This window comes from Mucilaginibacter paludis DSM 18603 (assembly GCF_000166195.2).
GTDB classification, from domain to species: Bacteria; Bacteroidota; Bacteroidia; order Sphingobacteriales; family Sphingobacteriaceae; genus Mucilaginibacter; species Mucilaginibacter paludis.
This window is the reverse complement of sequence record NZ_CM001403.1, coordinates 1-57,671: the sequence shown is the minus strand read 5'-3', so window position 1 is coordinate 57,671 and position 57,671 is coordinate 1. Positions and strand designations below refer to the sequence as shown.

At 42.1% G+C, this 57,671-nt stretch carries 43 protein-coding genes and 1 tRNA gene (1 of these 44 running past the window's edge); 34 read left to right on the top strand and 10 right to left on the bottom strand.

The genetic code is table 11. The annotated features are described in order from the left end of the window. From MUCPA_RS00225 to MUCPA_RS00215, 3 genes are all read right to left on the bottom strand, one after another. On the bottom strand, nt 1-44 hold the start of the coding sequence (locus tag MUCPA_RS00225) for a HEPN domain-containing protein (RefSeq protein WP_008503775.1). The gene continues 2,062 nt to the left of window position 1, outside the view; the window shows 44 of its 2,106 coding nt (coding positions 1-44); the start codon lies at nt 42-44; the stop codon falls past the left edge of the window. Nucleotides 45-285: 241 nt separating this feature from the next. After that, entirely contained in the window at nt 286-723 is a 438-nt protein-coding gene (locus tag MUCPA_RS00220) for an RrF2 family transcriptional regulator (RefSeq protein ID WP_008503774.1), read from the bottom strand. A gap of 194 nt (nt 724-917) precedes the next feature. Next, nucleotides 918-1,949, bottom strand: coding sequence for a GntR family transcriptional regulator (locus MUCPA_RS00215; protein WP_008503773.1), 1,032 nt, complete (start codon nt 1,947-1,949; stop codon nt 918-920). Nucleotides 1,950-2,323: 374 nt separating this feature from the next. Between MUCPA_RS00215 and rhaT the strand changes: the two genes are divergently transcribed. From rhaT to MUCPA_RS00160, 11 genes are all read left to right on the top strand, one after another. Continuing rightward, nucleotides 2,324-3,454 (top strand): L-rhamnose/proton symporter RhaT, encoded by a 1,131-nt coding sequence (rhaT, locus tag MUCPA_RS00210; RefSeq protein ID WP_008503772.1) that lies wholly within the window; start codon nt 2,324-2,326, stop codon nt 3,452-3,454. A gap of 33 nt (nt 3,455-3,487) precedes the next feature. Beyond that, on the top strand, nt 3,488-5,608 hold the full coding sequence (locus MUCPA_RS00205) for a bifunctional rhamnulose-1-phosphate aldolase/short-chain dehydrogenase (RefSeq protein WP_008503771.1): 2,121 nt from the start codon (nt 3,488-3,490) through the stop codon (nt 5,606-5,608). 117 nt (nt 5,609-5,725) lie between these two features. Beyond that, nucleotides 5,726-6,040: an L-rhamnose mutarotase gene (gene rhaM / locus MUCPA_RS00200; RefSeq protein WP_008503770.1), complete on the top strand. Its 315-nt coding sequence runs from the start codon at nt 5,726-5,728 to the stop codon at nt 6,038-6,040. A 378-nt stretch (nt 6,041-6,418) separates the two neighbouring features. Then, complete coding sequence (locus tag MUCPA_RS00195) at nt 6,419-7,693, top strand: TIM barrel protein (RefSeq protein ID WP_008503769.1); 1,275 nt, start codon at nt 6,419-6,421, stop codon at nt 7,691-7,693. Between the two features lie 8 nt (nt 7,694-7,701). After that, nucleotides 7,702-9,084: an FGGY-family carbohydrate kinase gene (locus MUCPA_RS00190; protein ID WP_008503768.1), complete on the top strand. Its 1,383-nt coding sequence runs from the start codon at nt 7,702-7,704 to the stop codon at nt 9,082-9,084. Nucleotides 9,085-9,106: 22 nt separating this feature from the next. Continuing rightward, nucleotides 9,107-12,865 (top strand): DUF4450 domain-containing protein, encoded by a 3,759-nt coding sequence (locus MUCPA_RS00185; protein ID WP_008503767.1) that lies wholly within the window; start codon nt 9,107-9,109, stop codon nt 12,863-12,865. Between the two features lie 57 nt (nt 12,866-12,922). Beyond that, nucleotides 12,923-14,539: an arylsulfatase gene (locus MUCPA_RS00180; protein ID WP_008503766.1), complete on the top strand. Its 1,617-nt coding sequence runs from the start codon at nt 12,923-12,925 to the stop codon at nt 14,537-14,539. Between the two features lie 429 nt (nt 14,540-14,968). Continuing rightward, nucleotides 14,969-16,948, top strand: coding sequence for an alpha-L-arabinofuranosidase C-terminal domain-containing protein (locus MUCPA_RS00175; RefSeq protein WP_008503765.1), 1,980 nt, complete (start codon nt 14,969-14,971; stop codon nt 16,946-16,948). A gap of 31 nt (nt 16,949-16,979) precedes the next feature. Then, nucleotides 16,980-18,323, top strand: a complete 1,344-nt coding sequence (locus MUCPA_RS00170) for a rhamnogalacturonan acetylesterase (protein WP_008503764.1) — start codon at nt 16,980-16,982, stop codon at nt 18,321-18,323. A gap of 69 nt (nt 18,324-18,392) precedes the next feature. After that, nucleotides 18,393-19,172: a polysaccharide deacetylase family protein gene (locus tag MUCPA_RS00165; RefSeq protein WP_008503762.1), complete on the top strand. Its 780-nt coding sequence runs from the start codon at nt 18,393-18,395 to the stop codon at nt 19,170-19,172. A gap of 4 nt (nt 19,173-19,176) precedes the next feature. Next, entirely contained in the window at nt 19,177-20,331 is a 1,155-nt protein-coding gene (locus MUCPA_RS00160) for an oligogalacturonate lyase family protein (protein WP_008503760.1), read from the top strand. A 222-nt stretch (nt 20,332-20,553) separates the two neighbouring features. Here MUCPA_RS00160 and MUCPA_RS00155 read toward each other — a convergent pair whose 3' ends face one another. Together MUCPA_RS00155 and MUCPA_RS00150 are read right to left on the bottom strand one after the other, a co-directional pair. Then, nucleotides 20,554-21,453, bottom strand: coding sequence for an IS3 family transposase (locus MUCPA_RS00155; RefSeq protein ID WP_157544057.1), 900 nt, complete (start codon nt 21,451-21,453; stop codon nt 20,554-20,556). After that, entirely contained in the window at nt 21,375-21,896 is a 522-nt protein-coding gene (locus MUCPA_RS00150; RefSeq protein WP_008503751.1) for a helix-turn-helix domain-containing protein, read from the bottom strand. The genes MUCPA_RS00155 and MUCPA_RS00150 overlap by 79 nt, the downstream gene beginning before the upstream one ends. A 184-nt stretch (nt 21,897-22,080) precedes the next feature. On the opposite strand from MUCPA_RS00150, the gene MUCPA_RS00145 reads away from it, so the two are divergent. Together MUCPA_RS00145 and MUCPA_RS00140 are read left to right on the top strand one after the other, a co-directional pair. Further along, a complete protein-coding gene (locus MUCPA_RS00145) occupies nt 22,081-25,311 on the top strand; it encodes a SusC/RagA family TonB-linked outer membrane protein (protein WP_008503743.1) in 3,231 nt (1,076 codons plus the stop codon). A 21-nt stretch (nt 25,312-25,332) separates the two neighbouring features. After that, nucleotides 25,333-26,868 (top strand): RagB/SusD family nutrient uptake outer membrane protein, encoded by a 1,536-nt coding sequence (locus MUCPA_RS00140; protein WP_008503742.1) that lies wholly within the window; start codon nt 25,333-25,335, stop codon nt 26,866-26,868. 213 nt (nt 26,869-27,081) lie between these two features. Here MUCPA_RS00140 and MUCPA_RS00135 read toward each other — a convergent pair whose 3' ends face one another. Next, complete coding sequence (locus tag MUCPA_RS00135) at nt 27,082-28,443, bottom strand: pyridoxal-phosphate dependent enzyme (protein WP_008503741.1); 1,362 nt, start codon at nt 28,441-28,443, stop codon at nt 27,082-27,084. Nucleotides 28,444-28,738: 295 nt separating this feature from the next. Then, the gene (locus MUCPA_RS00130) at nt 28,739-29,578 is read right to left on the bottom strand and encodes a universal stress protein (protein ID WP_040625556.1); all 840 of its coding nucleotides are present in this window, start codon (nt 29,576-29,578) and stop codon (nt 28,739-28,741) included. A gap of 232 nt (nt 29,579-29,810) precedes the next feature. On the opposite strand from MUCPA_RS00130, the gene MUCPA_RS00125 reads away from it, so the two are divergent. After that, nucleotides 29,811-31,046 carry a M16 family metallopeptidase gene (locus MUCPA_RS00125; protein ID WP_008503738.1) on the top strand — a complete coding sequence of 412 codons (1,236 nt, stop codon included), beginning with the start codon at nt 29,811-29,813 and terminating at the stop codon, nt 31,044-31,046. A gap of 1 nt (nt 31,047) precedes the next feature. After that, nucleotides 31,048-32,331, top strand: a complete 1,284-nt coding sequence (locus tag MUCPA_RS00120) for a M16 family metallopeptidase (protein WP_008503737.1) — start codon at nt 31,048-31,050, stop codon at nt 32,329-32,331. Between the two features lie 64 nt (nt 32,332-32,395). On the opposite strand, the gene MUCPA_RS00115 is transcribed toward MUCPA_RS00120, so the two are convergent. Further along, a complete protein-coding gene (locus MUCPA_RS00115; protein ID WP_008503736.1) occupies nt 32,396-33,106 on the bottom strand; it encodes a hypothetical protein in 711 nt (236 codons plus the stop codon). A gap of 511 nt (nt 33,107-33,617) precedes the next feature. Between MUCPA_RS00115 and kdsA the strand changes: the two genes are divergently transcribed. The 19 genes from kdsA to MUCPA_RS00015 all read left to right on the top strand — a co-directional run bounded on the left by kdsA (nt 33,618) and on the right by MUCPA_RS00015 (nt 55,856). Next, a complete protein-coding gene (gene kdsA, locus MUCPA_RS00110) occupies nt 33,618-34,394 on the top strand; it encodes a 3-deoxy-8-phosphooctulonate synthase (RefSeq protein WP_008503735.1) in 777 nt (258 codons plus the stop codon). 8 nt (nt 34,395-34,402) lie between these two features. Further along, complete coding sequence (locus tag MUCPA_RS00105) at nt 34,403-35,338, top strand: KpsF/GutQ family sugar-phosphate isomerase (protein WP_008503734.1); 936 nt, start codon at nt 34,403-34,405, stop codon at nt 35,336-35,338. A 159-nt stretch (nt 35,339-35,497) separates the two neighbouring features. Then, complete coding sequence (locus MUCPA_RS00100) at nt 35,498-36,799, top strand: nucleotide sugar dehydrogenase (protein WP_040626880.1); 1,302 nt, start codon at nt 35,498-35,500, stop codon at nt 36,797-36,799. A gap of 83 nt (nt 36,800-36,882) precedes the next feature. Then, nucleotides 36,883-39,360 (top strand): SLBB domain-containing protein, encoded by a 2,478-nt coding sequence (locus tag MUCPA_RS00095; protein ID WP_008503732.1) that lies wholly within the window; start codon nt 36,883-36,885, stop codon nt 39,358-39,360. Nucleotides 39,361-39,376: 16 nt separating this feature from the next. Next, the gene (gene rfaE1, locus MUCPA_RS00090) at nt 39,377-40,345 is read left to right on the top strand and encodes a D-glycero-beta-D-manno-heptose-7-phosphate kinase (RefSeq protein WP_008503731.1); all 969 of its coding nucleotides are present in this window, start codon (nt 39,377-39,379) and stop codon (nt 40,343-40,345) included. Next, nucleotides 40,345-40,911 (top strand): D-sedoheptulose 7-phosphate isomerase, encoded by a 567-nt coding sequence (gmhA, locus tag MUCPA_RS00085; RefSeq protein WP_008503730.1) that lies wholly within the window; start codon nt 40,345-40,347, stop codon nt 40,909-40,911. The genes rfaE1 and gmhA overlap by 1 nt, the downstream gene beginning before the upstream one ends. Before the next feature lie 214 nt (nt 40,912-41,125). Next, entirely contained in the window at nt 41,126-42,529 is a 1,404-nt protein-coding gene (locus tag MUCPA_RS00080) for an undecaprenyl-phosphate glucose phosphotransferase (protein WP_008503729.1), read from the top strand. Nucleotides 42,530-42,543: 14 nt separating this feature from the next. After that, the gene (locus MUCPA_RS00075; RefSeq protein WP_008503728.1) at nt 42,544-43,338 is read left to right on the top strand and encodes a helical backbone metal receptor; all 795 of its coding nucleotides are present in this window, start codon (nt 42,544-42,546) and stop codon (nt 43,336-43,338) included. A gap of 112 nt (nt 43,339-43,450) precedes the next feature. Continuing rightward, nucleotides 43,451-43,532 (top strand) — tRNA-Leu (locus MUCPA_RS00070). Nucleotides 43,533-43,991: 459 nt separating this feature from the next. Continuing rightward, nucleotides 43,992-45,854, top strand: coding sequence for an AAA family ATPase (locus MUCPA_RS35495; protein ID WP_169316139.1), 1,863 nt, complete (start codon nt 43,992-43,994; stop codon nt 45,852-45,854). Further along, nucleotides 45,851-46,495, top strand: a complete 645-nt coding sequence (locus MUCPA_RS00060) for a retron system putative HNH endonuclease (protein ID WP_008503726.1) — start codon at nt 45,851-45,853, stop codon at nt 46,493-46,495. Before MUCPA_RS35495 ends, MUCPA_RS00060 begins: the two co-directional genes overlap by 4 nt. Before the next feature lie 1,189 nt (nt 46,496-47,684). Further along, complete coding sequence (locus tag MUCPA_RS00055; protein ID WP_008503724.1) at nt 47,685-48,689, top strand: aldo/keto reductase; 1,005 nt, start codon at nt 47,685-47,687, stop codon at nt 48,687-48,689. A gap of 8 nt (nt 48,690-48,697) precedes the next feature. Next, entirely contained in the window at nt 48,698-49,585 is an 888-nt protein-coding gene (locus MUCPA_RS00050) for a helix-turn-helix domain-containing protein (protein WP_008503722.1), read from the top strand. A gap of 355 nt (nt 49,586-49,940) precedes the next feature. Beyond that, nucleotides 49,941-50,228, top strand: coding sequence for a hypothetical protein (locus tag MUCPA_RS00045; RefSeq protein ID WP_008503721.1), 288 nt, complete (start codon nt 49,941-49,943; stop codon nt 50,226-50,228). Between the two features lie 194 nt (nt 50,229-50,422). Beyond that, nucleotides 50,423-51,661: a peptidase U32 family protein gene (locus MUCPA_RS00040; protein ID WP_008503720.1), complete on the top strand. Its 1,239-nt coding sequence runs from the start codon at nt 50,423-50,425 to the stop codon at nt 51,659-51,661. A gap of 4 nt (nt 51,662-51,665) precedes the next feature. Next, nucleotides 51,666-51,911 (top strand): ferredoxin, encoded by a 246-nt coding sequence (locus tag MUCPA_RS00035; RefSeq protein ID WP_008503719.1) that lies wholly within the window; start codon nt 51,666-51,668, stop codon nt 51,909-51,911. Nucleotides 51,912-52,206: 295 nt separating this feature from the next. After that, nucleotides 52,207-54,129: a DUF4914 family protein gene (locus tag MUCPA_RS00030; RefSeq protein ID WP_008503718.1), complete on the top strand. Its 1,923-nt coding sequence runs from the start codon at nt 52,207-52,209 to the stop codon at nt 54,127-54,129. Between the two features lie 137 nt (nt 54,130-54,266). Further along, the gene (locus MUCPA_RS00025; RefSeq protein WP_008503717.1) at nt 54,267-54,812 is read left to right on the top strand and encodes a flavodoxin family protein; all 546 of its coding nucleotides are present in this window, start codon (nt 54,267-54,269) and stop codon (nt 54,810-54,812) included. 513 nt (nt 54,813-55,325) lie between these two features. Then, nucleotides 55,326-55,856, top strand: coding sequence for a PH domain-containing protein (locus tag MUCPA_RS00015; RefSeq protein WP_008503716.1), 531 nt, complete (start codon nt 55,326-55,328; stop codon nt 55,854-55,856). Between the two features lie 653 nt (nt 55,857-56,509). On the opposite strand, the gene MUCPA_RS00010 is transcribed toward MUCPA_RS00015, so the two are convergent. Together MUCPA_RS00010 and MUCPA_RS00005 are read right to left on the bottom strand one after the other, a co-directional pair. Next, nucleotides 56,510-57,043, bottom strand: a complete 534-nt coding sequence (locus MUCPA_RS00010) for a hypothetical protein (RefSeq protein WP_040625550.1) — start codon at nt 57,041-57,043, stop codon at nt 56,510-56,512. Nucleotides 57,044-57,070: 27 nt separating this feature from the next. Then, complete coding sequence (locus MUCPA_RS00005; RefSeq protein WP_008503714.1) at nt 57,071-57,493, bottom strand: hypothetical protein; 423 nt, start codon at nt 57,491-57,493, stop codon at nt 57,071-57,073. Nucleotides 57,494-57,671: the final 178 nt, after the last annotated feature.

Sequence of the window (57,671 nt, the reverse complement as noted above, 5' to 3'; positions counted from 1 at the left end):
TTTTCAACTACCGGGTTCTCCAGCTCGGTCCTAAAGCTTTGCATATAATAATTTTAGCACTATCATTTAAAAAAAATTCCCCTTTGGCCAGGCTAAAGAGGGGTATTTATTAACTTCATATCGTCATCAACTTACCCTTTATCACCATAAAACGCTGCATAACAGGCAACAACGGTTAAGCATAAAGAGTTTGTTTAAATTCATTTTACAAAGATATATAAAGTATATAGAAAAGATAGTCTTAATAGTAAAATAATTCAGCTGGATTAATATCTTACATTTAAATTATATTAATGAAATCAGATTAACTTCCCGTTCAATAATATCGGCAATACTTGTTTCGCTTAAAATTTTCAAGGTAACATCCCTTACATCAATAAAAACGCTCCTGATGCCACACGTCAGTTCGGATTTACACTCCTCGCATTTGTGGTAAAAATTAAGGCTCGCACAGGGCACCATCGCAATTGGCCCGTCAGTAATGCGCATTACCTGTACTAAAAATATTTCTTTGGGGTCTTTATTCAAGCTGTAACCGCCTCCAGCACCTTTCTTGCTATATAAAAAGCCGGCATTTCTTAGATCTAAGAGTATTTGTTCCAGGAATTTTTTTGGTATCTTTTCTTCTTCTGCGATTTTTGATATCTGCACGGGCGGATTTCCCATGTTTTTGCCTAAGCTTACCAAAGCTTTAATCGCATATTTAGTTTTTTTAGAAAGCATATATCGAAAAACGTATAAAATCGGATATAAAGAACGGTAAATTATTGCTCATTGCAAAATTTGCTGTCTTTATAGCTCTATACGTTAAAAATATATTATATGTTGTTAACTCTAAGTGAAATTATCAGCAATCATCCGTGTTTTTGGTGCGCAATGCTCCCGCAACATTGGTGGATATAATCTTGATTCTTTAATTATAAGGATGCCCTGAGTGTTAAATAGAACGGTGTCTCTATGTGCTCGGTCAGGTTATTTAATATCAGGTGTGCTGCTTTTTCGCCCATGGTTTGAAAATCAGTCGATATGGTGGTCAGGCCGTTCAAAATTATCTTTTTAAGCGGAGTTTCGTTGTATGATATAACTCCAACATCTGTTCCCAGCTTAAAATCAGTAGCTATAACTCTTTCAATCAGTGTAACCAGGTCACTCTCCATCAGGTTGATATAAGCCTCCCCCTTACCGATGCTCTCGGTGGCTATATCATGAATAACCTTGCAGTTAAAAGCGTACTGATGGCAAAAGTTGTAAAAACCTGTCAGTATTTCTTCAGGGTAATAAGAATGTTCCGGGAAAATTATCTTAATAGTATGGTATTTACTTAAGGGGGGCAGTGCCTGCTCCAAGGCATGGTAAATATCGGTCTCAAAGTTTTCGTAAACGGCGGCATAGTTTCCATCTACCCCGGTAATTATTTTATCAAGCAGAATGAGCTTTTCTTTTGGTATGGTATTGATAATTTCGTGTGCCTTTTCGCCGCCTTCTAAAAAGTGAGGTATAATAACGTAATGCGTATAATCGTCGTTTTTATTTTGCAGCAGTTTTTTAAAAAGGGAAAAATCGTTGTTATATATATATAGGTCAACTGCGGCCATTTCGCCAAGCGAAGCAACAATGGCATCGTATATTATTTTTTTATGATAGCTTAATTTGTTAAATAATAAAAAAACCTTCAGGTTATTACTCAGCTCGATGCTTTTAACGTAGTAGCCTTTACCGGGCACCGAGCCCAGCAGTCCAATTTTTTTTAAATATTTATAAGCTTTTTCGGCGGTATCGCGTGATATTTCAAAATTATAACTCAACTCGTTAATTGAAGGCAGTATATCGTTTTTACTGATTTTTCCATCGCCGATGCATTTGATAATTGAATTGGCCAACTGCAGGTATTTGGGCGTTGATGAGTAGTAGTCGATAAAAATACATTCAAATATTGGCGGTTGTTTCATTTTGATCGATATAAAAAAACATAATTAAACGTTAACTGTACGGCAGCTGCATCTCAATACAATTAACAAGGTTTATTTTGCAGAACAAGAGTACTGAGTTTTTGTAACAAATAATATAGTTGCATTAAATTTGTTTAAAAAATTGGTTAATAGTTTGCAAAAACTGTTGGCTGTTGCAAATAGCATACCGTTTATAAATATGTTTATTAATCAAAATAGAATTGCTAAGGGGCTTTTATACAATAAATTAGTTTAATTGTTTAGCTGTTGATGAAATAATACCATGACAGTGCATGACGGCTGTGCAGTACACCTTTTCTATTTTTATTTCCTCTAAAAACATGAAACCAATTCATAAATAACTCTAAATATAGATGGAAGTAATCTTCGGCGTAATTTTTCACTTTATTGGCGGTTTCGCCTCGGGTAGTTTTTATATCCCCTACAAAAAAGTTAAGGGATGGGCATGGGAAAGCTTTTGGATAGTGGGAGGCATCTTCTCCTGGCTTATCGTTCCTCCGGTTGCCGCTTATTTAACCGTTCCGCATTTTGCTGATATTATTCGCGCTACTAATGGCGGTATCATCATGTTAACGTACTTTTTCGGCTTATTATGGGGAATAGGCGGATTAACTTACGGCTTAGGTGTACGTTATTTAGGTGTATCATTAGGCAGCACCATTATATTAGGTTTATGCTCGGTGTTCGGCGCCCTGGTGCCGGCTGTATATTACGAGTTTTCGCCTAAAGCGGGTAAAGATAGTATAGGTATGTTAGCTACCACACACTGGGGCCAACTGGTATTGGTGGGTATCGTAGTATGTGTTATAGGTATCGTTATTTGCGGTAGGGCAGGTACTTTAAAGGAGCGCGACCTGAACAAAGAGGGTGCGGCGGTTAACGAGAACAAAGATTACCGTTTTGGCATGGGGATTTTTGTAGCCATCGTATCTGGTGTGTTAAGCGCCTGCTTTGCCTTTGGTATTGATGCTGGTGCCGACATGGCTAATGCCGCCAACAACGCCTGGAGAATTACCGAGCATATTACCGACCCTACCAGGAATTTTCTGTACAAAAACAATGTAACCTATATTGTAATACTATGGGGAGGCTTAACCACCAACTTTATCTGGTGTATGATATTGAACGCCCGCAACAAAACGTTTGGTAACTATACCGATGCTAAAACTCCATTATTAAAAAATTATATCTTTTCGGCCTTAGCCGGTACTACCTGGTTTTTGCAGTTCTTTTTTTACGGCATGGGCGAAAGTAAGTTGGGTAACGGCGCCAGCTCCTGGATACTGCACATGGCCTTTATTATTTTGATAGCCAATATGTGGGGCCTGGTATTAAAGGAATGGAAAGGTGTAAGCAAAAAAGCACTCACAACCGTAATTATCGGTATAGCAACTATTATCCTCTCGGTAATTATAGTAGGATATGGTAATTCGGTAAAACCAGCCGACGCACCGGCAACGGCGCAGGTGCAAACAATCAAGTAATAAAACACAAACAAAAACAAAATAAAACACGCAATGTCTATCAACACAACACAATTTAAGCATGTGAGCTATTTATGGGACGAAGCTAAGGCCGCTGAATTGGCGGGCGATGAAGTTGCCCTTTTAATATACCGCTCTAATCTTTTAGGTGCCGATTTAAGGTTAACCAACTATGGTGGTGGAAATACCTCCTGCAAAGTAACTTCAAAAGATCCGTTAACGGGACAAAACACTGAGGTGATGTGGGTTAAGGGCTCGGGTGGCGATTTAGGTACTTTGAAAAAAAGCGGACTGGCAGCTTTATACGTTGACCGTTTAAGGAGTTTGAAAAATATTTACCGCGGCGTAGAGCACGAGGATGAAATGGTGGAGCTGTTTAACCACTGCATTTTCGATCTGTCGTCAAAAGCGCCTTCTATCGATACGCCTTTGCACGGCTTTTTACCCTTTGCACATATCGATCACCTACACCCTGACGCTGCTATTGCTATCGCGGCAGCCAAAGACGGTAAGCAGATCACTCAGGATCTATTCGGCGGAACCATTGGTTGGGTTGAATGGAAAAAACCCGGTTTTGAATTAGGCTTGCAATTAAAAGCTTGTTTAGATGCTAATCCGGGTATTCGTGGTATTATGTTAGGTTCGCACGGTTTATTTACCTGGGGCGATACCGCTTACGAAAGCTACATCAACACCCTGGAAGTTATCGAGAAATGTGCCGAATACCTGGAACAAAACTATGGCAAAAAAGGACCTGTTTTTGGCGGACAAAAAATTGAAAGCCTTGACGAAACCGGTCGTAAAGCACAAGCTGCAAAATTGGCACCGATACTGCGTGGCTTTACTTCGAGCAAAACACTGATGATCGGTCATTTTACCGATGATACCCGTGTGCTTGAATTTATAAACTCGAATGATTTAGACCGCCTGGCACCATTAGGAACCAGTTGCCCGGATCACTTCCTGCGTACCAAAATCAGTCCGCTGGTATTGGATTTAGCACCTAACGAAGATTTAAGCGATGTAGCCGCTATTAAAGAGCGTTTGGCCCCGGCATTTGAGGCTTACCGCAAAATGTACACCGAGTATTACGAAACCTGTAAGCATCCTGATAGCCCTGCCATCCGCGATACTAACCCGGTTATCATATTATACCCTGGTGTAGGCTTGTTCTCTTTTTCAAAAGATAAACAAACTGCGCGTGTTGCCGCCGAGTTTTATACCAACGCCATCAATGTAATGAAAGGCGCCGAGGCTGTTTCCGAGTATACATCCTTACCACGCCAGGAAGCTTTTAACATTGAGTACTGGTTGTTAGAAGAGGCTAAGCTGCAGCGTATGCCAAAACCTAAAGCCTTATCGGGCCGTATTGCTTTAATTACAGGCAGCGCAGGTGGTATCGGTAAAGCTATCGCTAAAAAGTTTGTTGCCGAAGGTGCCGTTGTTATTCTGAATGATATGAACGCCGAGCGTTTAGAGTCGGCAGGAGAGGAGTTTAAAACTCAATTTGGCAAGGATTCGTACGCTACCGCTGTAATGGACGTAACCAAAGAAGACCAGATACTGGCCGCTATGGATACTGCCGCTTTAGCCTTTGGTGGTGTTGATATTATTGTAAACAATGCCGGTTTATCTATCTCTAAAACAATTGCAGACCATACAGAAAAAGATTGGGACCTGTTATATGATGTATTGGTGAAAGGCCAGTTCTTTGTTACCCAGGCAGCCGTTGCCGTAATGAAGAAACAAGCAGTTGGTGGCGATATCATCAACATTGTAAGCAAGAACGCTTTAGTTAGTGGGCCGAACAATGCGGGTTATGGTTCTGCCAAAGCAGCTCAATTACACCTGAGCCGCTTAAACGCAGCCGAATTAGGCGCCGATAAGATCCGTGTAAACGTAGTTAACCCCGACGCCGTAATCAGCGATAGCAATATCTGGGCTGGTGGCTGGGCAGAGGGCCGTGCCAAAGCTTACGGTATAACCGTTGCCGAGTTGCCTGCTTACTACGCAAAACGTACTTTACTTAACGAAATTATTTTACCAGATGACATTGCAAATGCCTGCTTCGCCTTCACTGGTGGCCTGTTGGGCAAATCAACCGGTAACGTGTTAAACGTTGACGGTGGTGTTGCGATGGGATTTGTTAGGTAGATTTGAGTATTGAGATATGAGATTTGAGACGTTGCTTTCAGATTTTATAGCTCACCATAATACAGATATTAGGTTTGGGTTTTCTCAAATCTAATATCTCACATCTAAAATCTGAAAATGTACAGACGAGCATTTAAAATGAAACTCTTCCCCGGTTATACCGAGGAATATAAAAAGCGCCACGATGAAATATGGCCCGAGCTGGTAGCGTTGTTAAAAGAGACAGGCATCAGCGATTATTCCATTTTTTTGGATGAGGAAACCCATGTTTTGTTTGGCGTATTAAAAGCGGAGGATCCGGCAAAGCTGGACGATTTGCCTAAACATGCCGTAATGCAAAAATGGTGGAAGTACATGGGAGACATTATGGAGAGCAATCCGGATCATTCACCGGTGAGCATTCCGTTACTGGATGTGTTTTATATGCCTTGAAAGAAGAGGCAAGAATCAGGAATAAGAGGCAAGAATCAAGATACAAGAAGCAAGGAAAAAACAAAACCAAGATAAAAAAACAGAGGCGAAGAAATAAAGAAATAGAATTAAGTGGGGCTGTCTTGACTCTTGATTCTAACTTCTTGATTCTTTGTTAAAGAGTAAAACCAAGATTAAAAACCAGAAGTGAAGGATTAAAGAAATAGAATAAGTGGGTCTGTCTTGCCTCTTGATTCTGACTTCTTGATTCTTTCTTCAAAGAGAAAACAAAACCAAAATTGAAAAACCAGAAGTGAAGGATTAAAGAAATAGAATGAGTGGGTCTTGTCTCGACTCTTGATTCTAACTTTTTGATTCTCTCTTCAATATCTAAAAACAATGCAAGTAGAGAAGTATAAGCTTGACGGTTTTAACAACGATTTGTTAGCCGATCACAAACGCAGGTTTGAATTTGTTGCTGCTGATGTAGCCAACGTGGATGATGTATTGCAAAAACTGGAGGCATTTCAAATTGCTATCCCCAGTTGGGCATTAGGTACCGGTGGTACGCGTTTTGGTCGTTTTTCGGGCGGTGGCGAGCCACGCAGCTTAGAAGAAAAAATTGAGGACGTGGGTGTATTGCACGCATTAAACAAATCAAGCGGCGCTATTTCCTTGCATATTCCATGGGATATCCCACAAAATCACCAGGCCATCAAAACCCTTGCGGCTCAGCATGGCTTACGTTTTGATGCCATGAACTCCAATACCTTCCAGGATCAGGCCGGCGCTCCCGAAAGCTATAAATTCGGTTCGTTACAACACATCGATAAGGCCGTTCGTGATCAGGCTATCGCCCACAACATCGAAGTAATTAAACAAGGTATCGAGTTAGGTTCAAAATCGCTAACCGTTTGGTTGGCTGATGGTTCAAGTTTCCCCGGCCAGTTAAACTTCCGCGGCGCTTTTGAGCGTACTTTAGATAGCTTAAAACAAATTTACGCTGCCTTGCCGGATGATTGGAAATTGTACCTGGAGTATAAATGCTACGAGCCTAATTTTTACTCAACTACCGTTGCAGATTGGGGCCAATCGTTATTATATGTGACCAAGTTAGGCCCTAAGGCTTATACTTTGGTTGATTTAGGCCACCATCTGCCAAATGCCAACATTGAGCAAATTGTTTCTTTATTGCTGATGGAAGGCCGTTTAGCAGGTTTCCACTTTAACGATTCTAAATACGGAGATGACGATTTAACTGTTGGTAGCATCAATCCTTACCAATTGTTCCTGATATTTAACGAACTGGTTGAAGGTATGGATGCCCGTGGCATGAACCACGCCACCGATTTAGGCTGGATGATCGATGCATCGCATAACCTGAAAGATCCTATTGAAGATCTGTTACAGTCTATCCAGGCCATCCAGATTGCTTACGCACAGGCTTTAATAGTTGATAAGGAAGCTTTGGTAGCCGCTCAAAAAGTGAACGATGTAGCGTTGGCGCAAGAAATTTTGCAAAAAGCTTACCGCACCGATGTACGTGCCCTGGTATCCGAAGCCAGCTTACGCGCAGGCGGCGCTATCGATCCGATAGGAGCTTACCGCAAGTTACAAGTGAGAGAGAACCTGATTAAAGAACGTGGCGCTAAAACAGTGGCTACAGGCTTATAATTTAAAACATGAAGAGCGTTCCGGTAATAGCCATATTTGATATTGGTAAAACCAATAAAAAGTTTTTTCTGATTGATGAGTATTACAAAATAGTACTGGAACGTACAGCTCATTTTAAGGAAACAGTAGATGACGACGGCGACCCTTGCGAGGATATAGACCTGCTGACTAACTGGGTTAAGCAATCGCTCCAGGATATATTTGCACTTAAAAAGTTTGATATCAAAGCGTTGAATTTTTCAACCTATGGTGCAAGCTTTGTGCATATTGATCAGGATGGAAAAGTTGCCGGCCCGTTATGTAATTATCTCAAAGCGTTTCCGGATGAGTTGAAAGACGAGTTTTACGCCAGATATGGCGGCGAAGCGGAAGTATCAAGTAAAACTGCATCCCCGGTGCTGGGTAACCTCAACTCGGGTATGCAGTTATACCGCATCAAGCACAGAAAGCCTGAGTTATACGCGCGGATCAAATATTCGCTGCATCTGCCGCAGTACCTTAACTTTTTGGTGAGCGGTGTTTTTTGTTCGGATATTACCAGCATAGGCTGCCATACGCAGCTTTGGGATTTTGTTAAAAATGATTACCACGATTGGGTATACCAGGAAGGTATCGATAGCATACTGGCTCCGTTGTTCCCTTCGGACAGCGCGATGACAACCGTAATTGAGGGGAACGAATATCATGTAGGCAGCGGCTTGCACGATAGCTCATCGGCTCTGATACCTTACCTCACCAGTTTTTCAGAACCGTTTATCTTAATTTCTACAGGCACCTGGTGTATCAGCTTAAATCCTTTTAACGATAACCCGCTTACGGTTGATGAGTTAAACAAAGATTGCCTGTGCTATATGGAGTATCATGGCAGGCCGGTAAAGGCTTCGCGTTTATTTGCCGGTAACGAGCACGAGAAGCAAACCAAACGGATAGCCGAACATTTTAATAAGCCGCTTGATCATTTCAAGAAGGTTAAGTACAATGCCGAGTATATTTTGAAAGATGATGGTGCTGCGGGTGCCTCTGGTCAGGCACTCATGCAGCAATCGCTATTTGGCGACCGCAACCTGTCGGCTTTTTCATCGTACGAAGAAGCTTACCATTGCCTGATACGGGATATCATGATACAGCAGCAGGCATCAACCACGCTGGTTATTCAGGATACCAATGTTAAACGCATTTTTGTGGATGGTGGCTTTGGTAAAAACGTAGTTTACATGAATTTGCTTGCCGCGGCGTTTCCACATCTGGAGGTTTTTGCGGCTTCGGTTGCACAGGCTACCGCTATTGGTGCAGCGCTATCCATCCATAAACATTGGAATACCAAACCTGTTCCGGGCGATATGATCGAGTTGAAGTACTATGCCATGTCGCACAAAATGGAGGTTGAGTAAGTTTTAATTTAATCAATTAAAAATGTTTAAAAACCCAATAAAAAGGGCTATATGTTTATCATTAGCCCTTTTTTTTTATCCCGTAACTTTTTTGCTGGCCCAAAATGGGCCGTCCACAAAATTGTGGCATAACCGGGAACGAAGCATCAATTATCGCCCCGAAGGCCGCGATATTGTACTGGTAAACGGCAAGCACCGGTTTAACCGGGCTTTGTACGGTACCAATACGGCTTTCCGCGTAGAGGCCGGCGATTTGCCCGAGTTTGCACTATACCTACCCGGCATGGGCGGTAATCTACGATTTGGATTAATTAGCGGCAATACCAGCAAATGGTTGATTGATGCCAGCCAGATAGAAGCCCGCTACAGGGCCGGATCGATGTTGTATACCATCCACGACGCTTTATTGGGGAAGGGTAGCCTGCATATCACCATATTGGCAGGCGCAACAACCGAAAGTATGATTGTAAAGGCCGAATTGAAGGGCGGCGATGTACCTGTAAAATTGTTTTGGGCATTTGGCGGGGCAACGGGTAAAAAGTTTTCACGGGATGGCGATTTGGGTGCCGATCCCGAATCGTCGTTTTATTTAAAGCCCGAGTATTGCAAGGGAAATTTATACCAGGTTAACGGTACTTCGTTCTCGCTAAAATATACCGGCAAGGCCAGTAGCGAGGCCGACCGGTATGAAATAAAACAGCCTGGTAGCGATAAGCCAGTTGAAATAACAAGTCAAAAAAACCAGCTAACAGGTCTGTTTCCCGTCGGTGCCGAATTGCATATCGGCGATGCCGCACAGCAAAACTCTCCGCTTGAATTTTGGGCTTCAAGGCCTGCGGAGGCCCCGGCCATTAGCGGAACAATTAAACCGGTCAACCAGCAAGCATTATACTTTTTAATTCAGAGCCCGCAAGAGCAAGCTGTTACCGCTTATACCCAGCTCCCCGGTTTGTTTAACGCTGCCGAGGCCGCACGCCAAAAATTGGCGGATAGGGTACAGGTTAATACCCCCGACCCGTATATCAATACCCTCGGTGGGGTGCTTAGTGTGGCTGCCGATGCCATTTGGGAAACACCGTCCTACATGCATGGTGCCGTAGCCTGGCGTATGCGTTTAAATGCCTGGCGAGGCCCGTATGTAGCCGATGTATTGGGCTGGCACGATAGGGCTCGTTCGCATTTTAGCAGTTATGCGTTATCGCAGATCACCAGCCCAGAAACCGGGCCTGTTGTGGCCGATACCGCGTTGCACCTGGCCCGCCAGCAGGAAAGGCTGGGCAATGCCATGTTTAGCAGCGGGTACATCAGCCGTAATCCAGGGGGCAAAATACAGCCTCACCATTACGATATGAACCTGGTTTTTATTGATGAACTGCTCAATCACTTTAACTGGACCGGCGACCTGGATTACGTAAAACAAATGTGGCCGGTAATTAAACGCCATTTAGCCTGGGAAAAACGGAATTTTGATGCCGACGGCGACGGTTTGTATGATGCTTACTGCGCTATTTGGGCCAGCGATGCCCTGCAATACAGTGGCGGTGGGGTAACCCATTCATCAGCCTATAATTACCGGGCCAATAAAGCGGCTGCACAACTGGCTAAGCTGATAGGTGAGGATGCGGCCCCTTATCAAAAAGAGGCGGAACATATCCTAAACGCCATCAATAAAACCTTATGGATGCCGCAAACCGGCCAATACGCCGAGTACCAGGATTTGCTGGGCAATAAGCTATTGCACCCGGCGGCCGCCTTGTGGACGGTTTATCACGCGATAGATTCTCAGGTTCCGGATAATTTTCAGGCTTACCAGGCCCTGCGCTATGTAGATAATAACATTCCTCATATCCCGATCAGGGTAAAAGGAATACCCGATGGTTTCTACACCATGTCCACCACCAACTGGATGCCTTATGATTGGTCGCTCAATAACGTGGTGCTGGCTGAAGTACTCCATACTTCGCTGGCCTACTGGCAGGGCGGTAGGGCCGAAGAGGCTTTTAAGCTATGGAAAGGATCACTGCTGAACAGTATGTTTTTAGAAAGCAGCCCCGGCAATTTCGACCAGTTATCCTTTTATGATTCGACACGCGGAGAATTGTACCGCGATTTTGGCGACCCTATCGGGATGGCAGGCAGATCGTTGATAGAAGGCTTATTCGGTATCCATCCTGATGCCTTAAACGGTAAACTGCTTATCAAACCCGGTTTCCCGATGGAGTGGGATCATGCATCGTTGCATACGCCAGATATTCAATTTGATTTTAAAGAATCAAAAATTAAACCGCGTAATTCAAAAAAGGACGACTATATCTTTACGGACAGTTACACTATCATTCAAAGTTTTCCTACGAGGATGAATTTAGTTATTGAGATTAAAGCGAAAACTCTTCGTGTCAAATCAATAATTGTTAATGGTCGACAGGTTAACTGGGAGAATATTGATGATGCTATCACATTGCCAATGTTGAGAATAAGTCTAGGTAAATATGCAAGGTATAATATTCAAGTAAACTGGGCTACAGATGAATCACAACCATCACTGGAAATGAACCCGATTATCAGGAATGTCGATGGTCCCATCTCTGTAGGGTATAAGGATCTGCGTATCGACAAGATGATTTCCGGAAAAGACAATAGGTTAATTTATGACCCTCAAAAAGCATTTAAAATGTTAAATGGTGATACTGCTGTTATTTACGCTGATCACACAGTGTTTTATCCTATTGCATATGGAAAGTTTAAATGGTGGGTAGCTGCTGATATTGAAATTGCGCCAGATGTTCAAATTATTGCTAATGATCAGCTAAATAATAATAGCCTGACATTCAAATTGAAGATTAATCTGGATGATTTCAAAGGGAAGGTTGTCGTAAATCCTGGAATCAACCAGTTTGTTTCAGACATAGTAATTGGAAAAAAAAATATATCCGAGTCTATAACTGTCCCAATAAATAATTTAATTACTGGTAGCAATGTTATTCGAATCGAATATAATAACAAATTTCTTCAGCAAACCATCACCAACTGGAATATCAAAAAGGAGAGTGCCGCCCAACAGGAAACCATCAACCTGACACCATACTTTAATGATCAGGTAACCAATATTTTCAAAAATAAATACCTGTCGCCACGCCCTAAATCGGTAACCTTACAATTGCCATGGCAGGGGATAGGCAACTGGTGCTATCCGTTGGTGGAAGCTAATATTGACGATTCGGGCTTAAGGCGCGCCGTCGGCGATAAAAACGAGTTTGATACACCACAGCATATCCGCTTTGCCACGCCCGGAAAAGCAGGCGAGAAAAACATCCTCTTCACCTCGCAATGGGATAATTATCCAAAGCAGGCCGAAGTCCCTTTAACGGGCCGGGCATCTCACGCTTATTTCCTGATGGCGGGTTCAACCAACCCGATGCAAAGCCGCATCACCAATGGCGAGGTCATTATTGAATATACTGATCATACTACCGAGGTATTAGAACTGAAAAATCCGCAAACCTGGTGGCCCATTGAGCAGGACTATGAGGATGATGGCTATGCCTTTCAACTCAACGCGGCCAGGCCCATCAGGGTGTATTTAAAAAGCGGTTTAGCGGCTACTGCGTTTAATGATTTTAAAAGCATCAAAGGATTCTCTAACCGGGGGATCGATGGGGGAGCAGGTACCATACTGGATCTTCCCTTAAATCCCGCCAAGGAATTAAAGGCTTTACAGTTAAAAACGTTAGCTAACGATGTTATGATCGGCTTAATGGCTGTTACCCTGGTACGAAATTAATATAAAGTATACTAAATTGGTAGTTTATTTTTAGATTTGAGTAATACATTAAAACCGATGAAAATATATAAAGCGGCATTTACCTTAGCGCTATCTGTAAGCCTGTTTACAGCTGTAGCCCAAACCAAAACGGCAGCTAAAAAGCCTAACATCATCATCATACTGGCTGATGATATGGGCTACTCTGATATAGGTTGCTACGGATCAGAAATCCAGACGCCTAACCTTGACGCTATGGCTCAGGGTGGTTTACGCATGACACAGTTTTACAACGCCTCGCGCTGTTGCCCAACCCGAGCATCGCTGCTTACGGGCTTATACCAGCACCAGGCCGGGGTAGGCGATATGATGAACACCCGTAACGAACCGGCTTATCAGGGTTATCTAAACCAAAACTGCGTTACCATAGCCGAGGCGCTTAAAGCAGGCGGCTATAATACGCTGATGGCCGGTAAATGGCATGTTGGCCAGTCGCCGGAACATTGGCCCGTAAAGCGGGGCTTTGATCATTATTTTGGTTTGATAGATGGCGCCAGCAGTTATTTTACGCCAACCATGCCTTACCGGCCCAAGCAAAAATTAACCATAGCGCTTGATGATAAGGAGTTTACACCAGGCCCTAACTGGTACTCTACCAACGAGTATGCCAGTTACGCCATTCAGTTTATTGAGCAAAACAAGCAAACCCATAAGCCCTTCTTTTTATACATGGCCTTTACCAGCCCGCACTGGCCTATCCAGGCCTTGCCCGAAGATATTGCCAAATACAAAGGCAAGTATATGCAGGGTTGGGATAAGTTGCGCGAAGCGCGTTTGGCCCGCCAAAAACAATTAGGCATTTTAGCCCAGGATACTAAACTATCACCGCGCGATAGCCTGGTGCCCGAGTGGGACAGCCTTACGCCCGAAGAAAAAGACCGCTTTGATACCAAAATGGCAGTTTACGCGGCAATGGTTGATAGGATGGATCAAAACATTGGCCGTATTAAACAAAAGCTGAAAGAACTGGGTGAGGATAAAAATACGGTGATCATGTTTTTGTCGGACAACGGGGCAAGTAACGAGAGCATCAAGGGGCCGGGCTTTACTCCGGCTGTGTTAGAAGCCAGTAAGAAACCCGCAAGCGATCCAACCTCGTTCACTTCGTACGAAAGCCTTGGCGCCAACATCAGTGATACACCCTTCCGTTTATTTAAACATTGGGAATATGAGGGAGGTACCGCAACACCTTTTATAGCCTATTTTCCGGGAGTGATTAAACCCGGCGGTATCAGCAGTCAGCCTGGCCACATTGTTGACCTGATGGCAACCTGTCTTGATTTTGCAGGTATAAGCTATCCTAAAATCTATCATGGCAATACCATCATCCCCACCGAAGGCATCAGCTTAAAACCCCTGTTCACCGGCCACACCTGGAAGGGCCACAACGGCTTATTTTTTGAGCACGAAGGTAACCGCGCCGTAAGGCAGGGCGACTGGAAACTGGTATCGCAAAAGCCGGCCAACAAATGGGAATTATACAATATTAAAACAGACCGCTCCGAACTAAACGACCTGAGCGCCAAATACCCCGAAAAAGTAGCCGAACTGACCGCCCTGTACAACCAATGGGCAAACCGCGCCGGAGTGATCCCCTTTGAAAAACTCGGCAGGCCGATAGGCGTAGGGGAGTGAAGTTTTTAGAAGCAGGAAGCAAGAAGCAAGAAGTTAGAAGCAAGAGGATAGAGGCAGGAAGCAAGAAGTTAGAAGCGGGAAGCGAGGAGTTGGGTTTCATACCTTCGCATCCGCTTTTTTGCTTTGTGAGGCATCTCCTCCGGGTCAGGCTCAGTGCAAGGCATTAGCCACAAGTGCAGGTCTGATTTTCCTCTTCCAAATTTTCTTGCTTCTAACTTCTTGCTTCCTGCCTCTCGCTTCCCCCTAAGTAATAATCAAGTTACACACACCAATAACAGGATGGGGCAGGATGATTATAATCCAGGCTTGATCTACTTTTAAATATTCTTGATGCAGGCAATTGCATCATGCCGATATAAACCAAAGAGTCAGAAAAATATTTTTCAATTTTTGATAAAGAAGTTGAAATGTTTCTACTTTTAAATTATTATGAGAAAAATAACCCGGATCTTTTTTGTTTGCGTTGTATTGAGCAACGCGTTATTTGGGCAGGATATTAAAAATATCACTGTTTTGGTTGATAAGCCAACTGCAAAAGTATCCCCGAATATGTGGGGCATCTTTTTTGAGGATATTAATTTCGCGGCTGATGGCGGCCTTTATGCCGAACTGGTTAAAAACCGGTCGTTTGAGTTTTTAAGCCCCCTGATGGGCTGGAAAGAAGTTAAACACGATGGTGGAAGCGGCAGTACGCTGATTATTAACCGTGGTGAAGCTAACAGTAACAACCCGCGCTTTGCCCGTATTACCGTTAAAAGTGCTTCGGGTAGCTATGGGCTGGAGAATGAAGGTTTCCGCGGTATGGGGATTGAAGGCGGCAAGCAATACAATTTCTCGGTATTTGCCCGCCAAAACAGCGGCGCTACTAAAATTAAAATACAGCTGCTTGGCACTGATAACAAAATATTAGGTGAAGCCGCCCTGCAAAATTTTACAGATCAATGGAACAAATATTCGGTATCGTTTAATTCCACCGCTACCGATGCTAAAGCGCATTTAGCCGTTTTATTTGAGGGCGAGGGAGTTTTGGATGTGGATATGATTTCGCTTTTTCCGAAAGATACCTGGAAAGGCAGGCCTAATGGTTTGCGTGCCGATTTGGCCCAGAAACTGGCCGATTTAAAACCCGGCTTCATCCGTTTTCCCGGTGGATGTATCGTTGAGGGGCGCGATTTGGCAAACCGCTACCAATGGAAAAAAACGGTAGGCAAGGTTGAAGATCGTGAATTGATCATCAATCGCTGGAACACCGAGTTCTCTCATCGCTCCGCGCCCGACTATTTTCAATCGTACGGGCTTGGGTTTTTTGAATATTTCCAGTTAGCCGAAGATATTGGTGCTGCGCCGCTGCCTATTTTAAATTGTGGCATGGCCTGCCAGTATAACACCGCCGAGGTTGCCCCGCTTGATCAGATCGATCCTTTTATACAGGACGCGCTTGACCTGGTTGAATTTGCCAATGGCCCGGTAACCAGCAAATGGGGTAAATTAAGGGCCGAGATGGGCCACCCGGCGCCCTTTAACCTTAAAATGATGGGAGTGGGTAATGAGCAGTGGGATGTGCAATACCTGGACCGCTATAAGTTGTTTGCCAAAGCCCTGAATGCAAAATATCCCGATATTAAGCTGATTACCAGCTCGGGCCCATCGCCATCAGGAGCGCAGTTTGATTATTTGCAAAAGGAACTGCGCGTGCAAAAGGCAAATTTTTTAGATGAGCACTATTACCAGTCGCCCGATTGGTTTATGCAAAACGCTTCGCGGTATGACGGTTACGACCGCAACAGCAGCAAAATATTTGCAGGCGAATATGCTGCACACATCAAAGAACCTAAAACCGCCAAAGATGCCGAAACCATGAACGCCTGGATAAGCGCCCTGGCCGAAGCCGCCTTTATGACCGGCTTGGAACGCAATGCCGATGTAGTGCAAATGGCATCGTACGCACCCTTGTTGGCCCACGTGGAAGCCTGGCAATGGCGTCCGGATTTAATTTGGTTTGATAACCTACGTTCTGTAGCAACACCTAATTACTATGTGCAAAAGTTATTTGCCAATAATAAAGGTACAGATGTAGTACCGGCATTAATGGACGGCAAGATATTGGCCGGCAAGGATAGCCTTTACTCGAGCGCGGTTATTGATAAAACCAACCGCCAGTTAATTGTAAAGATAGTCAATACGTCGTCTAAGCCAATGCCGGTAAAGCTTAGCCTGCAAAATGGCCCGGCTTATGGCAAAGCCACCTGGACGGAGCTTAGCTCGGCAAATGATCTGGATATCAATACGCTGAATGATCCTCAAAGGGTCTATCCGGCAGAAACCGCTCTGGCATCCGCCGATCTGGGTAAATCGCCTTTAAAGCTGAAACCTAAATCGGTCAATGTGATCAAGGTTTCTTATAAATAGTTAAATCAGGAACATATCCTGCTGTATATATATGAATAAACTTAAAAAGCTATCAACAAGTATTTGCGGTTTACTTGCCTTTGCCGGAACGGTATCGGCACAGCAAACAAATTTTAAATTTAAGTTGGGTACGGGCGGGGCGCCTGCCGGTTATACACTAATTTCTGCGGCTTCGGTTTTTAACGAAGATGCAGGTTATGGTATCGACTTTGGCTCAACCGCCCGGGCAGTAAGCCGCGATGCAAAAATGACTTTGAAAAGTAGCTTTTTAACTGCTGATAAGCCCTTCTTCTTTTCGGTAAATGTACCGGAGGGCAATTATAAGGTAACGGTAACCCTGGGCGATGTTAAAGAAAAGACCGAAACAACGGTTAAGGCGGAATCGCGAAGGTTAATGCTCGAAAAAGTGGCGACCGCCCCTGGCGAATTTGTGACTAAAACCTTTGTTGTTAACATACGGAAGCCTAATATCGGTACCGGTGGTAAAGTGAGTTTAAAACCCCGCGAGTTAGGAAAACTGGACTGGGACAATAAGCTAACCCTCGAATTTGCGGGTGCCCACCCTTGTGTTGAAGCGATTGAAATTACAAAGGCAGACGATCAGATCACTGTTTACCTGGCTGGTAACTCTACTGTGGTTGATCAGGATGACGAGCCCTGGGCATCGTGGGGGCAAATGATACCGCGCTTTTTTAAACCGGGTGTAGCCATTGCAGATCATGCCGAATCGGGTTTAACGCTGGGCAGCTTTATGGGCTCGCATCGCCTGGATAAGGTAATGAGTATGATTAAGCCGGGAGATTACCTGTTTGTTGAATTTGGCCATAACGACCAGAAAGAGAAAGGCGCCAACGATGGGCCCTATAAATCATATACCGAAAGATTAAAAGCTTATATCAACGAAGCTCGTGCAAAAAAGGCTATACCGGTTATTGTTACATCCACCAGCCGCCGTGCATTTAATGATAGCGGTAAGGTAGTAAATACTTTGGGCGAGTACCCGGCTGCCGCACGTAAGGTAGCACAGGAGTTGAATGTGCCTTTGATTGATATCAATGCCATGACAGCGGATTTTTACAACGCGCTTGGCGTGGAAAAATCAAAAAAAGCGTTTGTGCATTACCCTGCCAACACCTATCCGGGGCAGGATAAGCTACTGGAAGATAATACGCACTTTAATGTTTACGGCGCTTACGAGATTGCCAAATGTATTATTGAAGGAATCAGAAGGAATCATTTAGGATTAGGAAAATACCTGATTGATGCGCCGCGTTTTGATCCTTCGCACCCCGACCCGGTAGAATCGTTTTTCTTGCCTCCAAGTCCGCCGAGCCCGGTATTGCAGGGCACGTTGGTTAAACCAGACGGTAATTAAGGAGTAGAGGGAAGAAAAGCATCAAGCCGGAAAGCTAATTTGTTGGCCTGCTGATTTAATTGAGGTTTAATGAAAAAGTTATTTGCCATTTTATTGCTGCTTCCGTTGCTGTTTGAAATAGCCGTAGCACAGGTATTGCGTAAACCCATACCCGATAAACTGGTGGTATTATCTTTTGACGACGCAGTGCTGAGCCACGCCACCATAGTTGCGCCATTACTAAAGAAATATGGTTTTGGCGCAACCTTTTTTGTATGCGAATTTTTGAAACCTCCCTTTAGCGATAAAACGAGGTACATGAGCTGGGAGCAGATTAAACAACTCAGCCGGATGGGTTTTGAAATTGGCAATCATACTCAAAATCATAGTCACGTTAATAAATTGGATAAAGCTCATTTTATTGCCGAACTGGAATACATCGAAAACAAATGCAAAGAATACCATATCCCTAAACCGGTAAGTTTTGCCTATCCGGGATATGATACCAGTCCGAAAGCGATGGTTGTGCTTAAAGAAAAAGGATACCTGTTTGCCCGTGCCGGATGGGACAGGGCATATAACCCAACTACAGACCACCCTTACCTGATACCCGGCTTTACCACTTTGCAGAATAACTCAACCACTATTTATGATGCTTTAAAACAGGCTAAAGATGGTAAGGTGATTGTATTAACTATTCATGGCGTGCCCGATAGCGCCCATGTTTGGGTAAACACGCCTCCGGAGTTATTTGAGGGTTATCTGAAATATATGCATGATAACCACTACAAAGTAATTGCTATGCGCGATCTAAAGCGCTACATAGATGTAAACAAGGCCTTTGAACTGACACCAATTTTTAAACAATAGACTAATGAGAAACTTTCGGAAATTAACCATCGCCGGTTTATGTGCTGTGCAGTGGGGTATAGTTTTTAATGAAGCCCGGGCACAAACTGTGTTAGAAACTGGATCAAAAAAACCGATGCCCAGCGAGTGGACAGACAAGAGCACCGGCCATAAAGTGATCCGCCTGGTAAACCGTGCAGGTACAAATGCCAGTTTTTATTTTAATAACAATTGCTTTATACCCCAAATAGGCACCGAGGGCGACCTGATGGTATTTTACGGCAGTACTCCTATTGGTAACCAACTATTTTCCATCAACCTGAAAACAAAAAAAATAGAACAGTTAACAAACCATGCAGGCAAAATAGCGGGCGAGATGGTTTGCCCCAAAACGCGGTCGGCCTATTACCAAAGCGGCGATAGTGTTTTTGCCGTAAATGTGGATACCAAAAAGAACAATCTGGTATACGCATTCGAGCCATCTTTTAAAGGCCGTGCCGGTACAATTAATGCTGATGGTACTTACCTGGCTTGTGTGAAAGCAGTCGGTGATGAGGAGCGCGAAATCTATGCCAAATATCCTGAAAAGAAGGACTTTTTCCGGAGGATCTGGGAAGCGCATATAGAGCATGTTTTGTACACCGTTAACATTAAAACAAAAGAGATCAAAGAGATTCACCGCGAAAAGGAGTGGACTAACCATTTGTTGTTTTCGCCTACCGACCCTGATATTTTATCATACTGCCATGAGGGCCCCTGGGAAAAGAACGACCGGATCTGGAACATCAATATCAAAACCGGTAAAAACACATTGATGCACGTACGCACGATGGAGAACGAAATTGCCGGTCACGAATTTTTTGGCGTAAGTGGAAACCGGGAATGGTTTGATTTGCAAAAGCCAAAGGGCAAAACGTTTTACCTGGCTGCCTTTGATATGAAAACCGGTAAAGAAGACCGCATTTACCAGATGGACCGTAATGAGTGGTCGATCCATTTTAACGTATCGCGCGACGAAAAAACATTTGCCGGAGATGGAGGCGATCCTGGCCAGGTAGCTAAAGCTCCCAATGGCGAGTGGATCTATTTGTTTAAACCCGTGGGGGACAAATTTAAATCAGAAAAATTAGTGAATATGAGCCATCATAACTATCACCTTGAGCCGAATGTGCATTTTTAGCCGGATGAAAAATGGATCATTTTCCGGGCTAATTTTGAGGGCGCGGAGCAAATTTACGCTGTAGAGATAGCAAAAAAATAACTCAAGCTAATTAGAAATGTCGGCTTAATATACCTTATCGGATAAAGGATTTATGTTAAGTTAATGATTAGCATTATTTTAAGAAAATAAAGGGGCGTGGCAATTTTGGTGTGACCCCAAAAAGTTGGACAGTTTACAAAATTAAGTTTTTTGTACGAGAGCTCGGTATTCCACCGGGCTCTTTCCATTTAACCTGTTTTTTATTCTTTCATTGTTATAGTAATGAATGTATTCTTTTAACGAAGTTATAAATTCTTCCGCAGTTTCAAAGCTCTGTTTGTACAGTAATTCTGTCTTTAAGATCCCAAAGAAGCTTTCGGCCAAGGCATTATCCAAGCAGTTTCCCTTTCTGGACATGCTTTGAATAATTCCATGTTTTTCCAAAGCCTTTCTATATCCATAATGTTGATATTGCCACCCTTGGTCAGAGTGAAAAATAAGTCCCCTTATATCTTTCACTTTATCAAAAGCCTCATATAACATTTCATCTATCATCTGCATATTTGGAGATTTTGAAATACTATAAGAAATGACTTCCCCGTTGAACATGTCAATTATAGGAGATAAATAGATCTTCTCCCCTTTAATGTTCATCTGAGTGACATCCGTAGCCCATTTCTGATTAGGCAGATTTGCCTCAAAATCCCTTTCAAGTACATTAGGGGCAATTTTACCAACCTCACCTTTGTATGAGCGATAACTTACTTTCCTGATATTGCATTTTAGGCCTAATGTTCCCATCAATTTTTGGACAGTCTTGTGATTTATGCTATAACCCCGGTTCTTCATTTCGGCGGTGACCCGCCGATAACCATATCTGCCTTTATGCAAGTGGTATATACTTGCGATCTCTTCTTTTTCATGCTTGTATTTATCATCATTTAGGCGCTTGCGATGATAATAAAATACAGAACGAGCCATCTGTTTGCAATCCAATAGAATTGAAACATCATGTTCGGGCCTTAGTTCTTCGATGGCTTTTGCCCACTCATGCGTTCGCGGGCTTCTTTTTCCTTGACTAAGGCCGTGACTTTTTTTAATAGTGCGTTCTCCGCCCGCAAACGGCTATTTTCCGCCTGGAGCTTCTCTACTTCTGTTTCAGGTTCAAGCTTCTTTGATCTTCCCATGCATTTAGGTGGTCGTCCAGGATTCTTTTGCTGGTATAGTACTGCATATCCCTCAACCCGTACTGATCTTACCCAGCGCTCTAAAGCAGTCTTGCTTAATCTATATTCCAGAACAACCTGATTTAAAGGTACTTTTTTTTCTATGACAAGCCTTACAACTTCTTCTTTGAAATCAGGCGTGGGCTTGACGTTAGGTTGTTTGAGCAGCCCACTTTCGCCATAAAGATCATATTTCCGAACCCATTCCAATATCATGCCTTCACGGATATGGCGTTCGCGGGATATCCGTAGAATCGGCTTTCCCTTTCTTACTTGAGAAACTACATCAAGTTTCTCTTCAAATGTGTGCTTTGACATAAATAATAAACCCCAAAAGTTTTTGTCTAACTTTTGGGGTTCACTTCATTTTGGTTACGCCCTTTTTTTGTATTATTACTATTACAGGGCAGCACACTACAGGATGCAAAACTTTTTTTATTAATCTAAGTTTGCAATAACCAATTAACAAGCAATAAGCTTTAAACTATTATTAATTACTTTTATGGATAAAAATTTACTTATACTTCTATGCAGGAGTAGGAAGCTGTATCTGGTGTCGCTATTTACAGTGTTGTTTATCTCAAGTGCTTTTTCTCAAAACGGAAATATTACCGGTGTTGTTAAAGACGATGGAGGTGCCACTTTGCCCTCTGTATCGGTACTGATAAAAGGCACAACCATTGGAACCGTTACCGATTTAGATGGTAAATATAGCATCAAAGCCAACAAAGGAGCAGTTTTGGTATTCAAATTTCTGGGCTTTAATCCGCAAGAGATAACTGTAGGCGCCAGTCCAGTGATTAACGTCAGCATGGTATCAAGCCAAAAACAACTCAGCGAGGTTGTAGTTGTTGGATATGGTACTCAAAAGCGGGCAAATGTTACAGGCGCCACTGCTACATTAAGAAATGAAAATTTGGATGAGCGACCTATTACCCGCGTTGACCAGGCGCTTGTAGGCCAGTTAGCGGGTGTTACCGTAAAGCAAACTACAGGTGTCCCAGGCAAGGCTTTTAGCATTCAGGTGCGTGGCTCTGGCTCCATTACAGCGGGTAACGAGCCCCTTTATGTAATTGATGGGTTTCCGTTATCTAACAATTCAAGCAATACAGGTAATGGCAGTTTTGTTGGCGGCAACCCACTTGATAACATCAATCCGGCTGATATTGAAAATATACAAGTTTTGAAAGATGCCGCAGCGGCTGCTATCTATGGATCAAGGGCTTCCAACGGAGTTGTTTTGATCACTACCAAGCATGGTACCAAAGGTAAGCCTAAAATTACCTTTAATACATCTTTAGGTTATAACGAAGCAAGTAAAAAATTAAAAATGCTTAATGGTGATGAATGGATTGACCGGGCTACCGAGATGATTAATGCCGCTTATGTTACCAAATATGGTGCAGCCGGTGCTACAGCTAATGATAACGCAGCAACGCGTACCGCCATGAATGGGGGAGCCTTTAGTACCGCCTATCAACTTGATCCCCGTTGGACATTACCGGGGCATCCTGGATTAGAATATGTTGACTGGCAAAGCGCCATCGAGCGTAAGGGCTTTATGCAGACAAACGAACTTAACGTTAGTGGTGCGAGCGATGTAGCCAATTACTTTATATCCGGTAACTATACTAATCAAGACGGATTTGTGCGCGGCTTGGGCTATAAAATTTACTCCATGCGTGCAAATGTGGAAGTAAATGTGGCTAAAAATTTAAAGTTCGGCGCTAATATAGCACCAAGCTATTCTATTACCGAGGATCCTGGTGTTGAGGGTAAAGATAACATCTTTCATCAAGCCTTGAGCATGAGCCCGATACAGGAAGATTCAGTTGGCCTACTGGCTAATATTGGTAAAAATGCACAATATGCCTGGAGTAATACCACCAATAGCCCCTACGGTAAATTAATGTACAACGTGGGTGAAACCAAACGGTTTCGTACGCTGGCAACCATTTATGGCGATTATGAAATTATAAAGGGCTTAAATTTCAGAAGCTCACTTAACCTGGACAACACTGATAACAATACAAGCACATACGTGCCATACATAACTACTTTGCAGCTATCTAACCGCACTTTCAATGCTTCAACTAATACCAACCTTACGGCAAATACATCTGGAACATACGGTAGCTACAGAAGGCAAACCTTCGTAAATGAAAATACACTTACATATAACAAGGAGTTTAATAAAGTACATAGCTTAAATATATTGCTTGGACAATCGTACAACGTCGACAGGCTAGATCAAAGTTCGCTTTCTTCAGTTGGCGGCTATACAAGCGCGGTAATACAAACCTTAAACGCCGCTGCAAATGTTTCAGGTAATACAACCAGTCAGAAAAATGTGCTGGTATCGTATTTTAGCCGTGTACAATACAGCTATAAAGATAAATATTTGTTATCAGCCAGCTTACGGGATGATGGTTCATCCAAATTTGGCGAGAATGTTAAATACGGGATTTTTCCATCTGCATCGTTGGGCTGGAGAGTGATCGAAGAAAGCTTTATGAAAAAGCAATCCACTTTGAGCGACTTGAAATTTAGAGTGAGCTTTGGTGTAAATGGTAATAACAATATCGGAAATTATGCCAGCATAGCCACCATCGCTTCATCTCCCTATGTTTTAGGTACAACACAAGCTGCAGTTAATGGCCAGGCTCAAAATGTTTTAGCTAACCCAGATATACAATGGGAGAAATCGCAAACCTGGGACGGCGGTATAGACTTTGGTTTGTTTAATAACCGCTTAACCGGATCGATTGACTATTACAATAAATACAATACACAATTGTTGTTAAACGTGCCTACACTGGAAAGTACAGGTTTTTCGTATATCATTTCTAATGCGGGTGCAGTTCGCAACATCGGCGAGGAACTTGAATTAACATCACGTAACCTGATTGGTAAGTTCCAATGGAATACAACGGTTAATATAAGCCACAACACCAATAAGATTGTATCATTATATGGTAATCAGAGCCAGATCATTATTCCCTCGGCTTTAGACAATAATAATGGCCATACTATTTTACGTGTAGGCGAATCAATCAACAGTATTTATGTTGTTAGGCAAGTTGGTATATTAACTCAGGCCGATATTAACAATAAAGTTGCCCTATCAGGTTCAGAAACAGTTGGTGATCCTAAATATGAAGATTATAATCACGATGGCGTAATCGATGCAAATGACAGGCAAATAGTGGGGCATCCAAGTCCTAATTATACCTGGGGTATTACTAACTCATTTCGTTTTAAAGGATTTGATTTGAGCGTACTGGTTCAAGGCCAAAATGGGGGCTCTATTTATTCCTTATTAGGAAGGGCAATTACCCGTACAGGCCAAGGCTTTACAGACAACGCTCCCGAATTTTATGTGAATCGTTGGAAATCTGCCGATAATACAGGCGCGGGCCGGGTAAGTAAGGCTTACTCAACATTTGGTTTCCTTGGTAATACAGATTGGTTGTACTCTTCCGATTATATAAGGGTGAGGGACATTACTTTAGGCTATAATTTAAAAAATGTGATTAAGTTACCGGTTGTTCAGGGTGCGCGGATCTATGTTACCGCCGAGAACTTCTTTGGTCATGATAAATATTATGGCGGTTTAAATCCGGAAGCGCAAAATACTTCTGTTGGTTCAAATAGCGTGTATCCAGAGGCCGGGGATTACGGAGGTTTACCATTGGCTAAATCGTTGATATTCGGATTGAACTTTACATTTTAATCATCCTATTAATCAAAACAAATGAAAAAGATATTTTTTATTTCCGCCATAGCATTGTCATTTTTTATATCGTCGTGCAAAAAAGAATTGAATCAATTGCCGATTTCTCAGGCTACATTAGTGACATTTTACAAAACTCCGAGCGATTTTTACCAGGGAATGAACGCAGTTTACTCATCTTTACGTAACTATCCCGACCGACTAGATTACTTATCTGAAATACGCTCCGATAATATTTATGGTGTATCGGTAACCGTTCGCGATTGGGATCCTATCAATAATTTTGCAAGGGGAATCGCTCCAAATACCTATGTTGAGGAAGCTTGGAGTGCAGATTTTAACGGGATTTTCAAAGCGAATACGGTACTTGATCAAATAGCAACCAATGGAAGTGCTATTGGCTCAACCAGTATTGCAACAAGATATCAGGCAGAATCTAAGTTTTTAAGGGCTTTTTATTATTTTGACTTAGTTCGTTACTTTGGAAAAGTGCCGATTGTAGATCATCCGATATTGGCAACCGATGCCGTCAGCATACCACGCAGCCCTGTAGCTGACGTTTATAAGCTCATTATTTCAGATCTTCAATACGCCATAGCTAACTTGCCAGCCTCGTATACAGGCACAGATGTAGGCAGGGCAAGTAAATACGCCGCAGAAGGGTTGCTTGCACAGGTATACATGGCCAGGTCCGGTGCAACGTATGGTATTGAAGGCCCCGGTTTAGGATTAAACGAATGGAATTTAGCCATACCATTATTAAATGATATTATTAGCAGTGGTTTATTTTCATTAAATACTACGAGCTATGCCAATATCTTTTCATATGGCAATCAAAGCCCGGTGCCGACAGGGAATAGGGAGGCGGTATTTGATGTGATGTATCAAACAGGTCTGAGCGGAAGCTCTTCTATTTACGGTGCTGACTTTCCATGGCAGCTAACACCTAACGGATATTTCCTTTCTATTAAGGATAGCAAATCAAATGGGAGTTTGGAAATTATACCGGTATCTAATGATTTAGTGAACGATTATGCAACCGGCGATACCCGTAAAGCTGCCACTATCTATACAGCGGGTTACACGCAGGCTGGTAGCACAGAAAATCGTCCTTTCTTTAGAAAGTGGTTGGATTTTACCAAAATACCAACTACCAGCCGTTTCGATTGGGGAATTAATTACATTGCTATCCGCTACACCGATATCTTGCTGTTAAAAGCCGAATGCGTTTTACATGGAGCTACCGGTTCGCAAGCTACGGATGTAGATGCCGTTGTGAACGCCGTAAGGGCCAGAGCCGGTTTAACAACTCCATTGGTAGGTGTAACTTTTGACCAATTGTTAGACGAACGCAGAAAAGAATTTGCCAACGAAGGCTTACGCTGGTTTGATTTACAACGAAGCGGCAAATTGGTTGATATTATGAATGCCTGGAGGACTAAGGAAGATGCTCAAAATAAAATTAACCCTATTACAGCAAATTACGTAATCTACCCGGTACCACAATCGCAATTAGACGCGGCACCTGGTTTATATATTCAAAGCCCTGGATATTAGGCGATCAGTATATTATGGCATAAAAAAGCAGCCGCATCGTAAAGAACGGCTGCTTTTCTTATGGCGAACGCCCAACTTGAATATTGCAAACGCTTAAGGAACCAGATAAGCTTAGGAGCCAACCGGGCTTGATTACAAATTACCCCGCATAAATTGGGAAAGCTTTATCAATGGTTATCACATAACCCAAGCCACCTTTAATAGTGGTATGTACTACCCGCTTATGGCATTAATAATATCGTACTGTGTAATAATTTCAATAGCTCCCTTGTCATCCTCAACTAAAACGGCGCTGTTTTCTTTGTTGATCAGCGAAGAGATTTTATTGATGCCCGTATTTAAATCAACAAAAGGGAAGGGGGCAGTAGCGATGCTTTTTAAAGGTTGCGAGCGTAAGGAAGGATTATCCAATAGGGCATCTAAAATATCGCTTTCGGTAATTTTGCCTATTACCATTCCTTTTTGCGTTACGGGGATCTGCGATATATTGAGGGATTTGATGGTGTTGATGGCTTCGAGAATTGTTTTTTCGCAATCGATAGTTACGATCTCCTGTTTTTCTTTCTTGGCGATGATGCTACGGGCGGTTAGTTTCTCGTCGGCCAAAAAGCCGCGTTCGCGTAGCCAGTCTTCATTAAACATTTTGCCTACATAACGTGAACCATGATCGGGGAAGATGATGACTACCACATCGCCCTCTTTAAAAAGGTGTTTCATTTGCAGCGTACCTGCCACAGCCGATCCCGAAGAGTTACCTGCAAATATCCCTTCCTTTAAAGTTATTTCGCGCGTCATCAGCGCGGCATCTTTATCGGTTACTTTTTCAAAATGGTCTATCAGGCTAAAATCAACATTTTGTGGCAAAAAGTCTTCGCCAATACCTTCGGTGATGTAAGGATAAATTTCGTTTTTATCAAAAATGCCGGTTTCCTTATATTTTTTAAACACAGAGCCATAGGTATCAATCCCTAAGATCTGGATGGCCGGATTTTTCTCTTTCAAATATTTTGCCGTTCCGGATATCGTTCCTCCTGTGCCAACACCCGCCACCAGGTGTGTTATTTTACCCTCGGTTTGTTCCCAAATTTCGGGACCGGTTTGTTCGTAATGAGCCTGCGAATTAGAGAGATTATCGTATTGGTTAGGCTTCCATGAATTTGGCGTTTCGCGCACCAGGCGCGATGAAACCGAGTAGTAGGAGCGGGCGTCTTCCGGGTCAACATTGGTAGGGCAAACAATTACTTCCGCCCCGAAAGCACGCAATGCATCAACCTTTTCTTTTGATTGCTTATCCGTAGTAGTAAAAATACACTTATACCCTTTAATTATTGCAGCCATCGCCAGCCCCATGCCCGTATTGCCCGATGTACCCTCAATAATAGTTCCACCAGGCTTGAGTAAGCCGCTTTTTTCCGCGTCGGCAATCATTTTGAGTGCCATGCGATCCTTAATAGAGTTACCCGGATTGGTAGTTTCAATCTTGGCTAAAACCGTCGCCGGGATATCTTTAGTGATTTTGTTTAGTTTTACCAAAGGCGTATTGCCTACGGTTTCTAATATATTGTTATGCCACATGGTATTTAGTTGATAAAGTTGATGGTTTTAGTAGTATATATCCAAACTTACAAACAAAAGTAAGTTTATAGATGATATAATTGAAAAAAGATTGGTTGAAACTTAAAGGGCCAGGTTATGTGCCCAGCGCTTCAGGTTAATTTTATTTAGTATCAAACAATATTGTAAGGAGCGGATTTTTGATAAACGAGCTGACTGTCCGTTACCGATTCATATTAAAGAATAAATTCCGCCTCTTAGTGCTGATACCGAAGTGCGAAACCCCTACTGTAATAAAACTATAGAATTTCGCTGTCTAAGCCTGGTGCCAATTTAAATATGGAACAATTAGCAAAGGCAAATGGTGATAGGCGCGTTTGGTTTCGGTTGTGTCTGACAGAAAACGCTCCAGCACATTATGTTTCTGGTTAACAATGGTAAAAAACTTAATAGAAGCAGTTTTGGTAATTGTCTCGAGGTCTTTTTTGCGGTTGTTGCCCTTTACATTCCTTAAAAAAAGTTTATTGTATCCCAGGCGCGCGGCCACCGCATCTGATAGTAAGCTTTGTGCGTAGCCGTCTTCCATATCGGGAATACCGCTCGCAGAAACGTGTGTTACAAATATTTTGGAGTTAAAGGCTTTTAAAAATTTAATCACCTCGATATCACAATAGCGTAAATCAGTTAAATAGGCTGAGCTATCGAGCGAGCTAAAGCTCGTATTGTCGGGTATTACAAAAACCGGGCAATTTGCTTTGTTAACCATTTGCATCAGGTCGGACGTTTTGAGGTCAAGCAAATCCCTTATGCCTGTTACAATCATCGTAACCTGGTTATCTACCACTACTTTTTTAACCTTGTCGTCATTAAAGTCGGTTTTGGTAAGGCAATTAATTTGTGGCATGTGTTCTGCGCGATTGGAACGGTATTGCCGCTCATAACTCAGTTTATCAGTTAATGCTTCAACTGATAAAACAGGCTCCTGCTGCCATTGTGTATCATCGTTCCCGGCAAATACCAAAGTTTTGGCCATTGGTAGCTCAAATGTATTGCATAATAGTAAATTAGAGCCACTTTGTTGTGCAACTTTAAGCGCCAGCCGGGCTATCCGTTCTGCCCCGGCAGAAGGGTTGATGAGTACAAGAATGTTTTTCATTGATAGTATAGAGATTGTACAACCAGCCAGCCCACCTGATTGTTTGTCCATTTCTTTAGTTTTTGGGTCGTATTTTTGTTACAATAGCATTTCTCAAGTTGATTTGATATGAGGTAAATACCGATCGTATTTAAATTGAGCTTGTTACAACTCATAGGCATAGTATGTTAAACTTCAGTAAAAATTTTACCTTTGCAATCCGTTTTTATTTAAAACTGATATAATAAACTACATGGTTAAATTCAACCGTTTCACGCTGAATAACGGCCTCCGGGTAATTGTTCACGAAGACAAAACTACACCTATGGCAGTACTCAATGTATTGTATGACGTAGGTGCACGCGACGAAGATCCCGATCAAACTGGTTTTGCACACCTATTTGAGCATTTAATGTTTGGTGGATCGGTTAATATCCCCAGTTATGATGAGCCCCTGCAACGCGTAGGTGGCGAGAATAACGCCTTTACCAGTAACGATATTACCAACTATTATATCACCCTGCCTTCCGCTAACATCGAAACCGCATTTTGGCTGGAGAGCGACCGCATGCTAAGCCTTGCCTTTAGCGAGAAAAGTTTAGAAGTGCAGCGCAACGTGGTTATGGAGGAGTTTAAGCAGCGATACCTCAATCAGCCTTATGGCGACGTTTGGCTAAAATTGCGTCCGCTGGTTTATAAAAAACATCCCTACCGTTGGGCAACTATTGGTAAGGAATTATCACACATCGAAGATGCGAAGATTGAGGATGTAAAAGCATTCTTCAAAAAACATTACAATCCGCAAAATGCCATCATGGTAGTAGGAGGGGACGTAGATATCGAACAGGTAAAGCAGCTTGCCGAAAAATGGTTTGGCTCTATCCCCGCGGGCGAAAAATACAATCGCGATTTGCCCCAGGAGCCCGTTCAAAAAGATGAGCGCCGGGAAACAACCACAGCTAAAGTGCCGCTTGATGCCTTATATATCGCTTTCCAGATGAAGGGCCGCAAGGATAATTCATACTACGCTACAGACTTGATATCTGATATCCTTTCGCGCGGAAACTCATCCCGGTTGTATCGTAATTTGTTAAAGGATAAACAGCTATTTAGCGAAATACATGCCTACATGACTGGAAGCCTGGATACGGGTATGTTTGTGATTGACGGAAAACCTTTGCCCGGTGTAAGTATGGAAGCCGCGGAAGCGGCCATTTGGGAAGAGTTGGAAGCGCTTAAAAACAACTTGTTGCCGGTTGACGAGCTCACTAAGGTGAAGAACAAAGCAGAATCAACCATGGTATTTTCAGAAATGTCTTTATTAGACAAGGCCATGAACCTGGCTTATTTTGAGTTGCTCGGCGATGCCGAATTGTTAAACGGTGAAGCCGAACGTTATCTTGCCATTACTGCGGAACAGATACAGCAGCAAGCCCAAGCTCTATTTCAAAAAGACAATTCATCAACGCTTGTATATTTAGCCCAATAGCATGTTAGACAGAACTTTGACGCCTCAATTTAAGGCGATTGACCATATTAATTTAATTACACCGGGTTTTATTGAATTGGATAACGGTTGCAATCTATATTGGTTTAATTCGGGCGAGCAAAAGCTGGTACGTATTGAATGGATATTTAGCAACTTGCGCTTTAATCCCGAAAAACCATTGCTCAACGTAGCGGTGAATACCATGCTTACCGAAGGTACCGATACGTTATCGACAGCACAAATTGCCGACGCGGTTGATTATTACGGTGCATTTTTACAGGTTGACTACGGTTTTGACCATTCGCAGGTAAGTTTATATTGCTTAAACAAACACCTGCAACATACCCTGCCGGTTATTAAGGATATATTAACCAATTCAGTTTTTCCTGAAAAGGAACTAAATACTTTTATCCGTAACCAGCAGCAGAAATTACAGGTTAGCTTGCAGAAAAACGATTTTGTGGCCAGGCGCGGCTTTAACCGTTCCGTGTATGGTAATACGTCATACGGCATTAGTCCGGACGCTGCCGACTACGAAAACCTTCGCCGCGAAGACTTATTGGCTCATTTTAAACAAATGTACCAACCCAATAACTGCACCCTAATTGTGTCAGGCAAAGTTGACGATAACACGCTGAAGGCTATAACACATTCTTTTGATAAAGATTGGGCCAACACCGGCCAGGCGGCTGATACCACCCAGCCAGTTGCCGATCCGTCAGGCGAGTTGTTTAATTATATTGAAAAACCAGACGCGCTACAATCGGCCATCCGTATAGGCACCACTACCATTAACCGAAACCATCCTGATTTTCCGGCCTTGCAGGTATTAAATACTGTTTTAGGTGGGTACTTCGGTTCGCGCCTGATGGCCAATATCCGCGAGGATAAAGGTTATACCTATGGCATAGGTTCGGGCATTTCGTCCATGAAAAACAGCGGAGCCATATTTATAGCTACCGAGGTTGGCGCCGAGTTTACCAACGCCACCATGAACGAGATTGAAAAGGAGATTAACATCCTGAAAACAGAACTGATTAGTCCGGAAGAGCTTTCATTGGTGAAAAATTACATGCTGGGCTCGTTATTAGGTAGTTTGGAAAATGTTTTTTCGCATGCCGATAAATTTAAGAATGTTTATTTCTCTGGCCTGGATTTTGAATATTACGACCGGTATACCGATGTAGTGCGCAATATTACATCTGATGAAATATTAAAACTGGCCAATCAGTATCTTGATTTTGATCAGTTTTACAAAGTAATTGTAGGGAAGTATAATTCTTGAGTCCTGAGCCGTGAGTGTTGAGCCTTAACTCAAGACTCACGGCTAAAGCCTCAATACCAGTCTATCAAGGATTTAGCGTAGCAGGTTTTCTTTTTTCAGGCGGAAGGGCCTGGTACTTTTTGTAGCAATCGTTAAGATAGATCGTTAAATTGAAAGTGGGCGCTTTAAAGGTTTTAATGTCAGGCCGGTACATGGCTATAAAATCTTTTAACTCTTGTCCCCGTAAGGGTATAGTTTTGGCAACGTTTTTTTCGCTAAAGGCATCTTCTATTTCCTGGTCGGCAATTTCCTCGTCGCTTAATTGTTTGCTTCGCAGTGCCTTTTTATCTTTCCCATACCCAAAACGAATGGCTATTCCACCCTTATAGGCCCCGTTTGCGTCGCGTTGGTAGGTAACTGTATTGCCTTTTAAGTTGGCGTCTTTTAAACTCCCTGTTTTAATATCAGGTGCAGTTACGTTAACCTGTTTTAAGGTTTTGCCTTCGGGTGTCATGTATATTTCAAGACGGTTTTTGTTGATAATCACTAACGTATCGGCCTGGTAAGCATAACCCTTAAATGCCAACAGATCGCCAGCCTTAGCATTTATGTAAAATAATCCTGCGGTATCGGTTATCGTAAATTGTTTGGTATTTAAGTTGGTGACCCTGATAGACTGTAGATGTATATGCGTGCCATATTCGTAAACCCGGCCTTGTAACGTAGTTTGAGCTTTTGCTTCGCAGCAAACCATTATTAAGAATAAAAAACGCACTATAGATACGTACCGATACATTGATCTTTTATTGGTTTAAATAATAAACTTTATTATGGCCGAAATGTTGTTGGCACCTAAAATAAAATGGAAACCTTATATGCTCAATTGTGCCCCGGGCTAACAAAAAAAGAGAGACAGCTTTTGGCTATCCCTCTTTTTATAACTGACCTCATTATTTATCATAAAGAACGAGTGGTTTAAATTGATAAATTAACAATTAAGCAAATATAAAATCTATAGGGTTAGCAGACTAATATTTTAACGTGTTTTTAACACATCTTTTTTCCACATTGTCAAGATAATCAATATGTTAATAAGCTGGCTAAATATATTTGAATGGTTTGTTGCATCAATGTTTATATTTTATATGGCTATGTCCGCCCCTTGTAAAATTTAATGTTTAAATTTCATCGAAAGGCCATATCACAAGTTTAGCCGAAAGGCTAATATAAATTTGATGGTACTTGGCTTTTTACCACCACATTCTCACAATAATTTTCATCTTTGCGGTATTTAATTAAAGGCAATTATGTTATTTGAGCAGATAAAGAGTGATACCTTCTTCATTTTGGGCCCCTGTGTAATGGAAAATCAGGATCTTTTATTTACCGTTGCTGAGCGGGTTGCGGCTCTTGGGCAGAAATACAAAGTGCCTGTAGTTTTTAAATCGTCCTTTGATAAAGCCAATCGTACATCAATACATTCATACCGCGGGCCGGGTATAGAAAAAGGTATGGAGATGCTCAATCATGTAAAAGAGCGCTTCGGGCTATCTTTAACTACCGATATCCACGAGCCTTACCAGGCGGCCATCGCTGCCGAAGTGGTGGATATTTTACAGATACCTGCCTTTTTATGCCGGCAGACCGATTTGCTGGTAGCTGCTGCTAAAACCGGTAAAATAGTAAATGTAAAAAAGGCGCAGTTTTTATCCGGTCAGGATATGTTTTACCCTGCGCAAAAGGTAATTGAAGCGGGTAATAACCAAATTATACTAACGGAACGGGGTAACATGTATGGCTATAATAACCTGGCTGTTGATTTTAGAAATGTTTATGATATGAAGCAGTTTGGCCATCCCGTTTGTATGGATTGCACCCACTCTGTACAGCGGCCCGGTGGGGCAGGGGGTAAAACCGGTGGCGACCGCAATTTTGTGCCGATGATGGCGCTGGCCGCAAAAGCTTTTGGAGCAGATGGCTATTTTATCGAGACACACCCGGATCCGGATAATGCATTAAGCGACGGCCCTAACATGGTAAAATTACACCAACTGGAAGCTGTTATTGAACCATTGATTAGATAGGCACGGGGATGAAAGATATTGCCAGAAGGGTTTTTGATGTAGAGATCGAATCCTTGCAACAGGTAGCGGAAATGATTGATGACAGCTTCAGCAACGTAATAGAAGCGATATTGGCCAGTAGAGGTAAAACTGTGGTAACAGGCATAGGTAAATCTGGCCTAATTGGTAAAAAAATATCAGCAACCCTATCAAGTACAGGTACTTCGAGTTTTTTTTTACACCCCGGTGAGGCTTTTCATGGTGATCTGGGTATGGTTGGTGCCGACGATATCGTCATTCTAATATCTTACTCGGGCGAAACCGACGAAATACTTAAAATTATTCCTTACCTTAAATGGAACGGTAATGTTTTAATCGGGATAACTGGTCAACCCAATTCTACCATTGCTAAAAACTGCAACTATCATTTAAACATCGCCATAAAACACGAAGCTTGCCCCTTAAAACTGGCGCCAACATCGTCAACCACGGCTGCACTGGTAATGGGCGATGCTATAGCCGTAGCGCTGATGGAGGTTCGTGGCTTCCAGCCAGCCGATTTTGCACGTTTCCATCCAGGCGGTAGCCTTGGTCGTAAATTATTGATCAGGGTGAGTAGTTTGATGCGCACGGATAATCTACCCTACATCAGCTCAAAAGCAAGCTTTACCGAACTGGTATTGAAAATGTCGGAAGGTAGGCTTGGTATGGTAATTATAGGTGAACCGGATAAACTGGAGGGCGTGGTTACCGATGGCGACCTTAGGCGTGCTCTGGTAACCAATGCAGATACCACACAACTGCACATTCGGGATATGATGACCAGGAACCCGGTAGTTGTTGATTCGGAAGAGCACGTTAGCCAGGTTGAGCAACTGATGATGGAACGCAAAATAGCTACTGTGCTTGTAGGTTCGTCCGCAGAGCATCGGGTAGTTGGCGTCTATCAAATATATAGTGTTTAATCTGCAAACTAAATTTCAAAATCAGGGTTATTTTAAACAGCCATAAAAAATGCATCGGATGCGTTTTTGTTTGATGCCTCATACAGCATTGGAAATTTAGAAATACATATTAACAAATTGGATATATTTGCACAGTATTTTGAGGCGCTATCTATAAAAATGTTTAACAGGTCGGAAAAAATAAAAATTGCTATTGTGGGTTTGGGTTACGTGGGGCTGCCTCTGGCTGTTGAGTTTGCGAATCAATACGCGGTAACGGGTTTTGATCTCAAAAAACGACGTGTTAACGAAATTAACAACGGTATTGATAGTACGCTTGAGGTTGATAACGATAAGCTAAAGGCCGTTTTAACATTAGATAATGCTGTAAAAGGTTTAAAATGCTCTGCTGATGTTGACGATATAGCCGGTAGCAACGTCTATATCATTGTAGTACCTACTCCAACAGATAATCACAACCGGCCCGACCTGAGTCTGATTATTAAAGCTACAGAGGCAGTAGGAGGCTTGTTAAAAACAGGTGATGTGGTAATTTACGAATCCACCGTGTTTCCGGGCTGTACCGAAGAGATATGTGTGCCTATATTAGAAAAAACTTCGGGATTAAAATTTAACCATGGATTTTTTGCCGGATACTCACCCGAGCGTATTAATCCCGGCGACAAAGTTCACCAGTTAACCAATATTTTAAAAGTCACATCAGGCTCAACGCCCGAAGCGGCCGAATTTATTGATAATTTATACCGCACAATTATTACTGCCGGAACACACAAAGCACCAAGTATCAAAGTGGCCGAAGCTTGTAAGGTTATTGAAAACTCGCAGCGAGATATCAACATTGCGTTTGTAAACGAGCTTGCCAAAATATTTAACCTGATGGGAATTGATAGCCATGATGTTTTGGCTGCGGCAGGTACCAAATGGAACTTTTTAAACTTTAAACCCGGTTTAGTAGGTGGCCACTGCACCGGTGTTGATCCATATTACCTGGCGCAAAAAGCACAGGAGTTGGGTTATCATCCCGAAATTATTTTGGCAGGCCGTCGTCTAAATGATGGTATGGGTAAATATGTTGCCCTGGAGGTGATCAAACTCATGATCAGGAACGACATCGCCGTAAAAAATGCTCATATTTTAGTGCTGGGTTTTACTTTTAAAGAGAACTGTACCGATGTACGCAATACCCGCGTTATAGATATTATTAATGTGTTGACAGATTTTGAAGCCCGCTATGATGTGTACGATCCTTGGGCAAGCCCACAGGAAGTGGAATTGGAATATGGCATTAGTACCATTGACCGTTTTGAGCAGGTGGGCAGAAATTACGATGCCATTATTTTAGCGGTTTCGCACGATGAGTTTAAGAAATTGAATTTCAATGAATTAAAAAAGGAAGAAAAATCTGTTATTTATGATATCAAAGGTATTTTAGACGCTGGAGTTGCAAATGGGAGGTTGTAAATTTGGCAGCTTGAGTATATTTTTATTAATTGAACTTATTATAACAAAATAAAATTGAGAGCAATTCTCATAAAAAATAAACAATGAAATATTTTTTTCGGTTACTGTTACTAATTGTCATTCTGTTAAATGTTGGCAATGTGAGTGGGGTATTGGCCCAGGAGTCAAACGCGGCAAATTTAAAATCTGATAACTTGTCTGACAGCCAGGTGCGCGATATGATGAAAAGAGCGGAGGCTTCAGGGTTAAGTGATGATCAATTGCGAAGTGCTGCCATTGCAAGGGGCTTGTCAGAGGATGAGGCCAACAAATTGCAAACCCGTATCACCGCCATCAGAGCTGCCGACAGTGGCAACGGAAATTCAGCAACTATAGATACTGGCAAAAATACAGTGGGAGACCGTAAGGTTACCTACGGTTCGGATGGTCGACAAAATGGAGTTGCACCCAAACCAACAGCGGGGATACCCGTATTTGGATCGGAATTATTTAGCAATAGTAATTTAACGTTTGAGCCAAGCCTGCGTATTGCTACACCTCAAAATTATGTTTTAGGGCCAGACGACCAGGTTATTATTAATGTGTATGGCAACTCACAAGTTGATTGGAATTTGAAAATTTCTCCCGACGGCAATATCCAGATCCCCGGAATAGGCTTGGTTAACGTAGGTGGCAAAACTATTGAACAGGCTACTGGCATTATTAAGTCCAAGTTAGCCCAAAACAGGTATGCCGTGGGGCATGGTACCAGCGTTTCTGTAAGCTTAGGGAATATCCGCAGCATTAAGGTTATTATGGTTGGCCAGTTGGTTAAGCCGGCAAGTTATACCTTATCATCGTTATCAACTGTTTTTAACGCGCTTTACGCAGCAGGTGGCCCCAATGATAATGGGTCGTACAGGCAGATACAGGTGATTAGAAATAACAAGATGATCAAAACACTTGATACATACGATTTTTTATTAAAGGGTAGCCAAAAAGACAACATCTTTTTAAAGGACGGTGATATTATAAACGTACCCACTTACAAAGTAAGGGTAACCTTAAACGGACAGGTAAAAAAGGTGGCAAAATATGAAGTATTGCCCGGAGAGACTTTCCAGGATGTGGTGAACTTTAGTGGCGGCTTCAGCGACCAGGCTTATACAGCTACCGTTAAAGTGTTACAGTTAACCGATAAAGAACGCCGTGTTACCGATATTAACAATGCCGATTTTAATACTTATATACCCCGTAGAGGTGATATTTATATTATAGACGAGATTTTGGAACGGTATGAAAATCGCGTAACAATTAAGGGGGCTTTATTCAGGCCAGGTCAGTTTCAATTAGATAATGGATTAACCTTATCAAGATTAATTGAGAAAGCGGGCGGTTTAAAAGAAGATGCTTTTACCGGTCGTGGATATATTACGCGGTTAAAACCCGACAACACCACCGAGCTTATTCCGTTCGATGTAAAAGGAGTTTTAAACAAAACTAAAACAGATATTTTATTGCAACGGGAAGATATCGTTAATATATCTTCCATTTTTGATCTTCGTGATAACTATACTGTAACCATTAATGGTGAAGTAAGAAAAGGCGGCATATTTGCTTATGCCGATAGCATGTCTGTGGAGGATCTGGTTATACAAGCAGGTGGGTTCACAGAAAGTGCCAGCCCCAAGCGAATAGAGGTTGCCCGTAGAATAAATTACAGCGATCCAAACGAAAAAAACTCACCCATCGCCAGTGTATCTATTATCAATGTAGATGAAAATTTTAAACTTAACAGTAAGCCATTTGTGCTTCATCCCTTTGATGTTGTTTCAATTTATAGTTTGCCAGGATACCAAAAGCAAAAAACCGTTAAAGTAGAAGGTGAAGTATTATATCCGGGTAGCTATACCATCAGCTCAAAAAATGAAAAAATATCCGACTTGCTAAAAAGGGCGGGTGGCTTAACGGCATCAGCCGATGTTGAAGGCGGAACCTTGAAGCGGACAAACCAGTTAGGGATTGATGCTGAAAAAGGCAAAATTGATGCCAATGAATTACAGCAAGAAAAAGTTCAAAGATTACAGCATCTGCAAAAAACCTTCAGAGACTCTCTTACGGATGTAAACGAGCAGCTTCGTAACGATTTTGTCGGTATCGACCTGAAAAGAATATTGAATAACCCCGGCACAAAGATCGACTTGATACTTGAAGAAGGAGATGTAGTGCGTATTCCAAAAGAGCAGCAAATTGTTAAGATTGACGGCGAAGTATTATTCCCAAGCGCAGTGGTTTATAACAAAAGTAAAACTTTTGCCGACTATGTAGACAATGCTGGGGGCTTTTCACCCGGCGCGTTAAGACACAGGTCTTATGTGGTTTATCCTAACGGGACAGTAAAAGGAACGAAGAAATTTTTATTCTTTAACAGCTACCCGAACGTTAAAGCCGGTAGCGAAATCGTTGTTCCTAAGAAACCTGTCAGAAGAGGCTTGTCAACCGCTGAATCGATTGGTTTACTGGGTAGCTTGGCATCGCTGGGGGCTATTATTATAGCTGTACTTAACATTACTAAAAATTAATTTAATTTTTTTGTAAATGATTTTGAGCGGCGGCAATCCATTTAAAAACATCAATATCGCTGTTATTGGCGATATCATGATAGATCATTATATTTATGGTACCTGTGAGCGTATTTCTCCCGAGGCCCCCGTACAGGTTGTTGACGTAGCCAGCGAAGTACACATGCTGGGTGGCGCTGGCAACGTGTTGAAAAATCTGGAGGCCTTCGGATGTTCAAGCTCATTGATCAGCGTTTGCGGCAATGATGACGCTGGTAGGATATTGGAGCAGGAATTATCGCGTTTAAAGCCTGCTTTTTATCATTTGGTTAAAGATGATTCTCGCCAAACAACAATCAAAACGCGCGTTATGGCTAGCAAGCACCATCTGTTGAGGCTTGACAAAGAAAATAAACATGCTATTGATACGGATATTGCTGCAGATATCGTTAATTTTTTAAGAACCAAAATTCAGGATATTGATGCGCTCATCCTGTCGGACTATTGTAAAGGAGTTTTTACCGCAGACTTGGTAAAAGAAATAATAACCTTATGTAATCAACATAATGTTATTACGCTTGTTGATTCTAAAGACAGGGATTTATCTAAATACCTTGGGGCATCGTTAATCAAGCCTAATAAAAGAGAAGCCTCTTTAGCTTCAGGAATAAGTATTGTTGATGATAGTACGCTTGAGCAGGCCTGCAGGATAATTAGTGAAACCACGCAGTGTAAATCGGTAGTTGTAACCTTGTCGGAAAATGGCATAGGCATTTATCATGATAACCACCTGATCAAAATGCCTACTAAAGCCCTTGATGTATTTGATGTAACTGGTGCCGGTGACACGGTTATCGCGGCCCTGGCATTCGGGTTGGCAAATCGCCTCTCGTTGCAACAGTCCTGCGATTTTGCCAATCACGCAGCTGCCATTGTTGTTGGTAAAGCAGGTAGTGCAGTTGCAACTTTGGAGGAGATAAATAATTTAACCCCTTTTTTTAATTGATGGATAACAAGATACTGCATCAAATTGATGAGCACATTGCTGTTGCTAAACTAATAAGGCAGGATGGTTTTGTCGACACTATCGTGTTGGCTTGTAATTTAATTACAACTTGTATTAGGCAGGGTAATAAAGTGCTTCTATTTGGTAACGGTGGTAGCGCCAGCGATGCCCAGCATATAGCGGCTGAGTTTACAGGCCGATTTGTAAAAGAAAGGAAAGGCCTTCCAGCTATTGCTTTAACAACGGATACCTCGGCCCTAACTGCTATCAGCAATGATTATGGTTATAAAAAAGTTTTTGCCAGGCAGGTAGAAGCTTTGGCCCGCCCCGGTGATGTGTTGATCGGTTTATCAACAAGTGGTAACAGCGAAAACGTTATCGAAGGTTTGTTGGCTGGTAAACAACTGAATTGTAAATTACTCGGCCTCTCGGGTAACAATGGCGGCCAGATGAAAAATCTTTGTGATGTAAACCTTGTGGTTGATAGCCAGATAACGGCGCGTATCCAGGAAATGCACATTTTAATAGGCCATATCCTATGTTCTGCTATTGACGATTTGTTTTAAATTTTAATGCTTGTACGGGTATTTTGAGGCGGAGACAGAGATTAAGACCTTTACCCGGATTGTTGATAAAATTTAAACAGATAGGAGATAAGATTTAGAAATTTATAACTATTGTTATTTTCTTTACAAGAATGAAAAAAACAAATCAATATTATTCTTGCTGAATAGTAAATAAGTGCTAATTTAGTGTACTCTAACATCCGTTTAAATCTCTATGGTTCACAGGTACGCTACATTTTTCAAGGCAATAAACCTCACTGTTGATTATTTTGTACTTAATGTATCTATGGTTGCCGCTTATCTTATATTAGATGACTCGGTAATCGTATGGATAAATAATAAACAGTATCTCCCGGTTGTATTGGTATTTAATCTTATTTGGTTGTTATCGGCCAATATTACAGGATTATATGAGCATGTGTTAAATAAGGACTCTGTTAAAACCTTTAGGGTGGTTTTTCAAACTTATTTGCTGTTTGTAAGCCTGATATGTATCACCATCCTGATTGTTATCGGTACTAAAGCTTACTTTATTACGCGCGAATATCTTTTTTATTCAATCGTATTATTTGGTACCATGCTCGGGCTTTGGAAGCTCATCTTTTTGGCTATCAGAAAAAGCGATCGCGCGGTATTAAATGATTCGCGCAAGGTTATCATTGTAGGCGCCGGCCGCGCTGGTAACGAGTTACGCACCTATTTTAAAAATAATCCGTTTCGGGGATATGATCTGTTGGGCTTTTTTGACGATGAGGCCACAAGAGTAACCGAAAAAGGCCTCTACCTTGGCAGTACCGATTATTGTATGGAGTATGTATTGAATAACAAGGTTGACGAGATTTATTGTGCATTGCCTTATTCTGAACATCATACCATTGAGCGGTTGATGATAGATGCGGATAAAAATTTAATACGTTTTAAAATAGTCCCCGAATATCACGAGTACATTAAGAAGCCCACGTATCTGCAAAGCTTTGGCAATATACCTATTATTTCTATCCGTCCCGAGCCCCTGGAAAATATGCTCAATCGTGGAATGAAACGGATATTTGATATCTTATTCTCTCTGTTTATCATCATTTTTATTTTTAGCTGGCTATTTCCTATACTGGCCATTATCATCAAAATGGAATCGTCCGGGCCGATTTTTTTCGTTCAATTGCGATCTGGCCGCGATAACCATCCTTTTAACTGTTACAAGTTTAGAAGTATGCGTGTTAATGCCGATTCCGACAAAGTGCAGGCCACCCGTAAAGATTCGCGGATTACCAAGGTTGGTGCATTTTTACGCAAAACAAGCCTTGATGAGCTGCCGCAGTTTTTTAACGTGCTGATGGGTAATATGTCAACCGTTGGGCCCCGTCCGCATATGATCAGCCATACCGAGCAATATTCTCAATTGATCGACAGGTTTATGGTTCGTCATTTCCTAAAGCCAGGTATAACAGGTTGGGCACAGGTAAACGGTTTACGCGGTGAAACCAAAACCACCGAAGCCATGCTTGAGCGTGTAGAAGCGGATGTGTGGTACCTTGAAAATTGGTCGTTTATCCTTGATATCAAAATCATCTTCCTCACCTTCTGGAATTCGGTAAAGGGTGACGAGAACGCTTTTTAAATTTTTGCCCATAGATGTTAGCAATTCGGGATTTTGTTGACCAGCTTTCCCGGCCTGTAAGCGTTGTTTTTCCGCCCTTGCGCATCATTTCTATAGTTCCATCGCAAACGGAGCTATTGTTCGATCTGGGGCTTGATAGGGAGGTCTTAGCGGTGACAGGGTTCTGTAATCATCCGGCAGATTGGGTTAAAGCGAAAATTAAAGTAGGCGGAACCAAAAATTTAAACATAGAGCGAATCATTAGTTTAAAGCCCGACCTGATCATCGGTAATAAAGAAGAGAATGATCGCGGGGAGATAGAATTCCTGATGCAGCAATTCCCGGTGTGGATGAGTGATATTGTCAATCTACCTGATGCCATCTGCATGATTACGGCCATTGGCGAACTTGTAAACAAGCCGAATCAGGCTCAATTACTGGCCTGTAACATCCAAGCAGATTTTGCAAGCTTATATCTGCCCCAAAAACCTGTAAGAGTGGCCTACCTGATCTGGAAAGGGCCTTATATGGCTGCCTGTAGGGATACGTTTATTGATGATATGCTGCAACGCTGCGGTTTGTTGAACGTGTTTACCGCATCGCGATACCCTGAGGTAACAGTAGATGAATTATATAGGCGCAATCCCGATGTGATCATGTTATCATCAGAGCCCTATCCCTTTAAAGAAAAACATGCCGAAGTTTTACGGAAAGCGCTACCCGGAGCAAAAATAGTATTGGTTGATGGTGAAATGTTTTCGTGGTATGGCAGCAGATTGTTAAAGGCTGTGGCTTATTTTAATAATTTAATTAAAATATTAAAGTGTTGATGGTAAAAATGTTAGCTCGTTTTGTGGCGAATATTTAACTATTTTAACAGATTTGATTTTTATTTTCGGCTTTTTAAGTTACCTTTGCCGTCCTATAAAAAACCAAAAAAACGCGGAAGTGGCGTAATTGGTAGCCGCACCAGACTTAGGATCTGGCGCCGCGAGGCGTGGGGGTTCGAGTCCCTTCTTCCGCACATACCCCCTGTACGTAACAATACAGGGGGTTTTTACGTTAACGGACACAAAAGGGACACAATACTCATGCACAGATTTACGAAACCGAAAAATCTTGTTTTAATGACATTTAGACAGTATTATCAGAATCTCTTTTGAAGTCAGGACGACATGGGATTCGAATACCCTTTTATTCCCAATTTAAAGTAGTTGGTAATCATAATCGAATCATCTTTAGAAGTTTCTTAATGATAATTTCTGTAATAAGTTCCGCCATTAAATTTAATAGCTCAAGTTCTTCTGTAATAAATTCTGGTCGGTTTTCTTGTAAACTGTTTAATAGCTTTGTTTTAGGACTTTTGCCTATTCTTTAAATATGCTTGTTTTAAGCAAGCAACACTACTTTTGGTTTGAGCATATTAACACTAAACAATCCATTGACATTTAATATCTTTGATAAACGGTGAAATCCGATGATTATGAAGTTAGAAAGAATTGAGATAAAAAATTTCCGCGGCATTGAAGATGCTACTATTGAGTTAAATGATCAATTAAATCTTTTTGTCGGTATCAACGGTTCTGGTAAATCTACTATTCTTGATAGTATTGTAATCTCACTTTCTTGGTTGGTTGCGAGAATCCAGCGACAGAATGCTCCAGGAAAACCAATAACGCTACAAAGTATTAAAAACGATACGCCATTTTCGTCAATAACCGCGAAGCTTATAGAAGCAGGTAATAAGTTTAATTGGCGGATAGCACGAGTACAAAGTGGATCATTGCTGCATGAAAAGTCAGATTTGGGAGAGGTGTCATCACTTGCATCATTTTATATTCAAGAACATGATTTACAGCAATCGTATCCTGTTATTGCCTACTATCCGGTAAACCGTATTGTCGGTAATGCTACTGTGGATATTAGCGGCCGTGAAAGTATTGCTTCATTAGATGTTTATGAAAATGCGTTAGGAGGGCAAACAAATTATCATGCTTTCTTTGAATGGTTTCGTTTGCAGGATGATATTGCAAATGAACGAGCAAATTCGCGTTCGAAGTGGATGGTCAGTAACAGTTCTTGGATAAACAAAAGGATAGATAAATTATTAGGCTATCTTGATAAATTGATACCGCCGGAAAATGTAGACGAAGCTGAATATATGAAAAGAAGGCTCAAAGATCGCTTTCGAAGACTTGAACCCATGTATGAAGACGCAAGGTACTTCCTTCATGAACTAAGTGACCTTTTCCATTTTGCAATATACCGAAGCAAGAATGAAGAAGGCTTGGGTTCTGCGTTCCGTGAAATTGATTTTATGCTGCATACTATGTCCAAATTGTCTGATTCTGGTAAAGACGATTTGATCGAATTTAACGACTATCCTATCGGAATTATAGAGGAAGTGCTGCAACAATTATTCAAACTACATGAGGAGAACGAAATATCAAAATATCGAACACAAATAACTCATTTTATATGGGAGGCACTTTTGTTCTCCAGCCAATTAAGCCTATGGTGGCTAAGTGATAAAGCCAGAAATGAAATCGAAACATTGTTTGTAAAAAACAATCCTGCAAGACTACGTAGCGGTATCGTAAAAAATAATACAAGTGAATTCATGGAAAACCTCGAACGGATAATAAAAAACGATGTTGAGAGGGTGCAGAATGCCTATCGTAACCAAGGACGGGAACTGTTTTTTGTTACTCGTACCATTGAGAATTTTGTACCTGGTTACAGTAATCTACGAGTTCGTCGAGTTCCTCGACCGCATCTTTTGATTGATAAAGACAACGAATCCATTAGCCTTGATCAATTATCTGACGGCGAGAAAAATTTGATTGCGATGGTTGGCGATATAGCTCGTAGGCTTTCCATGGCCAATCCCTATAGCGAAAATCCCATGGCGGGTAAAGGTATCATTCTGATCGACGAAATTGACTTGCACTTGCATCCTGGCTGGCAACGGCTAATGATTCCAAAACTAACTGAACTTTTTCCCAACTGTCAATTTATAGTCACCACGCATTCGCCACAGGTCATAAGCCACACTAAAGCAGAGTCTATGTTTATTTTACGTGTGGAACATAATAAGGTAAAATTTTCAAAAGCTATCGAATCCTATGGACTGAATACTGACAGGATTTTGGAAGATATTTTAGGCGTGGATGCCCGACCGTTGCACGAAAAGAAAATGATTCAATCAGTCTACTTGAATATCCAGCAAGGTCATATTGATGAGGCGCAGTCAATTATAAAAGACTTACTTAAGCTGATTGGAGAAGATCCTGAATTGCTAAAGGCCCAAACGCTCATTAAACGGCGCGCGATAATAGGGAAATGAAACATATTATAAAATCGCCTGAACCTCAAGCGTTAACCGATTGGAAAGCACAAGACAAAAAGTATATTAAAGGATTACCGAATTTCGAGAGGATTAAAGGTCTCTATAGGAGACCCATTTTAAATAGTCTTCGTGTAGATCAGGGTAATATTTGCTGTTATTGCGAACGTACTTTGAAAGACGGAGACTGCCATATCGAACATCTTATGCCACAGGAGTACTATGAAGAATATTCATGTGAATATGATAATATGCTGGCATGTTGCCAGCTTAATTTGGCCCCAAAAGAACCCAGGCATTGCGGTGTTAGTAAAGGCAGTTGGTACGATGACCAACTTATGATTAGCCCCCTGCAAGCCGATTGTGAAACCAAATTTATGTACACAGCGGATGGACGTATTTATCCGTCAATTGATGATGACGAAGCTGCAGATCTAACTATTCTGCATTGCCAATTAAATATAGACCGATTGGCTGCCGAGCGAGGGAAAATTGTCGAAACTTTTATTGATCCAACACTTTCCGAAGACGACTTAATTCAGTATGTCAAAAATTATCTCGCAGGGAAGGAAGCAAATAACGGAAGTTATAACCCATTTTATACCACAATACAATATCTGTTCGGTGGCTTTATTATTTGAATTCAAATTTTGCAAGATGTTTGATTTATTCTTAGAATACTCGTAATTAAATATCAGTATTTTAATATCATGGTAACAGTATATTTAGCACAGGCAAGCTTCTCAAAGCATCAGTAAAATGGTAAACAAAATTGAGTACCTACTTTCCTGGCTTCTGTATTATCTTTGATTATCAATAAAATATCTTCAAGGTGTCTAACTTCTGCACAGGTTCCGCACAACATGGGATTCTATCAGAATTCAAAAAGGATTGCTCCAAAAAGAGCAATCCTTTTTTTGTTGTGTGCCAGGCATGAGTGTCAGCTATAGGGTGTAAGTCCCGAAGACACTTTACAGTGGGAAGTCTTAGCTAAAGGCAAGGAGATGGTAGGCGACTACGTCTCTGAAGGAAGCCGACGACAAAAGTTCGAGCCTACGAACAGAAACTGCATATGAGGCGGGATAGTATGGGTGATGCTGCACAAGAAGCAAAAGCCCGACACTGTACAGGATACTATAACGTAAATGCAGAGGCTTCATGAACTGAAAGCGTGCACACTTACCCTGGGAGGTCTGCGTAACGACGTGATCGTATAGCGCAGAAGTCAGCAAACGTCATATTAGTCTGGAAACGAGCTGCTACCCGAGGGTGGGTTAAGGCGGAGGCCTCACAAAAGGATGAATGACTGCATGTTGGAATAGGCCAAGACGCTGATGTTTCTGTGTCGTCACCGCTAACAACGGAACCCCATAAGCGAACTACCTGTAGGAGGATAGGCCGGAAGCCGAAAGTAAAATGCAGGAGGAGTTGAGGTGCGGCATGCGAAGAAGGCGATCGGAAGCCGGAAACAAATGTTTTTTTTAAAAGGAAGTATGCTGGAAGAAATAGAACAGATACTTCTGGAAAACTAAACATCAGTTATCTATATTCTGACAAACCGCCGTATACCAGACCGGTACGTACGGTGGTGTGAGAGGACGGTAAGGGAGAATTACTCCCTTACTTCCTACTCGATTTATTGGGTTTTGATAATCAGCTATTTGTTTGTTCGCTATTTTCTTGAAAATTGTGCTGATATTGAAGCGAAGAGTGCTGCGATGGATGCTGTTTTAAAGTCGATAAAATGTCCAACTGGCCACACCGTGATTCGCTTACAAGTATCAGGGATTTGCATACATCCTGTAAATTAAATAGAACGACCTTTGGGTTATGGAAATAAAACAAATTGCTTTGGGCAGCCAGGGTTTGGTTGTACCGGATATCGGATTAGGCTGTATGGGCATGACAGGTTTTGAAGAAGGGCACATGTATGGCCCGGCTGATGAGCAGGAAGCCATCGCTACTATTCACCGTTCTTTAGAATTAGGCGGGAATTTTTTGGATACTGCAGATTTGTATGGGCCGCTAAAAAACGAGCAGCTGATAGCCAGGGCTATAGCCGGTAAACGTAAGGATTTCATCATTGCTACAAAGTTTGGCTGGGAGATCAACGACGAAAATAAAGTGACCTGGGCAATCAATGGTAAGAAGGCTTATGTTAAAAAAGCTTTGGAACGTTCCCTGAAAAATCTGAATACAGATTATATCGATCTATACTATATGCACCGCTTGGATAAAAATACGCCTATAGAAGAAACGGTGGAAGCTATGGGCGAACTGGTAAGGGAAGGAAAAGTAGGTTATATTGGTTTGTCGGAGGTTTCGTCAGAAACGGTAAGGCGGGCACATGCTGTGCATCCGGTTACAGCGGTACAAAGCGAATATTCTTTGTTTGAACGTACCGTCGAAGAGCGCGGAGTGCTAAACACTTTAAAAGAGTTAGGTATAGGTTTTGTAGCTTATTCTCCACTGGGACGAGGTTTCTTATCGGGTCAGATCAAAACCCTGGATGATCTGCCGGAGAATGATTTTCGTCGGGCCATGCCGCGTTTTCAAGGAGGACACTTTGACAAGAACATCGAATTGGTGAAAGCCATTGAGGCTATGGCTGCTGAAAAACAAATCACATCTTCGCAATTAGCGCTGGCCTGGATTATGGCTAAAGGCATTGTACCAATCCCCGGGACTAAACGCAGGAAATACCTGGAGCAAAATATTGCGGCAACTAAAATTCAGCTGAGTGAGGCCGACCTGGCGCAGTTGGAAAGCATTGTGCCGCTGGGTACAGATACTGGTGCTCCGTATGATGAGTTCGGGATGGGTTTAAATGATTAAATTTGTTTATGAACGCCATTAATTCCATCTCTGAATTCCACCGACTGTTGTCTTTGCCTGAGCCTAAACATCCGCTGGTAAGCGTTATCAATTTGGCCGAAAGCGTTTTTTTGGATGAGGAGGTCTGGAAAGGATTTGTAAACCGGTTTTATTGCGTAGCGTTAAAGCGGGAAGCAAAAGGCAAGATCAGGTATGGGCAGCAGCATTATGACTATGATAAGGGCGTGCTTAGTTTTACCGCACCTAACCAGGTACAATACCTGGACTTACAGCAGATGGAGTGCGGTTCGGGTGAATTGCTCATCTTTCACCCGGACTTTTTGCGTCAGCATCCTTTAGCTAATACTATTCATAACTATGGCTTTTTTGATTATGCGGTGAATGAAGCCTTGCATTTATCAGCAGAAGAAGAGGAGGATCTGTTGGTGATTCTGCATAAGATCGATAAAGAATGCCAGCATATCGACAAGCATACCCAGGAGATTATTTTATCACAGATCGAGCTGCTTTTAAATTATTCTAAACGTTTCTACGAAAGGCAGTTCATTACGCGTAAAAATAACAACTCCGAATTGCTTGTCAAATTTGAAAAAATCGTTGACGAGTATTTTGCTGGCGAGGTATCCGGTTTGCTCACAGTACAATATATCGCAGATAAAATGAACTTGTCACCAAATTATCTGAGTGATTTGCTAAGGGTGCATACCGGACAAAGTACGCAGCAGCATATCCATGAAAAGCTGATCGGGAAAGCCAAAGAACGGCTTTCCACGACCAGTCTTTCGGTAAGCGAGATCGCTTATGCCTTGGGTTTTGAACATGCGCAGTCCTTCAGCACGCTATTTAAAAAGAAAACGAACTTGTCGCCGCTGGAATTTAGGCAGGCGTTTAACTAATAGGTACAAAAATGGGTATCAAATAGTATTATTGAAACATTTATGAGGCTTTTTGTACCCTGTCATAGTTTTAAAACTGCTGAATATTCTTTATTTTACTTTTACCCAGTCGGCACCTTTACCATTGGTATTGAGAGTTTTATAACATCATTTTTATCTTTATCAAATTCAAATTGCAGTTGGGCTTCTTTAATGTAAAATTTTTTATCATTCTTTGCTGTAATAACGTCGAATCTGTTTTCAAATCAAAGGTTAATTTCATTTTGTTTTCATGTGGTCTGTTAATTTTGTATTTGTTTCTATCCTTACTGTAAGAAGAAGACAGACAATGTGTTAAGATAAAGATCGATTTAAAATGAAAGCTATAGCCTTGGTATTGCTTATGTTGTTGGCATGCTATTGTAACGCCAGTCAGACCTCTAAACCTTCGGGAACTGATACTACCCGGCGGGCGTTTAGAAACAGTTTGCCAAAAAAATGTACTAAGGCTACCTATACTCAGCAGATACCTGCTGTTAGGCCGGTAACTGTTAACAGCCAGGCTAACTTAAATAGGCAAAAAACCACTGTTGCAAAGTATGCAAACAAACGAACCCGTACGCATGTAGCAGGCGTGGCCGAAAACCTGATCCCCAAATTTTAGGCGCTTTAATACGGCTGAAGTCGGCAAGTAATTCACCGTTTAGCTTTCACAAAAGTGAGTCAGTTTCCATAGTGTTTTTGAGTTATACCATATTGCACAACGTACAAACCATACCATTCGGGCATTATTTGCCAAATATGACCGTCATCATATATCTCACGCAGATTATTGCTCAGTTTTGAGGTAGTAAAAATATGGATAGTAATAAAATTGAGCTGATGTGTCCCGTTGGCTCGCTCGAGTCGTTATATGCGGCCATACAAGCGGGTGCGGATTCTGTTTACTTTGGCGTTGAGCAACTGAATATGAGGGCCCGCAACAACAGCGCCCTTAAAATTGATGATATTAATTCTATAGCCGGTATTTGCCGTAGCCATTCGGTTAAGTGCTACTTAACAGTTAACACGGTTTTGTATGATCATGATATGGCAACAATGAAGCGTATCATCAACGCAGCAGTTAAAAACGGTGTAAATGCCATTATCGCTGCAGATCCGGCTGTGTTACAATATGCTAAAAAGCAAAATATGCCTGTTCATATCTCCACACAGGCCAACGTATCCAATATTCAGAGTGTAGAGTTTTTTTCCGCTTACGCTGATGTAATCGTTTTGGCGCGTGAGTTGAGTTTAAAACAGGTAGGGGATATCAATCGGGAGATTGCCAGGAAAAAGATAACCGGGCCGTCGGGTAATTTAATTAAAATTGAAATATTCGGGCATGGTGCTTTGTGTATGGCCATATCCGGAAAGTGTTACCTCAGTCTTCACTCTGATTTTGCTTCGGCCAACCGCGGCGCTTGTATCCAAAATTGCAGGCATAGTTTTTTGGTGACTGATAAAGAAACTGGTAACGAGCTTGAAGTTGATAACGAGTACATTATGTCGGCTAAAGATTTATGTACCATCGATTTTTTAGATCAGCTTATTCATGCGGGAGCATCGGTATTGAAAATAGAAGGCCGTGGCCGCAGTCCAGAATATGTTTATACAGTAACCCAATGCTATCGAGAAGCCATCGATGCTTATTACAAAGGCCTGTATAACCCCACTCTGGCGGCTTTATTAAAAGACAAGCTCGGCAACGTTTTTAACCTCGGCTTTTGGGATGGCTATTATCTTGGGCGCAAAATGGGCGAGTGGACAAGCAGCCCGGGCTCAAAGGCCACCAAAAGGAAAATATACCTGGGTAAAGGTATCAACTACTTCAAAAAAGTAGGTATAGCCCAGTTTAAACTGGAGGCTTTTACGTTGGATGTAGGTAACGAAATATTAATTATCGGGCCAACCACGGGCGTTATTCAAACAACGGTTAAAACCTTAAATATCGACGACGTATCCAGGGATACGGTTTACAAAGGCGAAACATTTTGTATCCCGGTTGATAGCCAGATCCGCCCATCGGATAGTTTATATAAATTGGTGAACGCTTAATCACATGATCCGTATTATTCAGTACCGCAATAAGTGCATTGGTTGCAACGCTTGTGTGGAAGCATCTTTTTACCGTTGGCGAATTTCAAAACAAGACGGTAAAAGCACCCTGATTGGCGGTACGGAAAAAAAAGGCATTTATATGGTAACTGTGGGTGATGATGAGTATGATAGCAGCATGATTGCCGCTAAAAGTTGCCCTGTAAATATTATAAAAATTGAACGCTTGAGCTTCTCATTGCTTAGGTAATACTGCTCATGATCAAAAATAGGGCTGCGTACCGCTCATGGAGCATTTTAAATGGATAGCTTCCCGGTATATTTAGATAAATATCAATAATTATTGGCTCATAATTTTCATTTCAATAAAATCAGGTATTTTTTGGTGTTTGATTTTGTCAGTTTGGTAAATTTTGCTGTTTCGGCGCTATATGATCCCTATCATTTATTAAGGCTTTCCATTTGCCTACCATTGAGGCGAAATTAAACGTGCAATACTTTGCCGGTAAAGCATCAAAATCAGACTCAGAAAATTATAAAACACAATGGAAAAGTCGCTGATAAAAAAATTTATACTTCCCCAGGAGTTGCGAAATCTTCTCGAAAATAAAGAAGTAATACTTGCCGAGAGCCGCGAGGACCTGATTGACCTTTCGTTTGGCAGATCTGTAGATCATACCTACGAGGTATCATACGACACGCCAGGCTTTGGCAACATTGTTGAAGCCACTGTAGTGCGGTGTAAAAATGGAGTATCCGTAAATTATACCGATCCGTACCTGCGCCGTCGCGATCCGGATTGCATGGTTATTGGTGATGACAAGCCTACCGATAAGCCCACTTTTACAAACCGATACGGCACCAGTTTTGACGCCTTGCGCAAAGAGAGCTTTGAGTGGTTTGCCAACCAGGACGAATTGATTATCGTTCCTTTTATGTCTGGCGGCGAAGAAAATGGTTACCCCTCATTATTGGTAGCTCCGGCTAATGCTGGTTTTTTTGCCACCTGCCTGGCAGATCTGCAAGGCTTTATTCCGCGGAGTAAAATACCTTACGGTTTTAAACCTCGCGCCGTCATTTACGTGGCGCCACCTTTCAGGCATACTCATTTTGCCGGCAAACAGGTGGTGGTACACAATCGCCTCGAAAAAATGCACGAAATGTTTGCCTATAACCTGTACCCCGGCCCAAGCGCCAAAAAAGGTGTTTACGGTATTTTATTGAACATAGGTGAGGAGGAGGGCTGGACAACCCTGCATGCATCTGCCGTGAAGGTAACTACCCCTTACGAAAATGATTTTGTAATTATGCACGAGGGGGCCAGCGGGGGCGGTAAAAGCGAAATGACAACGGCATCGCACCGCGAACTCGATGGTCGGCTGCTTTTGGGTACCAATTTAAAAAGCGCTGAAAAATACTATATCGAGATCAAGGACGAATCGTCGCTGCAACCTATTACAGATGATATGGCCCTGGCGTTACCAGCTTTGCAAAACGGAAAAAAATTGGTAGTGATCGATGCCGAGTACGGCTGGTTTTTACGTATCAATCACATTACCCAGTACGGTACCGATCCGGATATCGAGCGCGCTACCATTCACCCTAAAGAGCCCCTGATGTTTTTGAGCATCAATGGCAAGCCCGAGGCTACTTGCTTAATATGGGAGCCATCCATGGATGCGCCCGGTAAGCCTTGCCCCAACCCGCGCGTTATTTTACCGCGCAGGCATGTTGAAAACACCATTGATGATCCGGCTGAAATTGATATCCGCAGCTTTGGTATCCGTACGCCGCCGTGTACAAGGGATAATCCAACCTATGGCATTATAGGTATATTTCACGTTTTGCCACCTGCTCTGGCTTGGTTATGGCGTCTGGTTGCACCTCGCGGCCATGCTAACCCAAGTATAATTAGCACAGGCAAAGGCATGATAAGCGAAGGCGTTGGCTCGTATTGGCCATTTGCAACCGGGCTCAAAGTTGTACAGGCCAATTTGTTGCTCGAGCAAATCTTAAATACACCGTTAACCCGCTATATATTGATACCCAACCAGCATATTGGCGCTTACGAGGTTGGCTTTAGCGGGCAGTGGATAGCGCGCGAATATTTATCCAGACGAGGTAACGTAAACTTTAAGAAGGAGCCTTTGGCACCGTCGCGTTGCCCGCTTTTAGGCTTCGCGCTCGAATCGCTAAAAATTGAAGGGCAAACGATACCTAAGCATTTTTTACAAGTTGATTTACAAAAGGATAATGGTGTGGAGGGGTATGATGCCGGGGCGCAAATTCTAACGGACTTTTTTAAGAAGGAGTTAGAAGAGTACCTGGTGCCCGATCTGCATCCGCTGGGCAGGCAGATTATTGAAATGTGTTTAAATGACGGAAGCCTGCAAGACTATGTTGACCTGATCCAGCCATTAGAGAGCGTAAAGGTTGAAACGGCCGTAAAAGAAAATGCCATGATATAAGAGTGCTATTAACAATGGCGCGTGTATATTCAACAGCGGTAGAGCGTAAGATGCGGATTTATTTTCGCGCTATTTGACTAATCGGTTACCCTGTTGATGGTGGCACCCGCTTAATAAAATGATTAAACAACATAACCATGAAAATAACAGTTATTTCCTATTCGTTAACTGGTAACAACCAAGCTTTGGCCAGCAGTTTAGCTACAGAACTTTCGGCAAAGCTCATCAAAATCACAGAGTTTAAAACCCGCACCACAACTACCATTATGCTGGATGTTTTATTTGACCGGACGCCGCAAGTAAGCCCCAAGGCCGACGCACTGGGCAAAAACGACCTGGTTGTTTTTGTAGGGCCGGTTTGGATGGGGCATGTGGCAACGCCGCTTCGCGCTTATCTCAATTACATTAAAGCTAAGCCAAGCCCGTATGCTTTTGTTTCAATAAGCGGAGGCTCTGATGGCGCTAATCCGAAACTTGCCGGCGAGTTGAAGAAGAGAACAGGCCAAACACCGGTGGCGCTTATTGATTTGCACGTAGCCGATTTATTGTCTGCCGGGCCTAAACGTGATCGTGATAGCATATCGGCCTACCGCTTAACCAATGGCGATGTAAAACAATTTACAGATACCATATTGGGTGACTTGTGGAAGGTAGTTGAAAAGCCTGCTGTTGTGAACGTATAATGTGAAGGCTTGTTTTAAGAACCGTTCGCTTTTAAAAGATACAGATCAAAGCCGCTTTTAACGAGGTTTCATCCTGTTGAAGGCGGCAAAGTATTTACTTGGCAATACCCTGGTCTACAGCTTCGGAATATCCAAGGTTGATCTTGGTTTTGCCATCCTTTAATTGTAGAAAAAAAGCTTTTTACAATTACTTACCATCAGGCGCAAAACAGCGAACTCCCTTGTTAAGCCATATCTGTGAAGTGCACTGGCCTCCTTAATTTGAGTTGTTGTGGTTGGGCGAGTGCCGTTCGGGTAATCCGAGTAAATGGCAAGCCTTAATTTATAAATATCAAATGTTAAAGCTGATGCAGATAGCTGTAAAGGCAGCAACCTTTGGTGTGGCCACAGGTCAATATTGTTTGAATACTTTCCTCAATTATTCCGAATTATGATTTATCTTTAGCACCTGCACCGGGCCTTGACATCTTTCAAAAATGTGAGCCTGAAACTTTAGTACAACATCACTGAATAATGGAAACATTTGCTTCTCTCGACAAAAAAATTGAACAATTAGGGTGGTCGAAAATGGACCGTTTTTTAGGCCAGAAAGAAATTAAACACCTTACCACCGTGTTGATGGCCGATGAAGAACTGATTCACATTGTGCAGGGCAACTTAAATAGTAAGCAAGGCGTGTTGTTTTTAAGCAACAAGCGGATTGGATTTTACGATAAAGGTTTCTTTTTTGGCGCTAAGCTCGAAAGCTTCCCTCTTAAACAGATTTCTTCGGTTAATTACGGCTCCGGAATGATATTCGCCGAAATTGCCATCTATAACACCGGCCGCTCTGGCGAGATTATCCGCAATGTAGCCAAAGATAAAGCAAAATCGTTTGTTGATAAGGTAACTGAAATACTTACCGCTCTTGAAATCGTACCGCAGGCAACTCCTCATGCAAATTTTAGCATTGGCGACGAACTAAAGAAGCTGGCCGAATTAAGAGACAGCGGTGTATTGACAGAAAGCGAATTTTTAGTTCAAAAACAAAGAATATTGGGATAATTGAGAAAGAGTTGTCATTTCGTTTTTTTAACCTACAGTTTGTAAATGGTGAAATGATAGCAGAGTGCCGCATGTAGAGGATATCACGTAGGCTTAACTGCGCTGCATGGTTCTGCATAATTTAGAGATTGCTTCGTCGTTCCTCCTTATAATATGGCTTTTATGTAAGTTATTGATTGTCAATACTAAACTTCTCTTCATCATGTCGTCACGACGGGAGGAGGGATCTTCTAAAAGCGGTAAGTATGCGTCATATTCGGTGCGCTGATTATCAATGTGCTATCTTTGCTCAGATAATCAGTATTCATAATTTAGATCATCGGCACGCTCAATCGCCGCGTGAAGAAGCCCCACCCAACCCTCCCCGGTAGGGAGGGCTTAAAAAGTCTCCCCTACCGGGGGAGATTTAGAGGGGGCTTTGGACTGCCCGATCCTTCCGCCCACAGGCCAACTCCCGGCCCGGCGTGCAGTCAGGCTTTTGCGCACTTTTCCTATCTGCGCAAAATAGCCTACAGGTTTCAAATGTCATCCCTGTTTTTTCCGGGGTGAGGCCCGGTAGGATACTCGATGACGATAGTTTTAATAATGGCAATCTGCGCAAATCACCATCTCCAAGCGTCATTGAGGGAGTAAGCAATCTCCACATAAATAAATTATTTCACTAAGTTGATGTTACTCTCTTGACCATCACTTGTTTTTTTTTGAAACAAAACCTTAATACTACCCATAGTAAGGTTAATGGAAAAAAATAATTGCGCAAGTAGTAAAATCAATACAACTGGTATGTATAGATTGGAAATGTTGAAGCCAGGGCGTTGACTTTCAGAGCCAGTAAACGCATAGTATCTCATCGGAACTTCCGGTACATCCGGCTTGTAAATACTAAAGAAGAAAAGGAAAACTAAACATAAAAGTGTACCCACTATATGAAACCAGGATAGCTTACGCGAAAGCATTAAATGATCTGATACCAGATAAAGCGACCACAGGAATAATAATACAACGGCAAAAATTCTGCATATCGACGGAGCAGCAATCACTAAATATGTATCGCGCAAATTGATCTCCAATGTCTCTTGATGTATTGGTAAAAAAGACATCAGGCCCGTCATCAAGCCTGCAATGCCCAATAAATTATATGGCCTGGCTTTTAAATTAAATATGGAATGATTTGTTGATCTAAACATCGTTATTTTTTTATAGCATTTTAATATCTACCAAAATTTCCACCAGGGTTTCTTCTCTGCATCGCCCGAAACTATCTGATCGCGATAAGCGCACCAATTGTTAAAACTGTTTTGATGCTGGTTGCTTTCGTCCAAAAATTGATTGCCAGAGGCATCAAAAGTTATCCAATTATTTTGGCTACACATTTTTACTATTTCCAGTGCAATATCTGTTCTTCCGCGTACGTGGAGCATAAAACTATTTCCAATATCCTCACTATCGCCCATATTAAACTCAATAGTCGCATTGTGCTTATTCAATCGACGCCAGGATGGATCGCTCCAATCGGAATCAGGGAATGACGCCTGGATGGCATCGATAACCGATTGCCTTGATTTGAAATTGGGCCATTCGCCTTCTTCAAGATCAACCGGTTTGTTCGAGTTGATAATTAAAATGTCCCAGCTCATGCTGATGATTTACCTTATTGGTTAATGCTATTAAAAAAGTTGGTCCTTCCGGACAAAACTGCAAGCAGGCTGCAACATTAAAGGTTATATAAACATAATAAACGCAATTGATAATAAAGAATAGTTAACTGAAAAATAGAGGCATACTGAGCTGTTAATCAGACTTTTTTCAGAAAAT

Excerpts from the sequence above, each read along its gene's own strand:
- MUCPA_RS00220 (WP_008503774.1), bottom strand. The coding sequence starts at position 723 with ATGCTTTCTAAAAAAACTAAATATGCGATTAAAGCTTTGGTAAGCTTA.
- MUCPA_RS00215 (WP_008503773.1), bottom strand. The coding sequence starts at position 1,949 with ATGAAACAACCGCCAATATTTGAATGTATTTTTATCGACTACTACTCA.
- rhaT (WP_008503772.1), top strand. The coding sequence starts at position 2,324 with ATGGAAGTAATCTTCGGCGTAATTTTTCACTTTATTGGCGGTTTCGCC.
- MUCPA_RS00205 (WP_008503771.1), top strand. The coding sequence starts at position 3,488 with ATGTCTATCAACACAACACAATTTAAGCATGTGAGCTATTTATGGGAC.
- rhaM (WP_008503770.1), top strand. The coding sequence starts at position 5,726 with ATGTACAGACGAGCATTTAAAATGAAACTCTTCCCCGGTTATACCGAG.
- MUCPA_RS00195 (WP_008503769.1), top strand. The coding sequence starts at position 6,419 with ATGCAAGTAGAGAAGTATAAGCTTGACGGTTTTAACAACGATTTGTTA.
- MUCPA_RS00190 (WP_008503768.1), top strand. The coding sequence starts at position 7,702 with ATGAAGAGCGTTCCGGTAATAGCCATATTTGATATTGGTAAAACCAAT.
- MUCPA_RS00185 (WP_008503767.1), top strand. The coding sequence starts at position 9,107 with ATGTTTAAAAACCCAATAAAAAGGGCTATATGTTTATCATTAGCCCTT.
- MUCPA_RS00180 (WP_008503766.1), top strand. The coding sequence starts at position 12,923 with ATGAAAATATATAAAGCGGCATTTACCTTAGCGCTATCTGTAAGCCTG.
- MUCPA_RS00175 (WP_008503765.1), top strand. The coding sequence starts at position 14,969 with ATGAGAAAAATAACCCGGATCTTTTTTGTTTGCGTTGTATTGAGCAAC.
- MUCPA_RS00170 (WP_008503764.1), top strand. The coding sequence starts at position 16,980 with ATGAATAAACTTAAAAAGCTATCAACAAGTATTTGCGGTTTACTTGCC.
- MUCPA_RS00165 (WP_008503762.1), top strand. The coding sequence starts at position 18,393 with ATGAAAAAGTTATTTGCCATTTTATTGCTGCTTCCGTTGCTGTTTGAA.
- MUCPA_RS00160 (WP_008503760.1), top strand. The coding sequence starts at position 19,177 with ATGAGAAACTTTCGGAAATTAACCATCGCCGGTTTATGTGCTGTGCAG.
- MUCPA_RS00150 (WP_008503751.1), bottom strand. The coding sequence starts at position 21,896 with ATGTCAAAGCACACATTTGAAGAGAAACTTGATGTAGTTTCTCAAGTA.
- MUCPA_RS00145 (WP_008503743.1), top strand. The coding sequence starts at position 22,081 with ATGGATAAAAATTTACTTATACTTCTATGCAGGAGTAGGAAGCTGTAT.
- MUCPA_RS00140 (WP_008503742.1), top strand. The coding sequence starts at position 25,333 with ATGAAAAAGATATTTTTTATTTCCGCCATAGCATTGTCATTTTTTATA.
- MUCPA_RS00135 (WP_008503741.1), bottom strand. The coding sequence starts at position 28,443 with ATGTGGCATAACAATATATTAGAAACCGTAGGCAATACGCCTTTGGTA.
- MUCPA_RS00130 (WP_040625556.1), bottom strand. The coding sequence starts at position 29,578 with ATGAAAAACATTCTTGTACTCATCAACCCTTCTGCCGGGGCAGAACGG.
- MUCPA_RS00125 (WP_008503738.1), top strand. The coding sequence starts at position 29,811 with ATGGTTAAATTCAACCGTTTCACGCTGAATAACGGCCTCCGGGTAATT.
- MUCPA_RS00120 (WP_008503737.1), top strand. The coding sequence starts at position 31,048 with ATGTTAGACAGAACTTTGACGCCTCAATTTAAGGCGATTGACCATATT.
- MUCPA_RS00115 (WP_008503736.1), bottom strand. The coding sequence starts at position 33,106 with ATGTATCGGTACGTATCTATAGTGCGTTTTTTATTCTTAATAATGGTT.
- kdsA (WP_008503735.1), top strand. The coding sequence starts at position 33,618 with ATGTTATTTGAGCAGATAAAGAGTGATACCTTCTTCATTTTGGGCCCC.
- MUCPA_RS00105 (WP_008503734.1), top strand. The coding sequence starts at position 34,403 with ATGAAAGATATTGCCAGAAGGGTTTTTGATGTAGAGATCGAATCCTTG.
- MUCPA_RS00100 (WP_040626880.1), top strand. The coding sequence starts at position 35,498 with ATGTTTAACAGGTCGGAAAAAATAAAAATTGCTATTGTGGGTTTGGGT.
- MUCPA_RS00095 (WP_008503732.1), top strand. The coding sequence starts at position 36,883 with ATGAAATATTTTTTTCGGTTACTGTTACTAATTGTCATTCTGTTAAAT.
- rfaE1 (WP_008503731.1), top strand. The coding sequence starts at position 39,377 with ATGATTTTGAGCGGCGGCAATCCATTTAAAAACATCAATATCGCTGTT.
- gmhA (WP_008503730.1), top strand. The coding sequence starts at position 40,345 with ATGGATAACAAGATACTGCATCAAATTGATGAGCACATTGCTGTTGCT.
- MUCPA_RS00080 (WP_008503729.1), top strand. The coding sequence starts at position 41,126 with ATGGTTCACAGGTACGCTACATTTTTCAAGGCAATAAACCTCACTGTT.
- MUCPA_RS00075 (WP_008503728.1), top strand. The coding sequence starts at position 42,544 with ATGTTAGCAATTCGGGATTTTGTTGACCAGCTTTCCCGGCCTGTAAGC.
- MUCPA_RS35495 (WP_169316139.1), top strand. The coding sequence starts at position 43,992 with ATGAAGTTAGAAAGAATTGAGATAAAAAATTTCCGCGGCATTGAAGAT.
- MUCPA_RS00060 (WP_008503726.1), top strand. The coding sequence starts at position 45,851 with ATGAAACATATTATAAAATCGCCTGAACCTCAAGCGTTAACCGATTGG.
- MUCPA_RS00055 (WP_008503724.1), top strand. The coding sequence starts at position 47,685 with ATGGAAATAAAACAAATTGCTTTGGGCAGCCAGGGTTTGGTTGTACCG.
- MUCPA_RS00050 (WP_008503722.1), top strand. The coding sequence starts at position 48,698 with ATGAACGCCATTAATTCCATCTCTGAATTCCACCGACTGTTGTCTTTG.
- MUCPA_RS00045 (WP_008503721.1), top strand. The coding sequence starts at position 49,941 with ATGAAAGCTATAGCCTTGGTATTGCTTATGTTGTTGGCATGCTATTGT.
- MUCPA_RS00040 (WP_008503720.1), top strand. The coding sequence starts at position 50,423 with ATGGATAGTAATAAAATTGAGCTGATGTGTCCCGTTGGCTCGCTCGAG.
- MUCPA_RS00035 (WP_008503719.1), top strand. The coding sequence starts at position 51,666 with ATGATCCGTATTATTCAGTACCGCAATAAGTGCATTGGTTGCAACGCT.
- MUCPA_RS00030 (WP_008503718.1), top strand. The coding sequence starts at position 52,207 with ATGGAAAAGTCGCTGATAAAAAAATTTATACTTCCCCAGGAGTTGCGA.
- MUCPA_RS00025 (WP_008503717.1), top strand. The coding sequence starts at position 54,267 with ATGAAAATAACAGTTATTTCCTATTCGTTAACTGGTAACAACCAAGCT.
- MUCPA_RS00015 (WP_008503716.1), top strand. The coding sequence starts at position 55,326 with ATGGAAACATTTGCTTCTCTCGACAAAAAAATTGAACAATTAGGGTGG.
- MUCPA_RS00010 (WP_040625550.1), bottom strand. The coding sequence starts at position 57,043 with ATGTTTAGATCAACAAATCATTCCATATTTAATTTAAAAGCCAGGCCA.
- MUCPA_RS00005 (WP_008503714.1), bottom strand. The coding sequence starts at position 57,493 with ATGAGCTGGGACATTTTAATTATCAACTCGAACAAACCGGTTGATCTT.